This is a genomic window from Streptomyces sp. NBC_01591 (genome assembly GCF_035918155.1).
In the GTDB taxonomy this organism is placed as follows: Bacteria; Actinomycetota; Actinomycetes; order Streptomycetales; family Streptomycetaceae; genus Streptomyces.
Window position 1 is genome coordinate 342,006 of record NZ_CP109328.1, and the last position, 55,267, is coordinate 397,272.

Sequence of the window (55,267 nt, forward strand, 5' to 3'; positions counted from 1 at the left end):
GACCACCATGAACGCCCCCCGGTACGAGCCCAGCGCGCTCTCCAACTGGCCCGCGCCGACCAGGTCGAGGTTGTTCGTCGGCTCGTCCAGGAGCAGCAGCTGCGGAGCCGGTTCGGCGCACAGGACACAGGCCAGGGTGGCCCGCAGCCGCTCGCCGCCGGACAGTACTCCGACGGGGAGATGGGCCCGGGGGCCCCGGAAGAGGAAGCGGGCGAGCAGATTCATCCGCTCCGCCTCCGGCCTGTCGGGCGCGAACGCGGTGAAGTTCTCGGCGACGGTACGGTCCGGGTCCAGCAGGTCCAGGCGCTGCGAGAGGTACGCGATCCGGCCGTCTGCCCGCTTGATCTGCCCGCTGTCCAGGCCGAGTTCGCCGTTGAGCAGCCGCAGCAGTGTGGTCTTGCCGGAGCCGTTGGGACCGGTCAGCGCGATGCGTTCGGGGCCCCGGACGGTCAGGTCGACGCCCGCTCCGGCGAACACGGCCCGTCCGCCGTGACGGACCTGCATCTGCTCGCCGAGGACGAGTGTGCGTCCGGCGGGCACATCGGTGTCCGGAAGATCCAGCGTGATGCGCTGCTCGTCGCGCAGGGCGCGCCCCGCCTCGTCCAGCCGGGCCTTGGCCTCGCCGACCCGGGACGCGTGCATCTGCCCCGACCGGCCCGCGGACTCCTGGGCGCCTCGCTTCATGTTCCCGGCGAAGATACGTGGCAGGCCCGCGCTCTTGAGGTTGCGGGCGGCATTGCTCGCGCGGCGCTCGGCGCGTTCGCGGGCCTGCTGCATCTCCCGCTTCTCCCGCTTCAGCTCCTGTTCGGCGTTGCGGATGTTCTTCTCGGCGACCTCCTGCTCGGCCTGCACGGCCTCTTCGTACTCGGTGAAGTTGCCGCCGTAGAAGCGCAGTTCAGCGCGTTCGAGCTCGGCGATGCGCTCCATGCGGTCGAGCAGCGCCCGGTCATGGCTGACCAGCAGCAGGCAGCCGCTGAAGTCCTCCAGTACGTCGTAGAGTTTGTGACGGGCGTCGAGGTCGAGGTTGTTGGTCGGCTCGTCGAGCAGCAGTACGTCGGGCCGTTTCAGCAACTGGGCGGCCAGACCGAGCGAGATGACCTGGCCGCCGCTGAGTGTGTTCAGGCTTCGGTCGAGGGCGAGGTCGGCGAGGCCGAGCCGGTCCAGCTGGGCCCGGGTGCGCTCCTCGATGTCCCAGTCGTCACCGATGACCGTGAAGTGTTCCTCGCTCACGTCCCCGGACTCCACGGCGTCCAGGGCCCGGATCACCGCGGCGACGCCCAGGACCTCGGCCACCGTGAGGTCACCGGTCAGGGGGAGGGTCTGCGGGAGATGGCCGAGCGTGCCGCCCACGGACACGGACCCGGTGCCGGGCCGCAGTTCGCCGGCGATCAGCTTGAGCAGGGTGCTCTTGCCGGAGCCGTTGGGCGCGACCAGGCCCGTCCGGCCGCTGCCCAGGGTGAAGGACAGGTCCTCGAAGACCGGGGTGTCGTCGGGCCAGGCGAAGGACAGGTTCGAGCAGATGACAGAGGTGTCGGACATGGAGAGACCTCGAATGAGATACGGGCAGGCGCAGACTGCTGCCCGGGACATGGATGAAGGGAACGACGGAACGGCCACGACGGCGATGCTCCTGGGCATCGGCCGGTGGCCTGACAGATCGGGGTATCACCCCGAGATGTCGTCGTCACCCACCATGTCTGGTCTCCTCAATACATGATCAAAGCTCTCGTCAGCCTAGCAGGCCCCAGGGTCCTACAGGCCGAGGTCGGCGGCCAGGCAGGAGAAGGACATCCACGAACCCTCCGGGTCGTACGCGTCCCTCACGGACTCCTTGGGCGAGGCGGGCTTCACCTCGGCCATGTCCTGGTAGGGGACGCGCTCGGGCAGCTTCCCGAACCGCTCGTGCCGGGCCGCTGCGGCACTGTCCGTCGTGTGCTCGGTGTGCTCGGTGTGCTCGGTGTGCTCGGTGTGCTCGGTGATCACGGTGTTCTTGGTGTTCACGGTCAACCTCCGCTCGATCGGTCATCGGCTGTCGGTTGCGGATCGCGCCGTAGCGCTGGGCTGATACGAGCGTCGCACCGGTCTGCGTCACCTGTCAAGCCGGTGACGAAGTCCGGATGGCGTCAGAAGCGGTCCGCGTCGACGACGGCCCGGGCGAAGTCGGCGGGTGCCTCCTGCGGCAGGTTGTGGCCGATGCCCTTCAGGGTGCGGTGGTCGTAGGCGCCCGCGAACCTGTCGCGGTACGACGATCCGTCGCCCGGTGCGGTGAAGGGGTCGCGCTCGGCGTCGAGGGTGATGGCCGGCACCTCGATGACCGGCCGCGCGGCGAGCCGCTTCTCGAACCGGTCGTAACGGCGCTCGCCGGCGGCGAGGCTCAGCCGCCAGCGGTAGTTGTGGATCACGATGTCGGCGTAGTCGGGGTTCTCGAAGGACGCGGCCGTGCGCTCGAAGGTGGCGTCGTCGAAGTCCCATGTCGGGGAGACGGTGTCCCAGACCAGCCTGTTCAGGTCGTGCCGCTTCGTCCGGTCCTCCATGGCCAGCCGGCCCCGCTCCGTGGCGAAGTAGTACTGGTACCACCAGGCGTGCTCGGCCGCGGGCGCCAGCGGCTCAAGGTTGGCCGCGAGGTTCGTGATGAGGTAACCGCCCACCGATACCAGGGCCTTGCAGCGTTCCGGCCAGAGGGCCGCGATGATGTCGGCGGTCCGCGACCCCCAGTCGAAGCCCGCGAGTACCGCACTCTCGATCGTGAGGGCGTCCATCAGGGCGATGATGTCGAGGGCGATCGCCGACTGCTGGGCGTTGCGGAAGGTGAGGGCGGAGAGGAAGCGCGTCGTGCCGTGACCGCGGAGGTGGGGGACGATCACGCGGTAGCCCTCCGCCGCCAGCAGGGGGGCGACGTCGACGAAGCTGTGGATGTCGTAGGGCCAGCCGTGCAGACAGATGACCACGGGGCCGTGGGCGGGGCCCACTTCGGCGTAACCGATGTCCAGCAGGCCGGCCTTGACCTGCTTCAGGGACTCGAAGGATGTGAGCCCGGCCGGTTTCCCGGCTCCGCTTCGCGCGGCGGCGGACGCGGTCGAGGGGGTTGCCAGGCCCGCCAGGGAGGCGGCGGCCGTGCCGGTGCTCAGTCCCAGGGCCTTGCTGAAGGTGCGCCTGCCGATCATGTGAAGCCCTCCGTGCGTGTCGAAGTGCGGACCTGAGTGCGCACGACTGTCCCACGCAGTTCGTCACCAGTCAAACAGGTGACGCATTCGACTCGTGCGTATTGTGTTCGGTTCGTGTCCTCGACGAACTCGATGGAGGAGAACCGGACATGGCAGCCCCTTACCCGCCGATCGATCCCTACGACCACGGCATGCTCGACACCGGCGACGGAAACCTCATCTACTGGGAGACCTGCGGAAACCCGGACGGCAAGCCCGCTCTCGTCGTCCACGGCGGCCCCGGTTCGGGCTGCTCGACGGGCCCGCGCAAGTCCTTCGACCCGGAGCGCTACCGGATCATCCTCTTCGATCAGCGCGGATGCGGCCGGAGCACACCCCATGCCGCCGACCCCACCACCGACATGGAGCTCAACACCACCGAGCATCTGATCGCCGACATGGAGCAACTGCGCGAACACCTCAGTGTCGACCAGTGGTTGCTGTTCGGCAACTCATGGGGCTCCACGCTCAGCCTCGCGTACGCCGAGCGGTACCCGGAGCGGGTGTCCGAGATCGTCCTCGCCGCGGTCACCAGCACCCGCCGCTCCGAGATCGACTGGCTCTACCGGGGCGCGGGCCGGTTCTTCCCGGAAGCATGGCAGCGATTCCGGGAGGGCGTCCCCGAGGTCGACCGGGACGGCGACCTCGTCGGAGCGTACGCGCGCCTCATGGGGAGTCCCGACCCGGACGTACGGGCCAAGGCCGCGACCGACTGGTGTGCCTGGGAGGACGCGGTCCTCTCCGCGGAGCCGAACGGCTCACCCAACCCGTACGGCGGCAGGCCGCCCCGGGCCATGCTGGCGCTGGTGCGGATCTGCTCGCACTACTTCGCCCATGGAGCCTGGCTGGAGGAAGGCCAGTTGATCCGCGACGCGGGACGCCTGGCAGGCATCCCCGGCGTCCTGATCCACGGCCGCCTCGACATCAGCGGACCGCTCGACACGGCCTGGGAACTCGCCCACGCCTGGCCCGGCGCGGAACTCGTGGTCATCGAGGACTCGGGACACAAGGGCAGCGCCGCCATGAGTGCGGCCCTGTACGCGGCGTTCGAGCGCTTCGCGCAGTAGTAGCAGGAGTAGGCAGTCGCAGTACGGGCTTCACTTCAAGAACGCCGCGACAGTTGCCACGAACCGGTCCGCGTCGTCGATCCAGGGGTAGTGACCTGCTCCTGGCTGCACGGCGAGTGCGGCATCGGGGAACAGTGCGGCTGCCTCGGCCACCGACCGGGGAGGGCTGTTCACGTCGAACTCCCCGGCGAGCAGCAGGACGGGGGCCCCGAAGCCGGCGAGCGCCGCACGGGTGGCGTCCGGCGTGAAGGCGCCTTCGGCCGCGAAGAGAGCGACGGCCTCCTCGTTGCCCGGCCTGCTCGCCGCCTGGTGCTGCTGCGCCGCGGCGTCCCACCGGCCGCAGAAGAAGGGGTTGATGGCCTCCCAGTCGCTGCCGGTTCCCTCGGTGATCGCCTCCAGGGCGGCGAACGCCGCCGGGAACCACGGCTCGTTCCTGCGAAGCCGCGCGAGCTCACGTCGCATCTCCCCGGTGATCGCGATCCCGAGGGCCCGGGTGCCGGGGGCGATCAGGGCGAGCCTGCCGACGTTCTCCGGGTGACGCGCCGCGTACTGCGTCGCGAGGTTCGCTCCGGCGGAGTGGCCGAGCAGATCGATCCGGGGGAGTCCGAGGTGGCTGCGCAGGGCCTCGACGTCCTCGACGAGGCGGTCACAGCGGTAGGAGGAGGTGTCTTCGGGGATCGCGGACCGTCCGGTGCCGCGAAGGTCCAGGGCGATCAGCCGGCGGTGCGCCGACAGGCCGCCGAGGTCGCCGAGGTAGCAGGAGTCCGCAGGGCCCCCGGGGATACAGACGGCCGGGTCGCCGTCGCCATCGCCGCGTACGTGGTAGGCGAGCCGGGTTCCGTCAGGTGCGAAGAAGGTGGGCATGGGCATGGACCCTGCCAGTCATAACCAGGTTTTACAACCTGGTTATGGAGCTGAGGGGGTCGGGTGTATAACCGAGTCATGGCAGGCGAAGAGAGCACGCACCGGATCCCCGAGGCGCTGACCGAGGAACAGGCCGGGCGGATGCTCGCCGACATGAACGAGGTCATCCGTGCGGGCGAGGAGATGCGGAAGCTGCGCTCCGAAATGATCAAGCTGTTCATCGGCTTCGGCTGGACGCAGGACAGGATCGCTCGGCTCGCGGCCATGAGCCAGCCCGCCGTGTCCAAGCAGATGGCGAAATACCGGCTGGACGACGAACCGCCGCCCCCGATGGCGCTCTCCCTCGACCAGCACGACACCCCATGGCTCGAAGGACGCCTGTGGGCCCTTGCCGAGGAGATCTCGGAGACCCTCGGCGACACCGCCCGCTGCACCCGCTACGTCGACGCCATCGCAAGGGGGAAGCAGCGCTTCACCCCCGAGAACGTCGACGAGCTGCGACGCCTCGTCGAGGAGGACCTGAGACTGCACCGGGCGGCGACGCCCGGCAGCTACCAGGAGGTGTACGACAAGATCAGCCGTGGCCTCGACGTCCCCCCGAAGGCGACCAGCACCACCGCATCGGCCTCCGTGCGCCGCACCCTCGCGCACCGGATCCAGCGCGACCGGCTCAGGGGCGACGCCTGACTGACGACGCCTGACTGACGACACCTGACTTTGGACGCACGCGTATGGAGTTGAGCGTTGTGGCTATGGTTCGTCTCGCCGGATCGGCGTTGACTGATCGGCATGACGAACGAACAGAACATCCAGCAGAGCACTCAGCGGGCCGACTCGAAGACGATTCTGGTGATCGGCGGCACCGGAAAGACCGGGCGCCGTGTGGCGGAGCGGCTCACCGCGCAGGGGCTGCCGGTGCGCGTGGGATCCCGCAACGCCGAACCGCCCTTCGTGTGGGAGGACCCCAACACCTGGGAGGCGGCGCTCGACAGCGTCGGAGCCGTCTACGTCACCTACTACCCCGACCTCGGGTTCCCCGGAGCCGCGGAAGCCGTCGGTGCCTTCTCCGAGCTCGCCGTGAAGAAGGGCGCGCGCCGGCTGGTACTGCTCTCCGGACGCGGTGAAGAGGGCGCGGTCAACAGCGAGAACAAGCTCAAGGAGTCGGGCGCCGACTGGACCGTCGTACGGGCCAGCTGGTTCAACCAGAACTTCAGCGAGAGCTTCTTCCTGGAGCCCGTCCTCGCCGGTGAGCTTGCGCTGCCGACCGCCGACGCGGTGGAGCCGTTCGTGGACGTCGAAGACATCGCCGACGTCGTCACTGCCGCCCTCACCGACGACAAGCACATCGGCAGGACGTACGAGCTGTCCGGGCCCCGGTCGCTGAGCTTCGGTGATGTGGCCGCCGAACTGTCGCAGGTCACCGGCCGGGAGATCACGTACACCCCGGTCACCCTCGACGACTACCGGGCGGTCCTGCGGGAGAATGGGCTGCCTGTCGAGTTCGCCGACCTGTTCGCCCTGATCCTCGACGGGCGCAACGCGGACGTCGTCAACGGCGTGGAGGAGGCCCTCGGCCGCAAGCCGCGCGACTTCTCGGCCTTCGCGAAGGATGCCGCCGCTACCGGCGTCTGGAACGTCTGACAACGCCCGGCAACATCTGAGAGTGCACGGTACGGATTCGGCCCGGCGCCGCGCCCTCAAGCCGAATGGGGATCACCACATGGACGTACTCACCGGACTCCTGGACGGGCCCAAGGCGCGCGGCGCCTTCCTGCTCAAGTCCGTCTTCGACCCGCCCTGGTCGCTCCGCATCGAGGACCGTGCTCCGATCTCCCTGGCCACCATGGTCCGGGGCAGCGCCTGGGTGATGCCCGACGGCGGTGTCCCGGCCCTCATCGGTCCCGGCGACATCGCCGTGCTGCGTGGCCCCGACCCGTACACGATCGCCGACGCGCAGGACACCCCCGTCCAGATCACCGTCGGCCCCGACCAGCGCTGCAGCACCACCGTCGGTGAGGACGTCACCGACACCATGGCCCTGGGGGTGCGGACCTGGGGGGACCCGCTCGGGCAGGGCTCGTCCGTCATGCTCAGCGGTACGTACCAGGCGCCCGGCGAGATCGGCCGCCGGCTGCTGGGCGCCCTGCCCACCCTCCTGGTGCTGCCCGCCGCCCTCGACGACACCCCGCTCGTACCCTTGCTGGCCGAGGAGATCGGCCGCGACGAGCCGGGACAGGAGTTGGTCCTCGACCGCCTCCTCGATCTGCTCTTCGTCGGTGTGCTGCGCGCCTGGCTCGCCGAGCCGGACGCCGGTGCGCCGGCCTGGTACCACGCCCGGTCCGACCCCAGGGTGGGGCCCGCACTGCGACTTCTGCACGGTGATCCGGCCCATGCGTGGACGGTGGAATCGCTGGCCCGCAAGGTCGGTGTCTCCCGGGCGGGCCTCGCCCGCCGCTTCACCGAGGTGGTGGGGGAGCCGCCGATGACCTACCTGGCCACCTTGCGTCTCGCCCTGGCCGCCGACCTGCTGCTCGAATCGGATGCCACCGTGGCCACGGTGGCGCGCCAGGTCGGCTACAGCAGCGCGTTCGCGCTGAGCTCGGCGTTCAAGAGGGTGCGTGGGGTCAGTCCGCAGGAGTACCGGAAGAGCGGCGCCTCGCGGATTGTCATGCCTCGGGAGACACCGTCCCGGACGGTGGTGCTGGGCGGCTGACGGCCCGGTCCGCTCGCGTCACGCCCCGTCGGAGGGAGACCGCAGAGGCTACGGAGACGGCAAGGGCCGCGGATGGGCCGGTGTCCCGGACCGATCGTCCGGCGACCGTGTCGCCGTCGTCCTGCTGTACCTCGCCGTGCACGGCATGATCGTGGACGACCTCACCGTGCCCGATGTCCTCGCGGGTTCGGCGGGCGAGCTGATCGACGAGCTGTGCGGTCGCCTCCTGCCCCGTGATGCGGCAGGGAACGCCACGGGGAACGCCTGACCGGCCTGCTCTTCAACGGGGTGAGCGGGCCGAGGTGCCCCGGGGCAGGCCCGCCTGACCGGCAAGGTCGATGGCTGCCGTCTCGATCAGCTCGGCGACCGGTCCGGGCTGTGAGGCCAACGAGGCGTGGCCGGCGTCGAGTTCGATGATCTTGCGCGGGTCCATCCGCTGGGCCAGGTGGAGGGTGGTGACACGACCACCGAGCGTGCCCGGAGGGGCGGGCGGGTCGGGTGTGGGTCGAGAGGCCGCATCCGGACCGCCGGGGAGGCGTGTCTACCCGGGGACCTCCGTGCGCTCCCACCATTCGTAGACGGGCAACCTTCCCTCGGCCGTGTCCTGGTGGCGCGGCGTGGCCCTGAAGTGTTCGTACCCGCCACGGAACGGGATCTTGATATCGGGCCCGGGTGCGGTGACGGGGACGATCCGGTCGGGGAGATCGTCGGGGCCGCCTTCGAGGACTGCTTTCGGTGCGTCGGTCATGGCGAGAGTTTCTCCGGGCGGTGGTCCGGCTTCCTCATGACGCGCCGAAGGGGGCACCGCCACCCGCCGCGCCCCACTCCGACGGCGTGCGGATCCGGATCGCTGTCAGTCCTTGATCCGGTTCGCCAGGAGAGTGCCTCCGGTTGCCAGGACGAGACCGCCCAGGGTGAGAGGGCCGAGGTGCTGGTGGAGCAGCAGGGCCGCGAATCCGGCCGTGACCATGGGTACGAGGTAGAAGAGGCTGCTGACCTGGCTGGTGCCGTGGTGCTGGAGCAGGTGGTACAGCAGCCCCACGCCGACGATGGAATTGATGAGCGAGGCCCAGAGCAGCACCGGCCAGTATCCGGCGGTGAAGGTGACGTCGAAGCCCTCCCACAGGAGGGCGGGCACGAGAGCGGTGGCGGCCGCAGCCAGCAGCTGGACGGCGTTGCCGGAGACGGGGTCCATCCCGTGGCAGTGGCGTTTCTGCCAGATGGTGCCGACCGAGATGCCGAGCAGGCCGAGGAAGAGGAAGGCGAGGCCGCCGAGGCTGCCCTCGCCGACGTGGAGGCCGTCCCAGACGGCGAGGACGACCCCGCCGAGCCCCAGTGCGAGGCCGAGCAGCTGTCCCTTGGTGACGCGTTCGTTCAGTACGGGCACGGCGATCAGTGAGACGGTCAGCGGGTAGAGCGCGATGATCAGGGCCGCGACCCCGGACGGGACGCCGAGGTTCATTCCGGCGTAGATGCTGGAGAACTGCACGCCCTGGATCAGGATGCCCGCGATGGCGAGATGGCCCAGCAGCCGTCCGCGCGGCAGCTCCTTGCGCAGGACCAGGGCGATGGCGAGCAGGAGTCCGCCCGCGATCGCGAACCGCAGGCAGGCGAAGGTGAAGGGTGCGGCGTGCTGCAGTCCGAGCTTTCCCGAGATGAACCCGGAGCTCCAGACCACGACCAGGGCGATCCGGGCGACCACGCCGCCCCGCGTCGGACCGGCATCGTCGCCCGACCGGGGAGCCGCTGACCGGGTTTCCCTCAGGTCCACGTTCATGGCGCCTCCTGCATCTCGCGTGGAGTGGGGTTGACCCTTGGAGGGTGTACTTAAAACTGCACGGTAATGCGAGATATCGTCCGGCGGGGGAGGGTGGGAGCGATCTGCAGCATCCTGCAAGCCGGGTCGGGAGGGTCGGGAAGATCGGCCCGGTGCCCCCTATGTGGGGCGAGGGCTCCCCTCCTTTATGGGGCGAGGGCTCCCTCGGCATCCCGCCGTTGACCCCGCCTCTCATGCATCGTACGGTATGGCGCACGGCTGTGCTCTATTTAGTACGCCGCCTGGGATTGCTTGCTCGGCGGGGCAGAACGGGCGGTGGCGGATCTTGACCAGAGACAGGACGGGGCCAGATGAACGTCAATCTGCATGAACGCAAGCCCTACGGCTTAGGAGGGCTGGAGGACCAGGAAGAGCTCTATCAGCTCGCGGTGCGCACCCAGGTGCTGCGGCCCGGGCAGGCCGCGGCCCAGCTCGGCTGGAGCGTCGAACGCACGGCGCGGGCGGTGCGGCTGCTCTCGGAGGCCATGCTGCTCCAGCCGCTGCCCGGAGCGGAGGAATTCCTCCCGGTCACGCCCCGGGCGGCGGCCTTCCACCGGCTCGCTCCCCTGCAGCAGCAGATCGAGCGCATGGAGCGGCGCTCGCGGGAGATCCAGGCCGAGCTCGTCGGCTTCCACCGGGCGCACGAGGAGGCCCTGCGGGACGTCTCCGGCAGCGAGGCGCAGCGGATCCTCGCCGGGCAGCGGCCCCTCCGCGAGGAGATGGCCTCCGCCCTGGAGGAGTGCACCGGCGAGGTGATGCTCGGCCGGCCCGGCACCGGCTGGTGGGCCGGGGTCGCTCAGCAGCACACAGAGGAGGCGGCCGGAGTGCTCCAGAAGCGCGATGTGGCGGTGCGCGTCATCCACCAGCACGCCGCGCGCTTCGACCCAGCGACCCGGCAGCACGTGGCGGCCTTCGCCGAGGGCCGGAGCGAGGCACGCACCCTGGCCGGCCCCTTCGAGGGGGTCATCATCTTCGACCGGCAGCGGGCGATCGTCCCGCTGGAGGAAGCCCATCTCGCCGTCGTCGTGCGCGAGCCCGGGCTCGTGCGCTTCATGGTGGAGGTCTTCGAACGGACCTGGCGGGCGGCCACGGAGTTCGAGGGACAGGTCCGTACGACCGAGGTGAGCCGACTTCTCAGCGATGTCCGTGGCACCATCGTCCAACTCCTCGCCGAAGGGCAGACGGACGAAGTGATCGCGCGGCGCATCGGCGTCAGCGTCCGCACCTGCCGCAACCACATCGCCAAGATCTACCAGGAGCTCGGCGCCCGCAGCCGCTTCCAGCTGGGGGTCCTGATCGCCAGGTCGGGCCTCCTGGACCAGCTCCAGAACGATGCCGGGGCAGCGCAGGCTCCGCCTGCGTCCTCGGCGCTCTCCACCTCAAGAACCTAGGAAGTGCATATGGCCACCCCCGACCACTCCTCGATGCCTCCCGCGGCGGACCGGCCCTCCGAGCCCGGCTATCCGCGACCGGGCGAGGTCTTGCGCCGGCTCCGTACCCAGCGGGGCATGTCGCTGAGGCAGGTCTCCGCGGAATGCGGGCTGTCGGTGTCGTTCCTGGCGGCACTGGAGCGGGGTGAGACCGATATCGCACTGGAGCGGCTCAGCCGCCTCGCCGGGGTGTTCGGCCACGATGTGGGGTCCTTCCTCGGATTCTCCCGGGGGCGTGCCACGCCCTCGGTCTTCCCACTCCAGTCCCAGGAACGGCTGGAGCGGGCGCCGGGTGTCACGTACCACGTCCTGCGCTCCCCGGAACTCGGATACCAGGTGATCACGGCCGACTTCCAGCCGGGCAGCGGACTCAGTGAGGAGCTGCAGCACGAGGGGACGGACCTGATCGTCATGACCCGGGGCACCCTGGTGGCCCGCTACAACGGCGTGGACCACGAGCTGCGCGCCGGCGACTGCGTCCAGTGGTCGGCCGGCTATCCGCACACCTTCCGCAACGACAGTACGGAGCCCGCCCAGTTCGTCGGAGTGCTCTTCTCCAGTCTCTACTGAGCCCCTCTCACCGAGCACCTCCCATGCCCCCTACGGAATACAGAGAGGCACCCGTGTCCCACGTCGATGCCCAGCCGGGTGATGGCCGTTCGCCCGCCGTCACCCTCGCCGAGCTGCGCCTGCCGGACGAGGTCCGCGACCGGCTCGGAGAGCAACTCGCCTCCACGCGCGATCCGTTCGGGGACATCGACCGAGCCTCGGCCCGCTGCCACCAGGCGTTCGGACAGCTCCCCCTGGGCCTGCTCCAGCTGCTGCTGGACTTCGGCCGGCACTCCGACGCCCCCGGCGTCGTGTACCTGCGCAACCTCCCGGTGGACCCGCTGCTCCCGCCCACCCCCCGGGACGACGGACCGAGCCTCGGGAAACGGACGTTCACCGCCGAGGGGGTGCTGCTCGGGCTGAGCGGACTCCTCGGCGAGCCGGTGGGCTACCTCTCCGAGCGGGAGGGCCGCCTCGTGCACGACCTCGTCCCCGTCGCGCGCGGCGACGGAACGCGGACGAGCCAGGGCTCGACGGTCTTCCTCACCTTCTACAACGACCTGGTCCACGACTGCACGGGGTGCTACAGCCGCTCGAGCCCCGACTTCGTGGTGCTGAACTGTCTGCGGGCCGACCGCGAGAGCGAGGCGTGTACGTACTACGCCGACGCCCGCGACATCCTCGGGGTGCTCGACGAGGCGACCATCGATGTGCTGCGTTCCCCGGTCTTCCGGATGAGCGCGCCCGGCGGTTCCGTGAGCGCCCTCGGGGAAGGCCACGAGGTGTACTCCGAGCCGGTGCCGGTCCTGCGGGGACCGGGGGAGTTCCCGGAGGTCGTCAGCGCGGCCAACGGCGTACGGCCGCTGAGCCTGGCGGGGGAAGCGGCGTTCGAACTGTTCCAGACCGCTTGCCGTGCGGTGGCCCACGAGGTGCGACTGGCCCCGGGACAGGCGCTGCTCCTCCACAACCACAAGGGCGTGCACGCGCGTTCGCGGTACACCGCGCACTACGACGGGCGGGACCGCTGGCTCCAGCGGACCTATGTCCGGCGCAGCCTGTGGGACATCCGGCACCGTTCCGTGCCCGGACTGCGCCGCATCCACTGACCCCGCCGCCCGCCCGTACATGTCTCCGCCCCCGGACGCTCGTGCGCCGGGGGCGGAGACATGTACGGATCCGGGGTTACGGGAGCTTCCCGGCGGTGCGCAGCGAGTCCAGCACGGCCCGTACGGCCTCGGTGGACTGGTCCTCGCCGGTGGCCCGCTGGTGGTAGCAGAGACCGGCGGGGTTCTCCAGATTGACCTCGATCACGTGCGGATACGCCAGGTCGATCCCCGCGAAGTGGATGCCGTGGTCCCTCAGTTGCTTCCCGATGGCGCGGACGAAGGTCTCCTCGTCCGGGGTGAGTTGCAGCCTCTCGTAGCGTGCGCCGATGGTGGCATTGGCCCGGTTGTCGTTGTCCAGGGGGAAGCGGAGATAGCCGGAGACGGGGTTCTCGCCCGCGAGGATCACGCGCTTCTCGTGGGTGCGCGCATGCGGGAGGTACTCCTGCAGAACGGCGTAGCGCTCGGCCTTCCCGATGACGGTGCGGCCGTAACTGTCGTACCGCGAGGTGGCGTTGCCGGTGGCCGAGCTGAGCAGCGCCGCGCTGTTGCGGTCCTGGGCGCTGACGACGTACACATCGGCGCCGCAGCCCTCGTTGGGCGGCTTGAGGATCCACGGGCGGTCCGCGACGTCGGAGACGAGCCCGCCCAGGAAACCGGAGTCGTTCGACACGTACGAGGAGGGCCGGTGCCCGGGAGGCACGAGGGCGCCGAGAGTGACCTTGGAGTTGAGGAAGAAGAGGGCGCTCGCGCCGTTCACGAAGGGAACCCGCTGGTTGAGCAACCACAGGAGCTGGAAGTACTCGGTGCCCGCGTCGGGGTGGGGCCCGGCGAGCACCCACACCAGGTCGAAGTCCTCGGTCGGCCCGTGCGGGGTCTGCGGTGCCGGGAAGGGGTCGCCGGGGGCGATCGGGGCGGTCAGTCGCGTACGGTCGCACACGAGCACGGAGTCGTGCAGGGCGAGTGTGTGGACGTTCCCGATGTGCACGTCGTGGCCGTCGCGCAGCAGGGCGCTGGGGACGAGTGACTGGTTGTCGAGCTCGAACTCCTCTGCTCCCGACACCAGGACCAGGATCTTGTACGGCATGTCAGTCGCCTTCCTCGATGTTCTCGACGCCCTCGACGAGGTTCTCCATGAGCCAGTTCTCAGTCGCCAGCAGCCGCTCCTCCACCTGCTCAGGCCCGTCCCCGGAAACGATGGCGAAGCACAGGTGGTGGGCGCTGTGCCGGGTGGTCTCGCCGGGCGCGAGCTTCTCGTTCACCTCGTAGTGCCGCACCCAGGGGAACGGCGGCCTCCCCGGCGCCCGCACCGGGCGGCCCTGGGGCAGTACGGAGACGGAGCCGTGCACCAGGGCCGGCGGGTCCTGGGACGGTGCGGGCACGGGCAGCCCGCAGGACAGGCGCAACACGGCGGCGTGCGGGTCCACTCCGTAGGTGGCCAGCGTGAGTGCGGGGATCCGGTCGCCGCCGACCCGTGAGGCGATCTCGCACAGCACCAGCTCGTCGTCGGGCGTGTGGAAGACCTCCAGGTGGAACGCGCTCGTCGGAGGTGTCTCGAAGGCCTCCAGGACCTGGTCGAGATAGCTCTCCAGGCGGCGGGCGAAGGGGCTGTCCGAGCGCAGCTGCACCGATCCGTTGTTCTGCCCTGAGAAGACCCCCAGACAGCTGCGCAGATAGCGGGAGGAGGCCACGAAGCGGTAGCCGCCGGAGAGCACCGCGTCGATGTGGTACATCGGACCCTCGACGAACGCCTCCGCCATCAGGTCCTCCCGCCAGGGCAGTCGGCTGAAGTCGATGAGGTCGTCCTCGCCCCGCAGCACCGAGATGTCGCGCGAGCCGCCCTGTTTCACCGGCTTGACGACGACCGGATACCCGTGTTTCTCGACGAATTCCGTCAGGTCGGCGAAAGCGGCGAGGCGTACGAAGTCGGGCACGGGCACGGTCCGGCTCGCGGTCTCCTTCATGACGGCCTTGTCGCGGAAGGAGAGGGCGCTCGCGGAGGACTGGCCCGGGAGGCCGAAGTCCTCCCGGATGCGGGCGGCCCGCTCCAGGTCGTACTCGTTGTCGGTGATGACGTGGGTGAAGGGCCGCTCGCGCGCCATCCTGCGGATCATGAGCTCCGCGTACGGGACGGACTCGCACCCCGGCACGTACTCGTAGTGGGCCAGCCCCTCCGTGTGTTCCAGCTCGTGGTGGCTGAAGACGTGCAGCCGGTCCGGGCACTCGGGGAACATGGCCGGATAGTCCAGCCGGGGGCCGTAGTTGATGACGGCGATCCGCGGGTCCGCGTCGTCGTTCGGGGGGGTCGTGGTGGTCATGGTCGGGTGTCTCGCCTTCCGATGCCGCGTGGACGTGAGGGGCCGGCGCGCACTCAGTGCAGGCGCCGGGAGCCGGGGGTGGCCCGGTGGCGGATGGTCCACTGGCTGCGGCGTACATACGTCCGCTGGAGCCACCGGTCCCGGCCGTCGTACCGCGCCGTGAAGGAGGAACGGGCGTGCAGGCCCTTGCGGTTGTTGATGAGCAGCGCCTGCCCGGGGCGGAGGAAGACCTCGTGGGCGACCTCCCGGCAGGCCTCCTGCAGCCGGTCGAGCGCGGCGCGGGCCCGCCCGTCCAGCGCGCGGATCCCGTTGGCGGCCGCGGAGACCTCGGGGCAGGACTCGGGGCCGCTGATCATCGGGACCGGGTCGGAGAGCACCTCGCCGCCGCCCGCGACCTCCCGCACGTAACTGCCGGGGGCGTTCATCCGGAACAGCGGGCTGCGCAGGATCTCCAGGGTCGCCGGGTCCAGGGCGCGGCAGATGTCCCGGGCGTCGGCGTAGTACGTGCCCGCGATCTCCTCGTGGTCGGCGCGCAGGCAGCTGAGGACGAGGAAGTCCGGGCCGGCCAGGTCGTAGCGGCCGCTCTCGTCGTGGACGATGTCGTTGTGGAAGTTGAGGAAGACGGAGGACCCCTGGTTGGTTTGCGTCATGGCGCCCCCAGGCACCGGGACGACATCGTGCACCAGCTGTCCGTTCTTCTCCGTGGCGAAGCCGACCGGCTCGCCTAGCAGCCCGCTCAGCCCCAGCAGCACCCCCTCGGCGACGAAGGTGCTCTTGTCCGGGCAAGGACCGCCGTCCCGGGGGGTGTCCGGGAGCCACGGGTCGACCGGGGCGTTGCGGACGTACCCGACGCCGGGGGTGTCGGAGTGCCGCCCGAAGTCCAGGAGCTGTTGCAGCGTGGGGGTGGGCAGTTGGGCGAAGATCTGCAGGTATCGGGTCATCAGCCAGTCGATGTCGCGGCCCGGTCCGGGCAGCTCGGCCAGACGGCCGCCGAGAGCGTCACGTACCGGGTCCGGCAGGTCGATCGTGACCAGGGTGGATACCGCCGCGCGGGCGGGTGCGGGCGCTGTCATGTACGTACTCCTTCCGACTTCAAGGGATTCCGCGCGGGCCCGGGGTCAGACACGGGCGGGGGAGGGTGAAGGTCCTGGGCCGTCGTGCAGGCGTTGCGCGAGCCGTACGGCCGCCGCCTCGTCCCCGGCGGTGTGGACGACTCCGCGCCCTCCGTGGAGCGCGGTGACCGGGACACCGGCCGTGCGCCCGGGGTCGACGCCGTGCCGCAGTTGGGACTCCCGCTGGTCCGCGTAGCCGCCGATCACCGCCACCCGGGGGCCGTCCGTCAGCCGGAGCGACTGCACGCCGTCGGTGCGAAAGGCGCGGTGGGCCAGGTCCGCAGTGCTGTCGTCCGGGTATTCCAGCACGCGGGAGCGGAGGTTGAGAACGACGGCCGAGGCGGACGACTTCCCCGGGCCGATGACCGTTCCGGGGGTGAACGGCTCCTTGTTGTGCCGGCAGCGGATCTCGATGCCGTGCCGCTCCGCGAGGCGTACGGCGCGGTGGTGCAGCACTTTGGCGCCGTGCCGGGACATGGCGGTGGCGTCGGCGTACGAGACCTCCCGCAGCAGCCTGGTGCCGGAGACCTGGTTGGGGTCGCAGCTGTGGATGCCCTCCACGTCGGAGTGGATCTCGCACTGTGCGGCGCCGAGCGCCACGGCCGCGGCGACCGCCGACAGGTCGGAGCTGTTCTTGCCCAGCCAGGTGGGACGGGCGCGCCCGTCGGCGGCCTGGCCGCCGGGGACGACGACCACCTCGTGGGAGGCGAGCGCGCGGCGCAGCGGTTCCGGGTCGATGCGCTCCAGCCGGGCCCACATGAAGGTCTCGTCGGTGGTGAACCCGGTCTCGTGCCCGGCCAGCACGGTGGTGCTCAGTCCCAGTCGGTGCAGCGCTGCGGCGAGCAGCTGCGCGCTGACCGTGTCGGCGAGGGTGAGCAGTCCGGCCACCCGGTCGTCCCCGGGGTACGGGGCCACCTCGTGCAGGCGCTCCCGGAGCCGCTCGGTCTCCCCGGGCATCGCGCTGACCACGACCGCGAGGCGCTGCCGGGAGGACTCGATCCGTGCGCGGAGCGCGCGGGCCAGCTCGGTGTACGCCTCCGGTGCGGCGAAGCTGGAGCCGCCGAACTTGAGCACCGCGACGGAGCCGACGGGGGTCACAGCGCGCCCCGCGCGACGAGTTCCTCGGCGATCTGGAGGGCGTTGAGCGCGGCGCCGATGCGGAGATTGTCGGCGACGACCCACAGCCAGAAGCCGCGAGGATTGTGCGGGCTCACCCGGACGCGGCCCACGTGGACGTGGTTGGCCTCGTCGATGGTGCGCGGGGTGGGGAAGGCACCTGGGGTGTCCCGGTCGTGCACGGTGACCTCGGGCAGGGCGGCGAGCAGGGCGACGAGCTCCGCACGGTCCACCACGTCGTCGCACTCGATCCAGGCGGCCTCGGAGTGCCCGTTCCGCACGGGGACGCGCACACAGGTGGTGGTCACGTCGAGGTGGGGCAGGCCGAGGATCTTCCGGGACTCCTGGAGCATCTTCTGCTCCTCCATCGTGAAGCCGCTGTCCAGGAGCTCGTCGATGAAAGGAATCACGTTGAAGGCGAGGGTGGGGCTGAACTCCACCTGCGGGCCGGGCTCCGAGGGGTCCTCGAGTGCGGCCCGGGTGGCCTCGTACAGCTCCGCCGTCCCGGAGTGCCCACGCCCGGAGGCGGCCTGGTACGTGCTGACCACGGCCCTGCTCAGGCCCCACCGGTCCTCGACCGGACGCAACAGCCGTACCAGCGGGATCGTCGAACAGTTGGGGTTGGCGGCGATGCCGCTCGCGGGGCGCCGGGTGAGCGTCTCCGCGTTGACCTGCGGGACGACGAGCGGGGTGTCGGGGTCCATCCGGAAGGCGTTGGTGTTGTCGACGACCAGCGCCCCCTGACCGGCCGCCACCGGTGCCCACTTCCTGCTGACCTCGCTGCCGGCGGAGAAGAAGGCGAGGTCGACGCAGGAGAAGTCGAAGGTGTCCAGGGCTGATACCCGATGGTCCCGGCCGTCCACCTCCAGGGTGCGCCCGGCCGAGCGGGGCGAGGCGACGAGGTGGATCTCCCGGTAGCGGAAGGACCGGTCCTCGATGAGACCGATCAGTGTCTCGCCGACCGCGCCGGTGGCACCGACCAGGGCGATCCGGGGCGCGGTGGGGTCGTGCGGGGTGTGCGGCATGATGCTTCCCTTCGCTGGGGTACGCGCGGTGCGGGCGCGGAACTCATCGCAGGTCGGGCAGGAGACGGAGCAGGGCGCCGGGACGCGAGGACACGGGCAGCGCGTCGACGAAGTGCACGGCGGCACCGACGGCGGCCGCCCCCGCGTCGGCCACGCGGTCGTCACCGACCATCGCGGTGTCCGCGCCGTCCAGGCCCAGCAGGGTGAGGGCGGTACGGAAGAGCTCCGGGTCCGGCTTCTGGACGCCGTGCTCGAACGACAGCACGTACGCCTCCACGAACCGGTCGAGGCCGTGCGCCCGGAAGACGGGACGCAGGTCCCAGCCGATGTTGCTGACCACGGCGATGGGAATCCCGGCGCCGTGCAGCGTGCGGAGCACCTCCGCGGTATCCGGATAGGGCTGCCAGGCCGGAGCTGTCATATGGCGTTCGTAGAGCGCGTCGGCCAAGTGGGGCCAGGGCAGCCCGGCCGCGTGCAGCAGGCCGGTGAACGCCTTCCGGTGCCGTACGGCGTCCAGGTCACGCTCCCGCCACAGCTGTTCCAGGGCGGGGTCCACCTGGCGGGGAGCGGGACCGCCGGGAACCGCTCCGACCTCCCGCAGCCGCTGCGCCCAGTGGTGGATCTCGTCCTCGGCGGTGTCCGTTCCGGCCTCGGTGAGGACGGCGCGCAGCCAGTCCTGCGGGCTCTCCAGGTGGAAGAGCGTGCCGGAGAAGTCGAACATGCAGCCTTTGACGGGCATTCGGGCTCCTTCGTCGACAAGGGGGTTGTTCGGTGAGGGGTGGTCAGCGGGATGCCGGAGCGAAGCGGTCGATCCGGCCGATCGGCTCCTCGGGGTCCCAGCTGAGCCACGGAATATGGGCGTTGACCAGTTCGCCGTCCTCCCTGAGTACGGCGGCGGGCGGGTGGTTCATGTGCAGTAGTGGATCGTCGAAGTTGTCGAAGGCGGAGGCGAAGTCCATGCGGTAGGCGAAGTCGGTGTCCTCGCCGCCCCAGCCCTCGTACCGCTCGTCCATGCCGCCGATCCGGTGGAAGACGCTCGCGCGCACCCAGAGGCAGGCGCCCGGCGGGCGGCGCACCACGAAGCCCCGTACCTCCTCGGGGTCGGCCTCGGCCGCACCCTCGAACACCCTGCGGCGCACGGCGTGCGCCGTGGATTCCGCGGTCATGCCCAGCATGTTCCGGTAGGTGAGGTGCCCTCCCGTGCCGGGGCGCCGCAGCCGGGCCACGTTGCGGGCGACGAAGTCGCGGTCGGTGAGGACGTCCGCGTCCAGGATGCAGATGGCCTCGGCCTCGCCCCCGGTGTGCACCACACCGGCGTTGACCGCCCAGGATTTGTTGAAGGTGTCCGGCTTGGGGGCGAAGAGGTACTGGTCGACGTACGGCTCGATGACCTCCCGCCAGCGGGGTCGGTCGTCGGACTCCACGACCACGACCCGGAACCGCTCGCGCGGGAAGGACTGGTCGCCGAGCGAGAGCAGGCACGCCAACAGGTTCCGCAGCCGGGTGCCGTCGGTGTCGCGGTCCCGGAAGGGGATCACGACGAGGACGGGCGCGTCCGCCGCCGCGCAGGGGGCGTTGCGCGGTGCCGTCGCCCGCAGTTCTTCGAGGGGCAGCGGAGCCGCGCCGGCCCGGTAGCGCGCACCGAGGTGGTGGCCTAGACGGTTGTCGCGCTCGGCCCGCCAGGCCGCGTCGAACAGCGCGGCCGTGGTGGGGGACGCCGGGTCGGCCGCCACGAGCGCGCGGACGAGGGCGCGGTGACGGGCCGGGTCCTCGGGGGCGGCGCGCAGGGCGCCCGTCAGGGAGCGCAGCTCCGGGTCGTCGAGCTTTTCCGCGGCCCGCTCCACGTCCAGGACCAGCGACCGGTATTTCTCCCAGAAGAAGACGCAGCTGCGACGGGATTCCGGGTCCGCGGAGACGACCAGAATGTCGGCGACCGCGGTGGCGAGAACATGCGGATCGGTGGGCTGAATTCCAGGCATTTTCTCTTCCTTAGATCCGTCAGGCGGTGGCGGAGGTGGATTTCGGGGTGTATTCGGAGACGTGCTGCGACGAATTCCTTCGCTGATGCGCGGCGAAGGTGCACATCAGCACGGCGGAGAGCACGGCCAGGAGGCTGACGAGCCCGAGTGCCGCGCGCAGGCCGACGGCCTCGGCGGCGAAACCGATCAGCGGCGGACCCATCAGCATCCCGGTGCCGTTGATGCTGGAGACATAGGTGAGGGCGGGGCCGAACCGTTCGCCGCCCAGGCCGCCCGCCATGGAGAAGACCACGGGCACGACGACGGACAGACCGAGCCCGAGTGCGGTGAATCCGCACAGGGCGAGGAGCGGGTCACTGGAGGCGAGGGAGAGGCCGAAGAGCGTCCCGGTCGGTGCCGCCGCGCAGACCACGGTGCGCAGACCGCCCCAGCGGGCGGTCAGCCGGTCGCCCGCCAGCCGCCCCGCCGCCATCGCCACGGAGAACAGCGCGTATCCCAGGGAGGCGAAGCCGGCCGACCGGCCCAGGTCCTCGTGCAGGTACAGCGCGCTCCAGTCGGCGGCCGCCCCTTCCCCGGCCGCGGCGCACAGCCCCGTGACGGCCAGCAGGGTGAGCGGCAGCCGCAGCCGGCGGGGGACCGGGACCCAGGCGCGCGAGGCGTCCCGCTGCCGGGGCGGGCGCGTGGGCAGCAGCCGTACCGAGGCCACCGCGGCGAGCACGCCCAGCGCCACCGCCACCAGTGCGAAGTGTGTACGGGGGTTGACGCCGTGCGCCGCCATCACGCCCCCGAAGAGCGCTCCGGCGAGCCCTCCCGCACTGAACGAGGCATGCAGGGAGGACATGACCGGACGCCTGCGCAGCCGCTCCAGCTCCACGCCGTGCGCGTTCATCCCGACGTCCATCAGCCCCATGGCGGCGCCGAAGAGCACGAGCGCCACGCCGAGCCTGGCCGGGCCGTGCACGAAGGCCGGCGGGAGCAGCGTCAGGCAGGCGAGCGCGGCGCCGGCCCGGGTGACCGGGACGGTCCCGGCCCGGGTGACCAGCTGGCCCGCGAGCTGCTTCGCGAGCAGCGCGCCGAACGCGATACCCAGCAGCGTCAGCCCCAGCACCCCGGTGTCCGCGTCGACCTGTTCCTTGATGGTGGGGACCCGCGAGGCCCAGGTGCCGAACAGCGCGCCGTTGACGAAGAACACACCGGTGAGACCTGCACGGGCCGCACGGAGCCGGGTGGGGCTCGTGGCGGATCCTTGTTCGCGAACCATTTCATGTACTCCGGGGAATCGGTTCCGTTGCCCGCCGGGGCGATGACGGACGGCAGGGAATTCCAGTGATACGGCGTGGTTCCGCAATTCTTTCCGGGGCGTGAATGCGCCGGTACCCCGGCGCCCGGGGAAGAACTTGCAATGCAGCAAGCTGAGGTTCGCAGCGGCCGGCGCGCGACAGCCGGCGTCAGCCGGCCGTCATGAGGGCCCTGGACAGTGCGGCGTGCAGGATGTCCACCGCCGTGTCCACCTCCGCCGCGGTGCAGTTCAGCGGGGGCAGCAGTCTCAGTACGCCGTCGTCCCGGCCGCCCAGCTCGATGATGAGCCCCCGTAGCAGTGCCTCGCGCTGGACGTGCAGCGCCAGCTCGGAGGCGGGCTCTCCGGTCGCCGGGTCGGCGAGCTCCACTCCGGTCATCAGACCCAGCCCGCGGATGTCGGAGACCCGCGGGGTCAGCGCGCGCAGCTCCGTCAGCCGCCGGGTGAGCTGGGCGGAGCGCTCCCGTACGTTGGCAAGCACGCCGTCCCTGCGGACCGCCTCGATGGTCGCCACGCCCGCGGCGAAGGCGGCCTGGTTGCCGCGGAAGGTGCCGCTGTGCGCGCCGGGGAGCCACACGTCGAGGCGTTTGTCGTAGAGGATCACCGCGGCGGGCAGCCCCACTCCGCTCAGCGCCTTCGAGGCGACGACGACATCGGGTTCGATGCCGTACTGCTCGAAGGCGAACCAGGTCCCAGTGCGCCCGCAGCCGCTCTGCACCTCGTCCACGATCAGCGGGATGTCCAGTTCCCGGGTCACCGCCCACAGCCGCCGCACGAATTCGGGATCGGCGGGGATCACCCCGCCCTCCCCCTGGACCAGTTCGAGGATCACGGCGGCCGGGAGCGGGATGCCGCCGTTGGGGTCGGTGAGGGAACGCTCCAGGTATCCGGCGCAGTTGACCGCGCATGTGTTCCGCTTCAGGCCGAGCGGGCAGCGGTGGCAGTGTGCGTACGGGAAGAAGTGCACCCCGGGCATCCGGCCGCCGACCGGGGCCTTCTGCGCGACCAGTCCGGTGATGGAGAGGGTGGCCAGGGAGCTGCCGTGGAAGCCGCCCTGGAAGCTGATCACGTCAGTGCGCCCGGTGGCCGTCTTGCACAGCTTCAGCGCCGCCTCGACGGCGTTGGCCCCGGTCGGCCCGCAGAAGTGGATCTTCGTACGGGAGGGCATGGACCCCGGGAGCATCCCGAGCGTCAACTCGGTGAACTCGTCCTTGACCGGGGTGGGGAAGTCCAGTCCGTGGACGAGTTCGTCCAGCTGTCGATGGGCTGCGGCGAGCGGCTCCGGGGGGTTGTGGCCCAGCGGAAGGACGCCGGCTCCGCTGAGGAAGTCGAGGAAGACATTGCCGTCGAGGTCCTCGAGGAAGCTGCCCTCGCCCCGCTTCACCGCGAACGGCAGCCGCCGGGGATACGTGCGGGCGTTGGACTCGCGCCGGGCCTGCCGTTCGAGCAGCTCCGCGCTGCGCGGACCGGGCAGCGGGCCGCGTACGGACGGCCCCCGGTAGCGCGGGGCGTCCTGCGTGCGCGCGGGGGCCGGGTAGGCGGACGCGGGGAGACGGGTGGGCACGATCATGATTCACTCCTGGAGGAGGACGGGGCACTGAGCGCGGGTACGTGCGCGGGCCGCCCGGTACGGCGCACCCGGCAGGCCGCCGCGGCGAGGACCGTGACGACGACGGCCTGCCCGGCGGCGTACAGCCAGAACTGTCCCGTGGAGCCGCCCGGCTGGGAGACGGCGTAGAGCTGTCCGCCGACGATCCCGCTGAGCAGGGAACCGCCGCCGAGCGCCAGCCGCTGGCTGCCGACCGCCAGAGTGGGGCGGTCCGGTACGGCCCGCAGGGCCTCGAGTTCGTTCTTGAGGAAGAGCACCCCCTCGGCCACGCTGATCAGCACCGTGCCGAGCAGCACGAAGGCGACCCCGGGCCGTGCGAGGACGAGCAGCCCCAGCGTCAGGGCGGGGAAGGCGATCAGCACGGCGGTGACGTACCGGATCCGGCCGATCCAGCGTGCCGCCGGAGGCTGGCCGAGCACCACCAGGGCGCTGTTGAGTATCAGTGCCGTGCTGTACAGGAACGTCGAGTGCGTCGCGGTGACGAAGAGGCCCAGGTAGTTCTGGAAGTACCAGTAGACGTACGCGGTCGCGAGGGCGACCAGGACGGGCGCGGTCAGGAACGCCCGTCCCCAGTCGCCGCGTCGGTCCCGGGCGGCGGCGGCCGACGCCGTGGCCGGCGTGCCCGGAAGCAGCACCAGGTGCGTCACCGTCATCGCCGCGAACATCACGGCCACGACGGTGAACACCAGCAGCGGCATCCGGGAGATCAGCAGCCCGGAGGCCAAAGTGCCCAGGGCCATTCCGGAGCTGAGGGCCGAGTTGTTCACCGACAGCAGGACCGGACGGTGCTCCTCGGAGACCTCCGAGACCAGGTACGCCTTGTTGGCGGGGGAGTAGAGGGTGTCCCCCAGCGCGGTGAGCAGCACGGCGACGACGGCCACCGCCGGCTTGGTCAGGCCCACCGCGAACAGCGCGAAGCCCGCCGTCCGTACGGTCAGCCCGGTCACCATGGAGCGCTTCCAGCCGATCCGTTCGGCCACCAGACCGCCACCGAGAGCCCCGGCGAACTGCAGGAAGGAGGTGACCCCGAGCAGCAGCCCGACGGGCCCCATCGCCATGCCCAGCCGGTCGTGCAGCAGGATCGCCAGGTACGGCAGGATCATGAAGCTGGCCAGCGGCATGAAGAACGAGGTCACGAGCAGGAAGCGCAGCGGTCCGGGGAGGCCGACCACCCCGGACCACAGCTCAGAACGACGGATGCCAGACATCGCCGTCCTCGTATTCCACCCAGTACGTGCGGGAGATCTCCTTCTGCACCTGCTCGGCCGCCGCGTGGTCCGGCAGCCGCAGCCAGATCAGCCCGGGGCGTCCGCCGGAGTTGTCGGTCACGGGAGCCGGGACCTCCCCCGGCCGGATGGAGATCTCGAAGTCCTCGACCCCCTCGATCCCGCGCAGCAGCCCGGGGTCGGCGGTGGCGCGGACCCGCTTGCGGGGCGGTGTCAGCGAGAGGCACTTCCCCACCGCCGTGTACGGCGGCAGGTGCGGGGAGCTGACATCCGCGCCGTCCGGCAGCAGACTGCGCAGGACCGTGCCGATCTCGTCCACGCCCGTGGCGTGTTCGACCATGCGCCAGATCCGCATGCCGCCGATCCGGGGCTGGGACTCGATGACCACGGGCCGGCCGTCAGCGGCGATCTTGACCTCGGTGTGGGTGAGCCCCCAGTCGTGGCCGAGCACGTCGAGGAAGGCCAGGACCGTACGGCTGATCTCCGGGAGGGGTGTGTCGTACGGGGGCGGCGGCGGTACGGAGATCTCCGTGATCGCCAGATTCGGATGCGTGGAGAGCCGGCCGGCCGAGACCCCGGCGATGTGATGACGGCCGCCCAGGGTTACCGTTTCCACGCTGTAGACCATGTCGCCCGGCACGAACTCCTCGGCCAGGTACGGGCCTTCGCGCCAGAACCGGTCGTCGTCCAGCGTCGCCCACAGCTCCTCCTCGGTGAGGATCTGGCGCACGCCGACGCTTCCCGCACCGGACACGGGCTTGATGACCATCGGCACCCCCTGGCGGGCGTGGAACTTCCGGAGTCCGGCGGGATCCGTGACCCGCGCCCAGGCGAGTGCGAGCCCGGGGTGGCCGGCGAGCAGGTCGCGCATCAGGTCCTTGTAGTGGGTGGCCGCCACCGTGTTCAGGGAGAGCCCGCGGATGCCGAGGGCGTCGGCGACGACGGCGGAGCTCTCGGTGCCGAACTCCCCGAAGGAGACGGCCGCGTGCAGCGGCTGCGCCTCGTGGATACGGCGGGCGGCGGCCAGCACGGCGGCGGTCCGGTCGGCCGGTGTCTCGTGCACGAACCGGCAGCACGCGAGGATCTCCCGGTCATCCGCGGAGAACTCGGTGGTGTCGCCGATGAAGCTCACGTCGAAGCCGAGCGCGAGCGCCGCCTCCGGCACTCCGGCCCAGCCGCTGAGGACGAGGAGGTGGAGCGGCTGCTCAGACATCGCCGTCACCCGCCATCCGGATCCGCACCTCGCCGGCGGCGGAGAGCGCGTTCTGGAGCGCGGTCTCACTGGTGGCGCCGGTGGCGAGCACCATGGCGACACAGCCGTCCTGGTTCGTGACCGTCCGCACGTCCGTGCCCGGCGGCAGCGAGGAGTGGAGGGCGGGCTCGCCCGGATGCCCGCGGAGCGCCTCCAGCCCTTCGCAGCCCAGGTAGACGCCGGGGTGCGGGGGGTAGAGCAGCACGTGGGAGACGCCCCGACGGGGAGTCGGAGAGGTGTCGAGCAGGGCGGGGCGGCGACGCAGGGCGAGGTCGACGAAGGACTCGTAGAGGTTGATGTCCATCGCCCGTGAGATGGCCTCGCCGACCAGGGCACCGCCGAGCCGGGGATTGATCTCGACGACCTCGAAGCCGTCGTCCCCCAGGATGAACTCGGTGTGGGCGAAGCCCTCCTCGTACTCCACGGCCTTGAGCACCCGTTCGATCCACTGCGCGAGCTCGTCGGCCGGCCCGTCGGGCAGCCGGACGGGGAAGCTCAGCGCCTCCTCCCGGAAGGCCGGGGGCGCGGACATGATGCGGCTGTTGAGGCCGATCACCCGGGTCTGCCCCTCCCAGGTGATCGTCTCGACGCTGTAGAGCGGCCCCAGGAAGTAGGGCTCGGCGGTCGGCGTCCCGCGAAGCGTGCGGGTCCGCATCTCGGCCAGGACGCCGACGAGTTCGTCCATTGTGCGGGCCAGCCAGACGTGCTCGCTCGACGTGCCGGAGCTGTCCTTGACGATCAGGGGGAGACCGACCCGGCAGGCCAGGGTGGAGGCGTCGTCCGCGTTGGTGACCGTGGAGCCGGCGGAGCGGGAGAGCCCGTACTCGTACAGCCGGCGGCGCAGCCGGGCCTTGTCACGGACCAGGCGCACCCCCTCGGGCGGCTGTCCCGGCAGCCCGAGCTGCTCACGGGCGGCGAGGGCGACCAGGCTCCAGGTGTCGGTGGTGCTGAGCAGCCCTGTCAGGTCACCGATCTCCCGTGCCACCGCGACGACCTGCCGCACGTCGTGGGTGTCCACGTCGTGCACCACCAGGTGCGGGCTGTCGAGGCGGGCGAGCTCGTGCGCGTACTCCCGGCGGTTCTCGGTCAGGAGGTGGACGGTGAGTCCCTCCTTCTCGGCGGCGGCCACCAGCCGGCCCAGGCCGAACTGGAGCCATTCGAGAGCGATGAGATTGCGCCCGGCGGGCGCGGGAAGCGAATTGCTCACAGCAGGACCTCCTTGCTGCGCGAAGGGGCGGGTGCGGCGCCGGGTACGGAGGCGACGTACTTCTTGTGACGGTCGGTGCGGGGACGGACCGCGCCGAGCGGCTGGAAGTCGCGGCGCTTCCAGTCCATGACCGACCAGGGGAAGGCGAGCTGGTCGAGTGCGTCGATACGGCGCGGGGTCAGCGACTCGATGCTTTCGTCCCCCTGCGGGCGTCCGTAGACGTTCTCCGCGTAGCGGTGTCCGGTGTCGGCCGCGATGAAGACGCACGGGCGCTCCGGAGCGTGCGCGGCCTCCCAGGTGGCGGCCAGGTAGTTGCAGCCCGAGGACATGCCGGCGTAGACGGCGTGCCGTCGCAGCAGTGCGGTCGTGGCCGCCACCGCGCTCTCGTAGCCGATCCAGTGCACCCGGTCGTACAGCTCGTAGCGCACGTTGCGCATGACGATGGGGCTGCCGATCCCGGAGATGCTGGCCACCGGGTCCTCGACGGGCTCACTGCCGAAGGTGACGCTCTCGAAGGGCTGGACGCCCACGAGCGTGACATCGGCGCCCATCTCCCGCAGATACGAGGTGAGTCCGCCGGTCGAGGCCCCCGTACCCACCCCGCCGACCAGAGTGAGCGGTGCGCCGCCGAACTCCTTGAGGAGCAGGTCGGCGCAGGCACGGTAGCCGAGGTAGTGCACGTCGTCGTGGTACTGCTGCATCCAGTGGACGTCGTCCTCGGTGTCGAGGATCTCGGCGACCCGGTCGAGGCGGGCACGCTGGTCCATCTTGTCGACCAGCGGGCCCGCCGGTATTTCGACCTGGTCGACCCGCGCACCCAGCATCTCGAACTGCCGGCGCATGGTGTCGTCGAGTTTGGTCGAGCAGACAATGCGGCATTTCATTCCGTACTTGTGGCAGGCCAGGGCGAGCGAGTGGCCATATGTGCCGCTCGAACTGTCCATGAGGGTGTCGCCGGGTTTGACAACTCCGTCGGCCAGGAGCCGCCGTACCGCTTCGAGCGCCGAGTGGAGCTTCATCATTTCGAAGCGCAATACATGGACATTGCGGTCCAGCCGGACAACATCAGGCTCTTTCATCGCGTCCGCGATGTGATCGAGCACGGCACCATCCTGTTCTGTGAAAGAGACCGTTCGAACGTGGAAGAAGGAATTTCCGAGGCGCACGGACCGATATCCGGGCGCCCGACCTGTTTTTCGCTCGCCCTTACCCGCGAGGGGCCGGTGCCCGGTCAGGCGGCCGCGCGGACCCTCTCCTCGGCGGCGATGCCGAAGGTGCGGTGTGCGGTCCTGGTGATGAGGAAGGAGATGTCCTCGTCGGTGAGCCCGTGGGCCTTGGCGTTGGCGATGTGCAGGGCCAGCGGCTGGGAGCCGGCGGCGACCACGCCGTTCTCCTCGTACCACAGCCCGTTGTCCGTGGTGTGGTGCAGCGCCCGGCCGCCGAGCCGCGCGGAGTCGCAGCGGTCGGTCATGATCATCGCGTTGCGGGGGCCCATGAGCTGCACGGCGCGGGTGGCCAGCGCGAGGTCCACGTGCTCGCCGTCGAAGTTGATGCAGGCGGAGATCCGGCCGTTGACGGCCTGCTTGATGATCGCCCCCGGCACCGGCCCGGCCATCTCGCTGATGTTGTCCAGCGTCCAGTTGGGCAGGTCGTACGAGGCGATGACCTCGTCCCGCTGCGCCCGCGCCCGGCCGGTGCGGAAGGCGTGCCGGATGTTGAGCGGCATGTCGTTGAACAGGTGGTCGGTGGTCACCCGGACGCCGCTGCCGTTCCACTCCGAGCGGTGCGCGGTCTCCACGATGGCATCGACGGTGGCCGCGCTGCGGGCCGGGTCGTCACGGGTGAAGTGCCCCAGCGCGGGACGGACTCCGTGGGCGAGCAGGGTCGGCACGATCCACTCGAAGTCGCTCTCCCGCAGGTGCGGGTCGTCCTGCAGCACCGACTCGGGGGAGAAGGCGTCGGGGGAGACCACGGTGTACACCAGTCCGTGGTCGCCGAGCGCGGCCAGGCGCTCCCACTCCCCGCGGCTGGGTGCCCACACCGTCGACTGCGGGGTGCCGCCGCGGTGGGAGAGCAGCGGGCCCTCCAGTGCCACTCCGGGTATGTGGGACAGCAGGCCGTCCGCACGCTTGGCGGCGTAGCGGCGCATGAAGTCCTCGAACTCACCGAGCCGGTCGCGGTGCAGATACATCGTGGGAAGCGCCAGTACGCCCTCGCCGGCGCACCACATGTCCAGTCGGTCCAGGTCGACGCGGGTGAAATCGGAGAAGTCCACATCGCCGAAGCCGTGGCAGTGCACTTCCACCGGTCGCATTCCGCGCTCGTCGAGCGGGAAAGAGGCGGGTCCCTGGGCGGTGGGCATGGATTCCATGGTGGTGTCGCTCCTTTTATTTCCGGGAAACCTGTCCGTACTTCTTTCCGGTACGGGTTCTCCGCGATGAGGTGCGGAACTCCATTGATTCTGCGGTGCTGTTGAGCCGGGTCACCAGTGGATTTAACGATCACCTACCTGCATTGCAGGAAGCTGAGGGCGCGGCGGGAAGCGGGTCGTGTCTAGGGTCGGTGTGCCGGAATCCGCACGGGTTTTCCGTCCTCGCTCCGCACGGCATGTTCAAGGCGGCCGAACACGAGAGCCCGCCTGTCCAGCGCCGCCGGTGCCGCTGGCGCGGAGACCTTCTCATTCCCAGGAGGGAACTCTCCATGACTTCGTCCGAGGCCGGACCGGAGCATGAAATCTCAAGATCGGGCGGCAGCTGCCGCGTTCTCCTCTCCAGCGTCTCCTCCGACTCCCACACCTGGAATCTGGTCTATCTCCAGCTCCTGCTGGAGGAGTTGGGGCACGAGGTGCACAACATCGGGGCCTGCGTGCCGGACGAGCTGCTGATCGCCGAGTGCCGGCGGCTCACTCCCGACCTCGTCGTCGTCAGCACCGTCAACGGCCACGGGGCCGCGGACGGCGGGCGGCTGATCCGCCGACTGCGCGCGCAGGAAGACATGCTGCGGCTGCCGGTGGTCATTGGGGGGACGTTCGGCACCAGAGCGGCGGCAGCGGGCACGTACGCGCCGGAGCTCCTCGCCGCCGGGTTCACCGCCGTCTTCGAGAACGGCTCGGGGATACGGGACTTCTGTCACTACGTCGGCACCGTGGTGATGGACGCCTCGCTCGCGGCGGGCAGCCGGTGAGCGGCCTGGAGACCGCCACCGGCCCCGCCACCCTTCCGCTCTCCTTCGGCGGTGCCGTGTCCGCGGCGAGCCGGGCGGGCGAACTGGTCGTCCAGCCGAGGATGGGGTTCGGTGCACCGTCCGCCATGCGGTCCGGCCTCGAAGCCGTCCGTCATGCCCGGGCCCGCACCGTCGGAACCCTCACCGTGGACAGCTACACCCGGGTCGGCGACCTGGCCGCCGCGCGCCGCGCGGTGCGCCGTGGCCAGGAGCTCAACGGCTACCCGATCGTCGCCCACGGGCCGCGGACCACCAGGGAGCTCCGCCAGGGCCTCGGTTCCTTCGCCGTCCAGGTGCGGCACGGCTCGGCGCGTCCGCTCGGGATCGTTTCCGCCCTGCTGGACGCCGGGCTCGACGCCACCGAGGGCGGACCCGTCTCGTACTGCCTGCCGTATGGCCGTACGCCCCTGCGCGAGTCCGTCGAGGCCTGGGCGCGCTCCTGCGAACTGCTGGCCGAGCGCTCGGCGACGGCTCACCTGGAGACCTTCGGCGGCTGCATGCTGGGACAGTTGTGCCCGCCCTCCCTGCTGGTGGCCCTGTCGGTGCTGGAGGGGCTGTTCTTCCGGCAGCACGGGCTGCGGGACATCTCGCTCAGCTACGCGCAGCAGACGGACTTCGCGCAGGACGCCGCGGCCGTCGCCGCCCTGCGCCGGCTCTCGGACGAGTACCTCGGCGACATCCGTCGGCACATCGTGCTCTACACCTACATGGGGGTCTTCCCGCGCACGGAGCCCGGGGCGCTGGCCCTGCTGCGCGACAGCGCGCGGCTGGCGGTGCGGACCGGGGCCGAGCGGCTGCTCGTCAAGACGACCGCCGAGGCGTACCGGATACCGACGGTGCGGGACAACGTGCGCGCCCTGGAGGAGGCCGCCCGCGCCGCCAGGCAGGCCCGGGCCGAGGGGCTGCACCTGCTGGGCCCGGCGCCCGATGACGGGGTACTCGACGAAGCCCGGACGCTCGTCGAGGCGGTGCTCGAACTCGACCCCGACGTAGGGCGGGCGCTGACCGAGGCGTTCGCGCGCGGCTATCTCGACGTCCCGTACTGCCTGCACGCGGACAACGCCCAGCGCGCCCGCGGCTGTCTCGACGCGGACGGCAGGCTGCGCTGGCTCTCCGCCGGTGCCATGCCGGTCCGCCCGTCCGCCGGGGCGGGGCACGGGCGGCTGCACGCCGACGACCTGCTGGGGATGCTCTCGCACGTGCAGACCGTGTACGACAGCGAGGCCCTGGACTGGACGCACGTCGGCACGACCGCCCCGGAACTCATCTCATGTGACTCAAGGAGTGCGCTGTGAACACACCTCAGGCACCGTCGCAGGGCCCGTACACCATCGCGGTCGTCGGCACCGGGCCGCGCGGTATCTCGGTCCTGGAGCGGCTGGCCGTGCGGTTGCGCGAGGCCGCCGAGCACGACCCCCGTCCGGTCACCATCTACGCCGTGGACGCCGTGGAGGTCGGCGCCGGACGCATCTGGCGCACGGACCAGGACCCGTGGTTCGCGATGAACACGGTGATCGGCCAGGTCACGATGTTCTCCGGTGCACCGGACGGCGGCCGTCCGCGCCCCGGCGCCGGTCCCTCGCTGGGCCAGTGGCTGCACGAGTACGCACCGGAGCGGGCCCGGCCCGGCGACGGGCACGACCCGCACGACTTCGCCTCCCGCCTGGAGTACGGCCGCTATCTGCGGTTCGTCTACCGCGCCGTCACCGACGAACTCCCGCCGCACGTACGGCTGATACCGGTACTCGGCCGGGTCACCTCGGTGCGGCCGGGACAGGACGGCCGCTACCGGGTGGCGGTGGGCGAGCAGCGTACGTTCGAGGCCGACAAGGTCGTCCTCACCACCGGGCATCCGGACAACGACCCGGACGACTTCGACCGCGCCATGTCCGGCTTCGCCGAGGGCCGTACCGGGGTGCACTACCTCTCGGGCAACTCTGCTGCTGACATGGACCTGGCCGAAAAGATCCTGCCCGGAACGACCGTCGCCGTACGGGGCATGGGACTGTCCTTCTACGACGTGCTGATGTCGCTTACGGAGGGCCGGGGCGGCCGGTTCGTACGCGACGAGGACGGGCACCTCGGATACGAGCCGAGCGGCAACGAACCGGTGATCGTGGCCGGCTCGCGCAGCGGGCTGCCGATCCCGGCCCGCGGCCGCAGCCAGAAGGCGCCCAACTACGTGCACCGCGGCACCTTCCTGACCGACGACGCCGTCGCCCGGGCCAGGGAGCGGCGCAGGCAGGCCGGCGGCAGCGGACAGCTCGACTTCGAGGAGGACCTGCTGGGCCAGGTGCTCCAGGAGATCCGGCACGTCTACTACACGGGGCACATGCGCACCCGGCACGGCGCGGAGGCGGCGGAGAAATTCGCCGCCCGCTACGCCACAGAGGTGCACGCGGGCGGCGACGGCACCGTGGCGGTGGCGGAGGCCGATCTGCTCGATGTGCCGGAGCTGGACCTGCGGCGGCTGGCCAGGCCCTTCGACGGCGAGCACTTCGCGGACGCGCGGGAGTGGCGGTGCCGGCTCACCGCCGTGCTGCGGCAGGATCTGCGGGAGGCCGCCCTCGGCACCGTGGACGGACCGCTGAAAGCGGCCCTGGACACCCTGCGCGACCTGCGGGGCGTGCTGCGCTCGGCGGTGGACTACGGAGGGCTGCTGCCCGGCTCGTACGATGCCGACTTCCGCCGCGGCTACGTGCCCGTCAACGCGCTGCTCTCGGCGGGGCCGCCCATGGTCCGCACGGAGCAGCTGATGGCCCTGATGGACCGGGGGATCGTCGAAGTGATGGGGCCCCGGGCCGTGTTCGGCACGGACGAAGAAACCGGGACGTTCACGGTGCACTCGCCCCACGTCGAGGGTTCCCGACGGAGCGCCGAGGTGCTCGTCGACGCCCGGATCCCGGTGCCGGATCTGCGACGGGACCGCTCGCCGCTCATGCGGCAGCTGCTCTCCGAGGGGCTGGTGGGCGAGTTCGTCAACAGGGACCCGGCCACCGGCGAGGAGTTCGCCACCGGAGGGCTGGACGTCGAGCGCGGCTCCTTCCGGGTCGTCGGTGCGGACGGGACGGCGCGTAGCGGCCTGTACGCCCTGGGAATCCCCACCGAGCACGTGCGCTGGTTCACCCAGATCGGCAACGGGCGGCCGGGGCTGAACACGGAATTCCGCAAGGTGGCCGACGTGGTGGCGGCCGAACTGCTGCCGACGTCGGTCAGGGGAGATGCGTACGCGCACGAGCGCGTCGCCACGCACGCATGAGAGGACCGAGGAACATGACCCGAGACGAGACCGCGGCGACCCGCGCCTTCCGTGCAGCGCGCGACGTACTGCTGGAGCACCGCGAGGACCTGGAATCCGCCCGCCGGGCCTTCGTCTGGCCCCGCCCGGAGTACTTCAACTGGGCCCTGGAATGGTTCGACGTGATAGCCGTCGACAACGTTGCCCCGGCGCTGCGCATCCTGGGCCGGGAGGCCGACGGCTCGGCTGACGTGGAGGTATCCTACCAGGACATGTCACGCCGCTCCGACCAGGTGGCCGGGTGGCTGCGTGGGCTCGGGGTGCGCCGGGGCGACCACGTGCTGGTGGTGCTGAACAACCGCGTGGAGCTGTGGGAGACCCTGCTGGCCGCCATGAAGCTCGGCGCCGTCGTCGTCCCCACGTACACCACGACCACCGCCCCCGAACTCGCCGACCGCATCGAGCGCGCGGAGATCCGGCATGTGATCGCCGAGGCGGACACGGTGCCGAGGTTCGCGGGCATCGGCGGCTCCTGGACCCGTGTCGTGGCCGGCGGCCGGGCCGAGGGCTGGCTGCCGTTCGAGGAATCCTCGCGGGCCGACGGCGAGTTCGTCCCGGACGGCCCGACGCGGGCGGCGGACCCGCTCTTCCGCTACTTCACCTCCGGCACCACCTCCCGCCCGAAGATGGTGGCGCACACCCACCTCAGCTACCCGGTGGGCCATCTCTCCGGCATGTACTGGAACGGCGTACGGCCGGGCGACCGGCACTTCAACGTCTCCGCGCCGGGCTGGGCCAAACACGCCTGGAGCTCCTTCTTCGTCCCGTGGAACGCCGAGGCCACCGCGGTGGCATTGGCAGCCCCACGGCCGACCCCGGGGGACGTACTGACCGCCCTGCGCACGCGCGAGATCACCACGATGTGCGCACCGCCCACCGTGTGGCGCGGCATGGTCCAGGAGGGCCTGGGCGGGCGCCCACGAGGGCTGCGGGAGGCGACCGCGGTCGGGGAGTCCCTCGAACCCGCTCTCTTCCACGCCGTGTACGACGCATGGGGCCTCCCGGTGCGGGACGGCTTCGGACAGACCGAGACCACCGCGCAGATCGGCAACACCCCGGGCCGCACCGTCGTACCCGGCCGGATGGGCTGGGCGCTGCCCGGCTACGAACTGCGGCTCCTCGACCGGGAGTCCGGCACGGAGGCGCCGGCCGGAACGCCCGGTGAGCTGTGCGTACGGCTGTCGCCCGCGCCGGCCGGCATGATGACCGGTTACGCGGGCGACGAGGCCCGGACCGCGCAGGCCTTCCAGGACGGCTACTACCACACCGGGGATCTGGTGGTGCGGCACGAGGACGACTCGTACGCCTATGTGGGGCGCACGGACGACATGTTCAAGTCCTTCGACCACCGCCTCTCCCCGCTGGAGCTGGAACGCGCCCTGCTGCGCAGCGACGCGGTCGGGCACGCCGCGGTCGTGCCGGTGCCGCACCCGGTCGGCCTGTGGCAGCCGAAGGCGTACGTCGTCCCGGCCCGAGGCCACCGCCCCGGAGCGGAGACGGCCCGGGCGGTCTTCGCCGACATGACGCGACAGTTGCCGAGGGAGAAGTGGGTGCGGCTGCTGGAGTTCACCACGGAACTGCCGCTCACCGCCTCGGGGAAGATCCGCCGGGCGGAGCTGCGGACCCGCACGGAGAGCACGGGCCCGGTCCATGAGCTGTCCGGGGCGGAGGGGACGGAGCGGTGAGCGGGCCGGAAACACTGCTCTGCATGTGCGCGCACGTCCCCGAATCCGACGTGGTGGCCGCCGTGGCGGCGGGGGCCGCGGATGTCGAGGCGGTGGGCGCCGCGACGGACGCGGGCACCGGCTGCGGTGACTGCGTCGTCGACATCGAGGACATCCTCGCCGAGGAGGCCCCCCGGACCGGCCTCGCGGCCTGAGCGAAACCCCCACGGCCTTCGTACTGGTCATGTGCCTCTTCGGTCGGAGCACCGGAGCACCGGAGCACAGGACCAGGCGAAGGCCGTGTTCGCGTGCCCGCGGCAATACTGTGCAACTTGTTGCGAAGTTACGTGGGTGGTAACTTTGCAACAAGTTGCACAGTATTCCCTCGGAATTCCCCCGGAGAGGCGGACGGGTGCTGCAGATCCAGATCGGCGCCGAGCGTGTGGCGGCCCCGGGCGACCGTCTGATGCGGACCACCCTCGGGTGGCGCCGGGGCATGAGCGAGGACGAGGCATGGGAAGCCGGCCGCGGCATCTGGAAGTTCAACGCCGACCGGGCCCTGTCGCAGGACGAGGTGCAGATCATCAACACCGAAGGCACGGTCCTCGCGGTCGCGAGGATCATCGGCATCTCCAAGCACGGTGACCGTTACGCTCTCGAGGGCGAGCTCCTGCGTGACGACCTCCGCGTCGGCCGCCCCACCAGGAGCCCGCATCTGTCCCGTAACCCCGTCACCTACATCTGACGGCCCCCATGACACCGAAGGGAGCGCTCCGGTGAGTGAATTCGACGCGATCGACGCGCTGATCGAGGCCGTCGGTCCACAGGTCGAACTCCCGCCGCCGGACGTGCGGAGGGAGCTGCGGGAGCAGGCCCGGCTCTCGCAGGCACAGGTGGCCCGAGCGCTCGGCGTGGGCCCCAGCACGGTCGGCGGGTGGGAGAACGGCCGCGACCCGGCGGACGAGATCCGCGCCAAGTACGCGTATCTGCTGGACGGGCTGGCCGCCAAGTTCGCCACGTTCACCGAGGAGCCGTCCGCGGCGCCGGAAGCCCCGGTGACGCCGGACGCCCCGGCGCCGACCGACACCACCTCCACCTCACCTTCACCCTCCACCTACACCTCTTCCGAGGCCGGGGACGAGGTGGAGTCGGTGGAGTCCCTCGCCACCCCCGAGCCGTGTGTGCTGTGTGGATCACCGGCCGGGCAGCGGGTGGCGGGCTTCGCCCAGCACCTGGACCCGGCCGACTGCGGGCCCGCCGCCGGCGCTTCGGACGAGTCGGGGACGCCGGCGGCCGAGCCGGCCCCGAAGCCGCTGCCGCGCACCCGGGCCACGGCCCGCCCCGCTCAGCGCTCCGCGGGCCCGGCCAAGCGCGCGTTCCAGGAGCAGTCCGGGCCCGGGGACCTGATCGGCCGGACGGTCCGGGCGGCGCTCGCCGAGCACCAGGGCGACGTCGACGCGGCCCTCGCGGCGCTGCTGAAGCGGGCGATCCCGGACGCGATGCGGCTGCTGGACGAGACCCGCAAGGGCGCGCGGTACGACATCGTCGCGCACCCGTGGATCCCGGACATCCTGCGCAAGCAGACCTCCAAGGGCGCGGACCGGATCTGGGAGGCGCGGCCCAAGTGGACCCGTCACGAACTGCCGCCCGGCCGCCACGAGGTGACCGCGCTCGACATCAACGGCGCCTACCTCTCCGCCCTGAAGACCCACCTCCCGCTCGGCCAGCTGGAACACACCACCGGCTTCGACCACGACCGCCGCCGCGCCGGTGTCCACCTCATCACCCCGCCCGAGTGGGAGCACGAGGCGGTGCTGCCCAACCCGATCGGCAACAGGGACGAGCCCGGCCCGCTGTGGGTCACCGAACCGACCCTGCGCCTCCTGCTGCGCCTCTCCGGCCCGAAGCACGCACTGTGCGCACCCCCGGAGATCCACGAGTCCTACACGTCCGGTGCGACGGAGAACCTGCTGGAGAAGTTCCGCGTCGCCCTCAAGGACGCCCGGGACACGGCGATCGCCGACGGCGACGAGGTGACGCTGGAGTACGTGAAGGCGATGTACTCGAAGTTCGTCTCCACGATGGGGGAGTCGAACTACAACCGGGAGCTCTACCGCCCGGACTGGATGCACATCATCCGCAGCCAGGCGTTCGCCAACCTCTGGATGAAGGCACTCAAGGCCCACGACGAGGGCCTCACCGTCGTACGCGCGATGGGCACCGACGAGCTCCACGTCATCGGCGACTGGCACCGCGTCTTTCCCGAGGGCCGCGGCGTGACCGAGGTCAAGATGAAGGACACCTACACCGCGGGCAGCAGTGACACCGAGGACATGGCGGGGGAGGAGGAGTAGATGCCCGAGAGGACCATCGACTTCGGGAAGTTCGGCGCCCGGGGCATCAAGGGCAGCGACGCCGTCGCACGCAAACTCGACGAGCTGGCAGACGGCATCGTCACTCCGGTTACCGTGAAGCGCGGTCTGATGGCGCGCCTGCACTACCTGACCAGGACGGACCACAGCCGCAGGGCGGCCAGGGACGCCGGGCTGACGGTGACCGACCGCACGCTGAAGGCGTGGCTGGACGAACGACGCCGGCCGTCGAAGGCCAACCTGGAACGCATCGACGCCGCCTACCGCCAGGTCCGCCGCCACAACGTCGCCCGGCACCTCCTGCGACGCCTGAACGCCGACGGCGGGACGCGGGTGGAGATCCATCCGCTGAACCAGTCACAGGTGCCGCGGCCGCTCCAGCGGATGGTGGAGTACCGCACGATGAACGTCCGCCGCTGGGACCGCATCGTCGACGCCTGGGCAGCCGGCGACCACCAGGGCCTGGACGACGCCTGGGAGGACGTCATCGTCGACCTGGGATCGCAGTGGGGGCAGTACGAGTACGTCACCAACATCGGCTTTGCCGCGTAGACGGTCGGGCCGCCGCCGTCGCCGCACGGCTTGCACCTCCTGCAACAGGAGGTCCTACGTTCCCTTGCCATGAAGATTGTTGTTCATGACACGGCGTCCGCCATGGCCGAACTCTTCCGGCGCCCGTTGGAGGAACAGCCCGATGCCCTGCGGGAAATGCTCGGCCCGCTGCAGAACGTGATGTCCACGGTGGGCGATCTGGACACGTACCGGATGCACACGATGGGCAATGGCTTCCGGATCGACCGTGAGGACCCGCGCTACCCGACAGCCCTGCGGCAGCTGCGCAACGCGGGAGTGCGGGACCGGATCGAGGACTGCCTCGGCGCCGCGTGGGAGCGGCTGAGCGGTGCGGTGCCCGGGACCAGGAGCGCCGGGACCGTGCACGTCGTCCTGGTGCTCGGCAACCCCGACGACGACCTCCTGACTGTCCGCAACGCCGGGTACCTCGGCATGGGCGGAATCCCGGGGGCGATCCAGCTGACGATATGGCCCACCGGGACCAGCCTGGCCAAGACCGGCTACGCCGCCGCGCACGAGCTCGGAGTCCGCGAGGTGGGAGTGATCGCGTTTCCGTCCTCGGGCCGACAGGTGCCCGGAGCCGTTCAGTCCACGGGAACCAGCGTGAGGTAGGCCATCCCGAGCACTCCCCGGTAGCCACGCAGCCAGCTCGACCGGTGCCGGTCGACGCGCTCGCGCGTCTCCTGCGCCAGCGGGTGGTCCGGGTGAGCGGCCAGCCACTCCTCCACGTCCGACTGATAGCCGGACTCGAAGTCCTCCCACTCGTCCTCGCCGGCCGTCTCGATCCAGACGGGCCGGAACCCGGCGGACACCGCGAGGTCGACCAGTCCGGCCAGATCGTGGTACTCGTCGGCACGGGCGTCCGGCCACATCGCGGCCAGTTCGGCGGAGGTGGGGGAGCGCTGCCAGAAGCCCTCGGAGAGAAGGACCCGCCCTCCGGGCGCGACGAGCCGCCGCAGCGCACGCAGTGCGTCGGCGCTGTGTCCGGGCGGTTCCGCGTCACTGAGGGCGTGACTGGCCCCGAGACACAGGACGAGATCGGCGGGCCCGTGCGACGTTCCCCCGGCGGCCCCCTCGACGAACTCCACGCGTCCGGCCAGCGCACGGGCCTCGGCATTCGCGCGTCCCCTGGCGAGGTCCTCGCCGTTGAGGTCGATGCCGATCCCGGTCGCCTGCGGCACCGCGTCGAGGACGCGGAGCATCAACTCCCCCCAGCCACAACCGATGTCCAGCACCCGCGCGGGGGCGGCCCGGCCGAGTCTGTCGACGATCCGCGCGGCGCGCGCCTCGGAGAGCGGACCGAGAAAAGTGAGTCGGGTCAGGCGCGGCGGAAGATCGGTTTCAGTCATGTGGCGCACGCTAACGCCGACGGGCCCGCCACGGACACCGAGTTTCGCTCCTGCCGCGCCGGATCCGGTCACAGCCGACAGGGCCACACACCGACGCTCCCCCGTCCGACACGGACCTCGACCCACGTCGCGTCGGCACCGTCCGGCGGTGGAGGAACAGCGAGTTCGAACAGGAGCGGCGCACCGCCCACATCCAGCAGCGCCATGCCGTCCCCGGTGAGGATCAGCCGCCCCCGGAAGACGACGCGGTCGCCGTCCTCCCGGAGCCCGGGCGTGGCAGAAGCGGCCGGCCAGGTGTTCTCCGCCCAGGCGATGTCCTCGTCGACGGTCCACTCGACATGGTGCTCGCGGCCCACTTCCTCGGGGGTGCCGTGCCAGAGCACCACAGCGGTGCCCACCGCGGAGCGCACCCGGACCGTTGCGGGCCCCGACGGGACCTGCCCCACCGCCTCTGTCCGGACCAACATCCCGCCATCATCCGCGACTTCACTGCGCAACCGGACACCGACCTCGGCCCATTACGCCGGATCGTCGCGCACGAGCCGATTCAGGACCCTGTCGAGCCGGGCCTTCCGGGTCTCGGGGGTGAGCGCGGAACTGTCCCGGAGGCTGGTGAGCGTCAGCCAGAAGATGCTCACCCAGAGCCTGCGCAATCTCGAACGGGACGGTCTCCTCACCCGGACCGTCACGCCGTCGGTGCCGGTCCGGGTCGACTACGCCCTCACCCCCCTCGGGGATAGCCTGGTGCCGGTGATGCAGGCGATCAAGGCGTGGGCGGAAGAGAACATGGACGAGGTCCTGGCCGCCCGGTCCGGCTACGACGCGACGGCCTGACGGGGCCAGGGCCTGTCCGGCCCTGATCCGCCGGACAGGCCCCGGCGACGTGGACCGTTGTCTGTCCCGTCAGGCGTCCCGTCGGCGCAGGACCAGGTAGCCGCCGATCAGGGCGGCGGCCGTCCAGGCCAGCAGGATGGCGAGAGCCGCCCCCGATCCGTAACCGGGTCCGTAGCGCCCGTCGCTGGACGGCCCGGCGATGTGCATCAGTTCCAGGCCGGCCTGGTCGGGCAGGTACTGCAGGACGGGCTTCAGGGCGGGGATATTGCCGAGCCCCTGGGAGCCGAGGAACAGCAGCGGGAGCAGGATGCCCATCGAGATCGCCGAACTGCGCACGACGGTCGTGATCCCCATGGAGAAGGCGCAGATCAGGGTCAGGTAGACGACGGCCCCGGCGAGCGCGGCCGGGACTCCGTCCGCGGTGAGATCGGTGCCGTACGGGCCGAGCGCCGCCTGTGCCGCGACGAACGTGACGAGGACGATCACCGCCGAGGCGGCGAGGGCGGTCAGGGTGCCGGCCAGCACCTTGCCGCTGTAGAGCAGACCGCGTCCCGGCACCGCGGTCAGCGAGGTCCGGATCGAACCGGACGAGTACTCGGCACCGACGAGCAGGGCGCCGAGCACGACGAGGGCGAGCTGCCCGAGGGTCACGCTGTACAGGGCGGCGACCAGCGGATCGAAGTTGACGACGTGCTCGATGTTGTTGCGCCAGTTGAACGCGACGAGCGTGCCGATGCCGGTGCTGAGCACGAAGGCCAGCAGCAGGGTGAAACCGGTCGAGCGCACGGTCCACACCTTGGTCCATTCGGCGGCGAGAACCGCCCGGGGCGAGTTGCTGGTCATCGCTGTGCTTCCCCCGGCTGTTCCGCCCGGTACTCGACCGCGTCGGCGGTCAGCCGCATGAACGCCTCTTCCAGCGACGCGTGGCTCCGTGTCACCTCGTGCACCGGCACCGCGTGGGCCGCGACGAGTTCGCCGATCCGCTCGGGGCCGGCGGCCGCACTCAGGCTCCCGTCCGCGCAGTCGGTGACCTCGATCCCCGCGCCGGCCAGCACGTCGCGCAGCCGCTGCGGTTCCGGTGTGCGCACCCGCACCCCCGCTTCCGTGTGCTTGTCGATGAACGCGGTCATGCCGGTGTCCGCGAGGAGCCGGCCGCGGCCGATCACGACCAGGTGATCGACGGTGAGCGCCGCCTCGCTCATCAGGTGACTGGAGATCAGGACGGTGCGCCCCTCGGCCGCCAGGTCCCGCAGGAGGCGCCGGATCCACAGGACGCCCTCCGGATCGAGCCCGTTGACCGGCTCGTCGAGCACCAGGACGGCCGGTTCGCCGAGCAACGCCGCGGCGATTCCCAGCCGTTGGCCCATGCCCAGCGAGAACGTCCCCGTCCGCCGGCGCGCGGCGCCCGCCAGCCCGGCCAGCTCGATCACCTCATGCACGCGGCGTGCCGGGATCCGGTTGCTCCGGGCCAGGCACCGCAGATGGTTCAGCGCGGTCCGGCCGGGGTGCACGGCCCCGGCGTCGAGCAGAGCGCCCACCGTACGCAGCGGATCGCGCAGTTGTCGGTACGGTGCGCCGTTGATCCGCACCTCGCCGGCGGTCGGCCGGTCCAGGCCCAGCATCATGCGCATCGTGGTGGACTTTCCGGCGCCGTTGGGGCCCAGGAACCCGGTCACCAGGCCGGGCCGTACCCGGAAGCTGAGCCCGTCCACCGCCGTGGTGTTCCCGTAACGCTTGGTCAGGTCGGTCACTTCGATCATGTCGGCGATGGTCCGGGACGAGAGGCCCCCGCCGCATCCGGCCCGGGGCCGACCGCCGTTCCTCCACCCACGGGTGGAGGCGGGCCGGCACAGGAGCCCGTGCCTCCGACCCCGGGGGGAGCGCAAGGTTCAACTCCCGGACGGAGGTGGCGCGCCGTACGCCTGGATAGGGTCGAGCGGTGCGAGCAGGTACTACTGAGGTGGACCCGGACGACCATCCGATCCTGGCCCGGCGGCTGAGCCGACGCCAACACATCGCCCTGGACTGCGCGTTCGTGTTCGTTTACGCGGCCGCGCTGTTGCTGACCGGCTCGACAGCCGACGCGCCGTCGTCCACGGCACCCTCCCCGGCGCCGGTGCCGTGGGAGCGGCTCGTGCTCATCGCCGCGGCCACCGTGCCCGTCGCCGTACGGCGGATCTGGCCGTTGCCCGTGTTCGTGGCCGTGCTGGCGGTGACCGTCGTCGCCGTCGTACGGGACGCCACCTGGGACCCGTTCCTGGCGGCGGCGTTCGCCATGTACACCGTCGCCCTCACGGTGCCGTCGCACCGTTGGTGGCAGCGATGGCTGCCCGGACTGGCGCTGGCGGCCCTGGCCCTGGCCGGTGCCGCCGGAGCGACGCACGCGGGCGATGCGTACTGGTGGCGTGGTGGTCCGGGGCTGCTGCTGCTCGGCTTCACCGCGCTGCTCGGCGCCTGGCAGCTGGGGCGGGCCGCGCGGCAGCGGCGCGCGTTCGCCATCCGGGCGGCGGAGCAGATCGCGCAGCGAGCCGTCACGGAGGAACGCCTGCGGGTCGCCCGCGAACTGCACGACGTCGTCACCCACAGCATGGGCCTGATCGCGGTCAAGGCCGGTGTCGCCAACCACGTGCTGCACGTCAGACCGCAGGAGGCGCACGACGCGTTGCAGGTCATCGAACGCACGAGCCGCACCGCGCTGAACGACATGCGCCGGATGCTCGGTGTGCTGCGCACCCCCGAGGGCGAGCGGCAGCCGGCCTCCCTCGGCCCGGTTCCCGGTGCCGTCGCACTTCCCGAACTCGTCGGGCAGGCCGGTGCGCAGCTGACGATGCGCGGAGTCGAGAACCTGCCCGACGGAGTCGCGCTGGCCGTCTACCGGATAGTCCAGGAGGCGCTCACCAACGTCGCCAAGCACGCCGGCCCGGACTCCCGTTGCCGGGTGGAGGTCGCCGCGAACGGCCGCGACGTCCGGATCGACATCACCGACGACGGCGGCGGCCGGGCGCCCCTGACGAAGACGACCGGCGGCCATGGCATCGTCGGCATGCGCGAACGCGTCGCCATGTACGGCGGCACCCTCACCACCGGACCGCGTCCGGAGGGCGGCTTCGCGGTGCACGCGTCCCTGCCCTACGAGGAGAGCACATGACCCGGCCCGCCGACCCGCCCGCCGATCCGTCAGGCGATCCCGTCCGGGTCCTGATCGCGGACGACCAGGCGCTGCTGCGCGGCAGCCTCCGGGTGCTCGTCGATGCCGAACCCGGCCTGGTGACCACGTCGGAGGCGGCGAACGGGGCGGAGGCGGTGCGCTGCGCCCGGCAGGATCCGCCGGACGTGGTCCTGATGGACGTACGGATGCCCGGGATGGACGGCATCGAGGCGACCCGGCAGATCTGCGGTTCTCCCGGTACCGCGCACGTCAAGGTGCTGATGCTGACGATGTTCGACCTGGACGAGTACGTCTACGCCGCGCTGCGGGCCGGCGCCAGCGGCTTCCTGCTCAAGGACACGCCGCCCGGCGAACTGATCGCGGCGATACGGGTCGTCGCCGGAGGCGATGCGCTGCTGGCACCGGCCGTGACGCGGCGCCTGATCGCGGAGTTCGCCCATCGCCCACAGCCCTCGCAACCACTGCCACACAGCCTGGACGGTGTGACCGAGCGCGAGCGCGAGGTCCTCACCCTCATCGCCCGCGGCCTGTCCAACACCGAGATCGCCGAACGGCTGTACCTCGGCATCGCCACCGTGAAGACCCACGTCGGCCATCTGCTCACCAAGCTCGACTGCCGCGACCGCGCCCAGTTGGTGATCGTCGCGTACGAGAGCGGCCTGGTCACGGCGGTACGGCCCCCGATCGGTCCCTGAAGACCGCCTTCCGGCACCGTGGCCGGAGGCCTCACCCCGTCGCGGGGCGCAGTTCGTGTAGATGCCGTGGGCATGGACCTGGTCGAACTAGCGGGCAGCCAGCCCTGCCGGACGATCACCATGTGCCCGCTCCCGGCGCTCCAGCTCCGGCAGGGGACAACGCACCCCGACGAGGACGACGTCCCGAGGGGGAAACAGGGCCAGGCAGTCCTGGAGGCGCCACGGCTCGACAGTAGGGCCCGGGAATGATCTACGGGGCGGCCTTCCGGCCCTCGATGATGGGTGTCAGGCCGTCGAGGAGCGCCTTGAGGCCGAGCTCGAAGAGGGCGTCGAGCCGCAGGTCGTAGCCGTCGCCGAAGGATCCGACGATTTTGGCGAAGGCGGGGAAGCGGCCGGATTCCGCCAGCCCCTGGAGGGTCGGGGCGCGGCTGTCCATCCACTGGTCGTCCGACTGGCCCGTGGCGGCTTCGGCCTGCGCCTCACGTTCCAGGTGCACCGCCAGGCCGTGGGTGTGGCTGTAGATCAGTACGTGGATGTCGAACAGCGTGGTGGGGGCGAGGCCGTGGCCGTCGAGGGCGCTCAGCACCCATTCGCCGTGGACCATGAGGTTGGGTACGAGCAACGGGCGGGTGACTGGCCCGAGTTGGGCCAGCCACGGGTGCCTGCGGTACAGGGTCCAGAGGGTCCGGACCCCCAGCTCGACGCGGGGGCGCCACCCTTCGGGTGCGTCGGCGGGGTAGGACTCCTCGCCGAACGCGGTATCGGCCATGAGCAGGACGAGGTCGTCCTTGCTGGGGACGTACCGGTAGGGCGACATGGCGGCGACACCGAGGCGGGCCGCGATGCCGCGCATGGAGAGTGCCGGCAGCCCTTCGGTATCGGCGATGGCCATTCCCGTGCGGACGATCCGGTCGAGGCTCAGCTCCCGCTCGGGGGCGGAGGGAGCGGAGGCGGAGGTCGGACCCCGGTCCGGAACCCGGTCCGGTGACGGGCTTCTGCGGGGTGCTGTGACGGGAGCGGTTCCGGCGACGACGGTGCCTGTCCGGGGGCGGGTCTCGATGAGTCCCTCAAGGCGCAGAGTGGTCAGGGCCTTGGTGGCGGTGGCGAGCGCGACGCCCCACTCCCTGGCGATCTGACGGGTCGAGGGAACCCGGTCCCCGGCGGCGAGTTCACCGTCGGCGATGCGGCGGCGGATTCCGGCGGCGATGCGCAGATAGGGCGGCTCGGCGGGTGTCGCTGTGGGCTTCGTCACGTCCTGCGGCCTTCCTGTTCTGTACTAGTGCAGAGGGTAGCAGCGAGAACGTTGGCTGGACGTCAACTGTTCTAGTACAGCGGGGCTGTTATGCCAGTTGAAGAGGGTGCGCGTACGCCGTACGTTCAGATTGCGTACAGCGTACCGAAGGAGCCTTCCATGCAGACCGTTCTCATCTCCGGCGGCGGAATCGCCGGGCCCGTGCTCGCCCACTGGCTGCACCGCCACGGCTTCGCGCCCACCGTCGTCGAACGCGCCCCAGGGCTGCGCCCCGGAGGCCAGGCCGTGGACATACGCGGGGTCGCCCTCGACGTCGTCGAGCGGATGGGCCTGCTGGAGCAGGCACGGAGCGTACGTACCCGGATGCGCGGCATGTCGGTCCTCGACCCCGAGGGTCACGAGATCGACCGCTCCACCGAGTCGACCTTCAGCAGCGGCCGGCTCGACAGCGACGACATCGAGCTGCTCCGCGAGGATCTGGTGCGGATGGTGCAGGAGCGCACGCACGCGGATGCCGAGTACCTCTTCGGCGACAGCATCGCAGCGCTCCAGGAGGACGAGGGCGAGGCCGGCGTGCGCGTCGACTTCGTCCACGGGGCGTCCCGCACCTTCGACCTCGTGATCGGGGCCGACGGCCTGCACTCGACCGTACGGCGTCTGGCGTTCGGCCCCGAGGAGCGGTTCGCCCATCACCTGGGCAGTTACCTCTCGGTGTTCAGCGCGGACAACTTCCTCGGGCTCGACGACTGGCAGGTGTGGCTGCGGGACGGGGAGGTGGGCTTCGGCATCATGCCGGTACGCGACAACACGGAGCTCAGGATCGCCTTCGGCTTCGAGTCCGGACCCCTCGCCCGCGAGCTGCGCGACAGCGGTGCCCTGCAGCAACTCGTCGTCGACAAGCTGGCGGCCCTGAGCTGGGAGGGGCCCCGTCTGGCCAAGGCCGCCGGGGACGCGCCCGACTTCTACTGCGACGCCATGGCCCAGATCCGGATGGACCACTGGTCGCGCGGCAGGGTGGCCCTGCTCGGAGACGCTGGCTACTGCCCCTCACCGCTCTCGGGTCAGGGCACCGGTCTGGCCCTCGTGGGCGCCCACGTGCTGGCCGACAGTCTGGCCCGGACGCCCGGCGACCACCGTGCCGCGTTCTCCCGCTACGAGCAGCGGATGCGCCCCTTTGTCACCCTCAACCAGGCCCTGGCCGCCGAGAATTCCGGTGGGCCCGCCACCGAGTCATCCGTCGAACAAGCCAAGAACGCACTCTCACTGGACGACTGATTCGTATACCAATGCATGGGATGCAAGAAATCACCGGGGGTGACGCACATGTGCGTGACCTTCACCGCGGAGGGCGCGTTCCTGCGCGGAAACCGCCCCACGGTGGTTGCCGACGCCTGTGCGACGCGCCCTCTGCGGTCGGTGGGCACCGAACTGAGCGCCGACCAGATCCACCACAGCGCGCTCGCCACGATCGCCGACCTCTACGGGGTCGTCGTCGAGTCCGGGAAGTCCCTGACCTGAGCGCCGGGGCCTTGCGCACCGGTCGATCGGCTTGGGGGACACTGTGCGGATGAGCTCCGAAGTTTCCCGGACACCGCAGGCAAGGGCCCTTCGTCACGTTGCGGAGCTTGCGTCGGGCCCTCCGGTGGACCCGGCGCTGCGGGTGACCCTCAACTTCCACCCGGACCGCCTGTTGCACGGCAAGCCGATTCTTGAGGCCCTGGCGGGAGACGGCGTCTACCGTTCCCAGTTCGTCACGGGGACCAGCAACGGCGGACTGACCGCGTATCCCGGCGGAGACCGGTGGCGCTGGGAGAGCCGGATCTTCAACGGAGCGTACGACGCGGCGTCCGCTCATGAGCGGCCCGTCTACGGGGCGTTGAACTTCCGCCGGAAGCCGGTCGGAGGGGCGCCGCGGTTCGGCTCCGCCCACTTCCGGCTGGCCGCCCGGACACTGGCGCGGACCACGTTCTGCTACCCGGACAGCTTCCTCGAGCCCTCGGAGTTCGGTGTCGCGGCCCGCATGGGGCTCATCGAGCTCGCCCTGGCCGACAGCCAGGACGACCTCGACGACTACATCGAGGCCCAGGTGCACGGCCCGGTCCGACTGAGCCGTCATGTGGAGGCGCTGGTCCTGGACCCGTGCTACCGAGGCACGGCTGTCGAGGCCGCGGCCCGGTGTCTCGGCTGCCCCGTCGAGTGGCACCCGGGTTTTCGTCTCGGCGTCGAGACGCTTCGCCTTCACCCCGGCTACCGGGGGCAGGAGTACGTCGACCTGGGCGCGCGGATCGCCGGCGGCGGCGTACTCGATCCTCGCGTCGTCGGAGCAGCGGCACGTGACGGCGACCATGACCCCCAGGCGGTCAAGAAGGTGTGGCACTACTTGGCGCGTTTCGGGGCGCCTGAGGAGGCCGCTGACGAATCGGTGTGCGCTGTTCGAGCCGACCGACGCGATGCCGTGCGCTGAACTCCGGGGGCCGGGGCCGGGGCGGCGTGATGGGTGGGGCCGCACACGCGAGAGCCCCCACCGGTGCGCGGTGCGGGGTTCTCGGTCCGGGAAGTGTCACGGTCGCTACGAGTCCGTGGTGTCCGGGGAGTCGAGGGCGATGGCTCCGGCGGGGCAGAGGCCGACGGCCATCCGGGCGGCGGCCCGGTGCCCGGGGGCCGGCGTGGGGTGCAGGAGCACCACCAGGCCTTCCTCGTCGTCCTGGTCGAAGAGCTCGGGAGCTGTCAGGGCGCACATGCCGGCGCCGGCGCAGCGATCACGGTCGGCGCTGAGACGCAGCGGCTCGCGGGGGTCGCTCATGGGGCTACTCCTTGTCCCAGGTGACGGGCAGGCTGATCACGCCGTAGATGTTGGAACGGTCGCGCAGCGGCACCTCCTGCGGCGGCACCGCGAGGCGCAGGGTGGGGAAGCGGGCGAAGAGCGCCGGGAACGCGACGGTCATCTCGACGCGGGCGAGCTGCTGGCCCAGGCACTGGTGGGCGCCGTGTCCGAAGGCCAGGTGTCCGGTGGCCCTGCGGTGGATGTCGAGCCGGTCGGGGTCGGGGAACTTGTGCGGGTCGCGGTTGGTGGCCTGCACGGAAACGGTCACCGTCTCGCCCGCCCTGATGAGTCGGCCCTCCACCTCGACGTCCTCGGTCGCCGACCGCAGCAGCGGGTCGGCCACGCTGAGGTAGCGCAGCAGCTCCTCCACGGTCTGCTCGGCGAGTGCGGGGTCGGCGCGCAGGGCCTCCAGCTGGTCGGGGTTGCTCAGCAGGGCGAAGGTGCCGAGGCCGAGCATGTTCGCGGTGGTGTCGAGCCCGGCGGCGAGCAGCAGCCCGCCGATTCCGGCCAGCTCCTCGTCGGTGAGGTCGGAGGTGGTCAGATCGCTGAGCAGGTCGTCGGTGGGTTCGGCGCGCTTGGCGAGGACCAGTTCGTTCAGGTACTGGAGCAGTGCCGTGTAGGCCTCGCCCTTCGCCTCCGCATCCGCCGTCTGGTCGAAGATGGTCGCCACCTGGCCCTGGAAGCGCTCCCGGTCGGCGTACGGCACGCCGAGCAGCTCGCAGATCATGAGCGCGGGCACGGGCTGCGCAAACGCCTCCACCAGATCGGCCGTGGGCCCGGCCTGCTCCATGGCGTCCAGGCACTCGGTGGTCAACTGCTCGACTCGCTCGGTGAGTTGACGCATGCGGCGGACGGTGAACCTACCGGTGAGCAGACGTCGGTAGCGGGTGTGCTCGGGGGCGTCGAGGCCGGTGATGTCGCCGACCGGTGCCGGCGGCAGCTCCGGTGGCATCCCTGCGACCGGTACCGGCAGGTGCAGGAGTTCGTAGCGTGAGCTGAAGCGCGGGTCGGCCAGGATCGCGCGGGCCGCGGCGTGTCCGGTGGCCAGCCAGCCCAGGTGTCCGTCGGCGTAGCGCATGCGGCGCAGTGGCTGGTCGCGCGGCGCGGTGAGTTCGGCGGGCGGGTCGAAGGGGCAGCCGGTGCGTCGGTCGGTGGGCAGGGCGGGCGGCTCTTCGGTGGTGTGGTCGGCGGCGGTGGTGTCGTCGGCCGTAGGGTCGTACGGCATGGGGTCCTCCTGCGATCGTCGAACGGGGTGTGGATGGTGTGAATCGGTGAAGTGGCTTGAGGGGAGCGGCCGTTACCGCTTGACGCCGGCCTTGAAGGTGCGGCGCGCCCACACGTAACCGACCAGCGAGAGCGCTGCGCACCAGGCGAGGCCGATGACCGCGCTGGAGCCGATCCCGGTGCCGAGCCACAGACCGCGCAGGGTCTCGATGATCGGAGTGAACGGCTGGTACTCGGCGAACCAGCGCAGGCCGGTGGGCATGGAATCGGTCGGCACGATGGCGCTGCCGACGAACGGCAGGAACGTCAGCGGCATCGGGATGTTGCTGGCGGTCTCCACGTTCTTGGCGACCAGGCCGATGCCCGCGGAGAGCCAGGTGAGCGCGAGCGTGAGCATGGCGAGCAGGCCGATGGCGGCGACCCACTCGACGGGCGTCGCGTTGGGGCGGAAGCCCATCAGGAGGGCGACGCCGATGACGAGGGCGATGCTGGTCATCGTCTGGATCACACTGCCGACGACATGGCCGGTCAGGAACGAGGCCCGGGAGATCGGCATCGTACGGAAGCGATTGACGATGCCCTCGGTCTTGTCGACGCACACGCTGATCGCGGTGGTCAGGGCGCCGGAGGTGGCGGCCATCAGGATGATGCCGGGCGCCAGGTAGTCGATGTAGTCGCCGCTGCCGGTGGGCAGGCCGCTGATGCCGGTGCCCAGGGCGCTGCCGAACACGTAGTTGAACAGCAGCAGCATCACGATGGGCATGATGACGACGGTGAGAGTCAGGGACGGGTAGCGCAGGGCCTTCTTGAGATTGCGCCGCAGCATCGTCCTGGAGTCCTTGGCGGCGTAGGACATGGTGGCCATCAGACGTTCTCCTTGGGCGATGCGACGGGCGATGCGACGGTGTCGGCGGGGCGGGGCTGACCGGTGAGGGTCAGGAAGACGTCGTCGAGGTCGGGGGTGTGCACGGTGAGCGACTCGGCCCGGACGGTGGTGGACTCCAGGGCGTCGAGGACGGCCCGCAGGTTGGGGATGGAGCCGTCGCTGGGGATCTGCAGGGTGAGGGATTCCACGTCGCGCGTGGCGATGCCGAAGATGCCCGCGGCGGTGTCCAGGCCCTGGGCGTCGGCGAACCGCACCCGGATGTGGCCGCCGGGGATGCGCTGCTTCAGCTCGTCGGCGGTGCCCTCGGCGATCAGCCTGCCGTGGTCCAACACGGCGATGCGGTCGGCGAGTTGGTCGGCCTCTTCGAGGTACTGGGTGGTCAGGAAGATGGTCACGCCGTCGTCGGCGACGAGGCCCCGGATGATCTCCCACATGGTGCGTCGGCTGCGCGGGTCGAGTCCCGTGGTGGGCTCGTCGAGGAAGATGATCCGCGGATCGCCGACCAGGGTCATCGCCAGGTCCAGCTTGCGCCGCATACCGCCGGAGAAGGTGACGGCGGTCTTGCCCGCCACCTCGGACAGGTCGAAGCGGCGCAGCAGGTCCTTGGCCCGCCGCTTGCCTTCATGCCGGTCGAGGTGGTGCAGATCCGCCATGAGGAGCAGATTCTCCTCGGCGGTCAGCAGATTGTCGACGGCCGAGAACTGGCCGGTGACGCCGATTGCGCAGCGCACCGCGTCGACCTCCCGGTTCAGATGACGGCCCGCGACCCAGGCCTCGCCGCCGTCGGCGTCGATGAGGGTGGAGAGGATCTCCACGGTGGTGGTCTTACCGGCACCGTTGGGGCCGAGCAGGGCGAAGACGGTGCCTTCGGCGATGGTCAGGTCGATGCCGTCGAGCACGAGCTTGTCGCCGTACGACTTGCGCAGTCCGGTGGCGGTGATTGCCGGAGCCGTCGCGTTCGCGGGGATCGGCGCGGATGTATGGGTGGCAGTCATGCCGCTTTCCTTCGGTGGGTGGGGAGTTGGGGGTACGCGGGGTCAGGCGCGGCGGATGATGACGTCGCCGGCCGCGGTCCGGGCGTGCACCTCGGCGGTCTCGTCGGATTCCGCCGGGCCGGCGGAGGAGCCGAGCGAATTGCGTACCGTGCCGTACTTGGCGTTCAGGTCGAGCCAGGCGGCGGTGCCCTCGTGGATGCCCACTTCGAGGTCGCCGACGGAGGTGCGCAGGTCGATCCGGCCGCGGGTGGCGTCGCTGACGCGGATGCGGCCGTTGGAGGACATCGCGTCGACCCCTGCGTGGGCGACGCCGATCTCGATCCGGCCGTTGGCGGCCTTGGCGCTGACGATGCTGTGCGCGATGCCGACGGAGATGTCGCCGTTGGCCGTGTCGGTCTTCAGGCCGCCGGTGACCTCGCCGACCTCGGTCGTGCCGTTGCTGTTCTTCACGGTCGCCGTGCCGGCGACCGTGCCGATCTCGATCCGGCCCGAGCCGATGACTTCGACGTCCCCGGTCGAGCGGGCCAGGCGGATGTCGCCGTGGCCGGTCCTGAGACCGGCGTCGGCCGCCTCGTCGACCTGGAGGTCGCCGAGCGAGGTCTTGAGCGTGACCTCCCCGAAGCGGCCTTCGCAGAAGAAGCCGCCCATGGCCGAGGTGGCCCGGACCTCCGATCCCGCGGGCAGTTCGACGCTCACCTCGATGGCGCCCGGCTTGCCGAACAGGGACCGCTTCTTGGGTGTCGTGACCGTGAGGCGGCCGCCCGAGCAGGTGACCTGGGTCTGCTGCGCGGCACGTACGTCGTTGTCGTCGGATCCGTTGCACGGCAGCACCTCCACGACCGTCTCGGTGCGCTTGCCCGCGATGATGCGGGCGGTGCCGGCCTCCAACTCAAGGGTGGCGGAGATCGGTTCGGGGGTCTCGAAAGAAGGCATGGCTGTTCCGTCCTTTTGGCTTGGGTGGTTGATCCCGCCGGTGAGGCGGGCGATGAGTGACGTCGGCGGGATCGACGATCCGCCGGTGAGAATGGGGTGGACAGGCCCTAGCGGACCCAGCCGGTGAAACCCCGCCCGCCCGAGTCCTTGCCGGGGCCCGGCGAGCTTGCGCGCTCCCTGGCGTCGAGGGCGGTGGAAACGGCCCGCACCAGCCAGGCGTTGACCGACAGGCCGTCCGCCGCCGCGGCGTCCTCCGCGCGGGTCTTGAGGTGGGCGGGGAGGCGGAAGTTTATGCGCGCCGTGGCGCCGTCGTCGGCGTCCGCGGGCGGCAGCGGCGGCGCGGGCGCGGCGGGGGCCGCGACCGGTCCCTGCGCCTCCCGGAACGGCTCGGGGGCGGGCGCCGCCGCCACCACGAACTCCGGGTCGAGTCCGCGCAGTCGTACGTCGACCGAGCCCGGCGCCAGCTCCCGCGTGACCTCGCCCATGGCGGCGGACAGTGCGTCGAGGAGGGTCAGGCGGGCGGCGGACTCCAGGGGGGCGGTGAGCCGTTCGGCGAGGGCACGGGCGTCGTCGCCGCCGGCGTTCGCGGCGACGGCCAGTTCCTGCCGGAGGTTGTCGACGTAGGGCGTGAGGTCCATGACGTCATCATGGCACATGAATGGCGCCATTGCGAGCCAAGTTGGCCCCATGTTGGCTCATGCGGGTCTGACCTGGTGTTTCTTCCTTGAATTGATGCGTTGTGGCGCCGTTCTGGCGGTGAGATGGCTTGCGGCAGTGCCGCCGGTGACGCCATCGTGGCATCACTCGCGACGGGTCTGGCGTCTCCGCGCCGCGCATATGGACCGGTCGACCGGTGTCAGCCTCCGGTCGCACGGGCGACAGCGGAGTCAGCGCGCCCCGGGGAAGACGGCGCGCAGAGCGGATCCGCTGTGGCTAGGACACGAACGCCTGAAGGTGCGTCACATGCGCCAGGTGTCGCAGTACTGGATGTGCAAGCGGGCGGGTACGTTCCGACGGGTCCGCGCCCGCGACCACGGGCCGGGGCTCAGCTCGACGCAGAAGTGCCCGGCGTCCGGGTAGCGGTGCCGGTACGACGGGGCCTCGTCGACGAGGCCCCGTAGCGCGGCGCCGTGCTCGCGGAACGCGGTGGAACTGCCCACGACGAACAGAGTGTGCGCGGCGATGTCGAAACCGAGGTGGTCACGGTATGCCCGGTACTCGCGCCGCCGATGGTCGATGGCGGTCTCGTCGGGGAAGTCCTGGTCCGGGGTGGCCGTGGTGTGGGGTTCGCCGGGGCCGAGTCGTGCCCGGACCTGCTTCCACGACGCGGTCGGAAACTGCAGGCTGTGGTGGACGAGGACCAGGTCCAGCGAGACCGGTTCGCCGTCGCTGACGACGCCGTCGGGGGCCGGGTTGGCCCGGATCGGCAGGTGGACGAGCGACCGGGCGGACCGGGCGGCCAGTGCCCACACGGCGGCGAGCTGGACGGCGCCGTCGCGGTCGGCGTACATCGACAGCCAATGATGGTCGTCGCGCAGAGCCAACCGTGCCGCAGCCGGGGCAGGCCGGACCACCCGGACCTCGCTGCCGCCCAGTCGCACCTTGTGTATGCGCACCCGCTGTTCCACACGCTTCCCCAGACCTGTTGCCCTCCGCACCCTAGCCCGGCCCTTCGGCCCTGGCTCTTCGGCCCTTGGACGATGCGGTGGCGCAGGCCGGAATCCGAGGGCCGGCCGCGTGCGGCGGCTACGTGACACTCCAGGATCAGCGGCAGATCCTCCAGCCACTCCTGGAGACGGGCCCGCCTGCGAGCGGCGAGCAGGCACTGATGGGTGGGTGGTGCCGTCGTGGAGGCGGACGGTGACCCTGAGGTGCTTGGGGCCCTCGGCCGCGTACTCGACGGCGCTGATCCCGTCCCAGGCGAAATGCAGATCCCCGGACTCCGAGCCGAGCACGACGCCGCCGGCGTCGATCAGGAGGGAACTCTCCGGGGCAACCGCCACGAAGGCGAGGTCGGTGTCGGTGTCGGCCGACGCGTCGCCCACGGGGGCGGCTTCGGTCGGGGCCTGGTGCAGCGGGACGGCGCTGGACGGTGCGTAGGAAGGCGGCGGGGGCAGCGCCACCGTGGGGGATGCGCTGTATGCCTCCCCTGTGTTCGGCGCCCAGCATGACCCAGGCGTCCTGCCTCGCCCGGCACCGGTCCGGGCGCGCCGATCCGGTCCTGGATGCCCCGGAGGCCGGGGCACGCTCCGGGTGCGGCACGGCAGATGCTTGCGTGAGACGCGACGGTTGCCCTGTGACGGGACCTTCACGGCCATGTCCCGACTGTGTGCCATCCGGCGGTCGTCCGAAAATCGACGGTTAGCCTGGCGGCGCTCAGGGTGTCCCTGGGGGACGTCGGAAAAGTTGGACGGAAGTGGGAACAGACGTGAGCAGTCGTGACGGGCACGTGGTGCCGCGCAGGCAGATACTCCGGCTGGCCGGGGCAGGGCTGGGGCTGGCCGTGTTCGGGGCCGGGGTTGTGGGGTGCGGTCCCGAGGAGGAAGCGGACGTGCCGGGCGGCAGTTCGAAGCCGGGCGGGGGCAAGAACGGCGACAGTTTCACCACCCCGCCGCCGGGCCAGGCGCCCAAGCCGCTGTGGCAGACGAATGCCGCGAACAGCAATCTGGCGGGCAACGACGCGCTCGCGGTGATCGGGGACGTGGCCCTGGTGTCGGGCGACCCGCTGGTGGGACGGGACATGGCCACTGGCAAGGAGAAGTGGTCGCGCAAGGGCGTCACCACGCCCGGTGCCAAACTCATCGTAGGCGGCGGCACGCTCTACCTCGCCAGCGCCGAGTACGACGGTGACGTGGTGGGTCTGGATCCGGCCACGGGCAAGGAGACCTGGCGCAGCCGCCTGGGCAAGCAGTACGAGCAGCCGCGCCCGATGGCGGCCGACGACCGCCATGTGTATGTCCTCGCCGGCATCCTGGAGAAGGACTTCACGACGCCGAACAACGTGATCGCCGCGATCGACACCACCACCGGCAAGATCGCCTGGCGTGAGCAGCGCGACGCGGGGACCGAGGAGTTCGGCATCACCGCCGCG

Annotated in this window: 56 protein-coding genes and 2 pseudogenes (2 of these 58 only partly in view); 24 read left to right on the forward strand and 34 right to left on the reverse strand. The window is 70.9% G+C overall.

What is annotated here, in order from left to right:
- The 3 genes from OG978_RS42540 to OG978_RS42550 all read right to left on the reverse strand — a co-directional run.
- Positions 1-1,539, reverse strand: the 5' portion of a protein-coding gene (locus tag OG978_RS42540) for an ABC-F family ATP-binding cassette domain-containing protein (RefSeq protein WP_326770445.1). 96 nt of this gene lie to the left of the window's left edge; the window shows 1,539 of its 1,635 coding nt (coding positions 1-1,539); it begins with the start codon at positions 1,537-1,539; the stop codon falls past the left edge of the window.
- A gap of 213 nt (positions 1,540-1,752) precedes the next feature.
- Positions 1,753-2,001, reverse strand: a complete 249-nt coding sequence (locus tag OG978_RS42545) for a hypothetical protein (protein ID WP_326770446.1) — start codon at positions 1,999-2,001, stop codon at positions 1,753-1,755.
- Between the two features lie 122 nt (positions 2,002-2,123).
- On the reverse strand, positions 2,124-3,164 hold the full coding sequence (locus tag OG978_RS42550; protein WP_326770447.1) for an alpha/beta fold hydrolase: 1,041 nt from the start codon (positions 3,162-3,164) through the stop codon (positions 2,124-2,126).
- A 149-nt stretch (positions 3,165-3,313) separates the two neighbouring features.
- On the opposite strand from OG978_RS42550, the gene pip reads away from it, so the two are divergent.
- Positions 3,314-4,270: a prolyl aminopeptidase gene (gene pip, locus OG978_RS42555; RefSeq protein WP_326770448.1), complete on the forward strand. Its 957-nt coding sequence runs from the start codon at positions 3,314-3,316 to the stop codon at positions 4,268-4,270.
- Between the two features lie 30 nt (positions 4,271-4,300).
- Here pip and OG978_RS42560 read toward each other — a convergent pair whose 3' ends face one another.
- Positions 4,301-5,134 (reverse strand): alpha/beta fold hydrolase, encoded by an 834-nt coding sequence (locus tag OG978_RS42560; RefSeq protein WP_326770449.1) that lies wholly within the window; start codon positions 5,132-5,134, stop codon positions 4,301-4,303.
- A gap of 78 nt (positions 5,135-5,212) precedes the next feature.
- Between OG978_RS42560 and OG978_RS42565 the strand changes: the two genes are divergently transcribed.
- The 4 genes from OG978_RS42565 to OG978_RS42580 all read left to right on the forward strand — a co-directional run bounded on the left by OG978_RS42565 (position 5,213) and on the right by OG978_RS42580 (position 8,115).
- Positions 5,213-5,821 carry a sigma-70 family RNA polymerase sigma factor gene (locus OG978_RS42565; protein WP_326770450.1) on the forward strand — a complete coding sequence of 203 codons (609 nt, stop codon included), beginning with the start codon at positions 5,213-5,215 and terminating at the stop codon, positions 5,819-5,821.
- Positions 5,822-5,923: 102 nt separating this feature from the next.
- Complete coding sequence (locus OG978_RS42570) at positions 5,924-6,775, forward strand: NmrA family NAD(P)-binding protein (RefSeq protein WP_326770451.1); 852 nt, start codon at positions 5,924-5,926, stop codon at positions 6,773-6,775.
- A 79-nt stretch (positions 6,776-6,854) separates the two neighbouring features.
- The gene (locus OG978_RS42575; RefSeq protein WP_326770452.1) at positions 6,855-7,847 is read left to right on the forward strand and encodes an AraC family transcriptional regulator; all 993 of its coding nucleotides are present in this window, start codon (positions 6,855-6,857) and stop codon (positions 7,845-7,847) included.
- A 145-nt stretch (positions 7,848-7,992) separates the two neighbouring features.
- Positions 7,993-8,115 carry a hypothetical protein gene (locus OG978_RS42580; RefSeq protein ID WP_326770453.1) on the forward strand — a complete coding sequence of 41 codons (123 nt, stop codon included), beginning with the start codon at positions 7,993-7,995 and terminating at the stop codon, positions 8,113-8,115.
- A 12-nt stretch (positions 8,116-8,127) separates the two neighbouring features.
- Here the strand turns inward: OG978_RS42580 and OG978_RS42585 are convergent, their stop codons facing one another.
- The 3 genes from OG978_RS42585 to OG978_RS42595 form a co-directional block, all read right to left on the reverse strand.
- A complete protein-coding gene (locus tag OG978_RS42585; RefSeq protein ID WP_326770454.1) occupies positions 8,128-8,280 on the reverse strand; it encodes a hypothetical protein in 153 nt (50 codons plus the stop codon).
- Between the two features lie 108 nt (positions 8,281-8,388).
- Positions 8,389-8,595, reverse strand: coding sequence for a DUF5988 family protein (locus OG978_RS42590; RefSeq protein WP_326770455.1), 207 nt, complete (start codon positions 8,593-8,595; stop codon positions 8,389-8,391).
- Between the two features lie 105 nt (positions 8,596-8,700).
- Positions 8,701-9,624 carry a DMT family transporter gene (locus OG978_RS42595; RefSeq protein WP_326770456.1) on the reverse strand — a complete coding sequence of 308 codons (924 nt, stop codon included), beginning with the start codon at positions 9,622-9,624 and terminating at the stop codon, positions 8,701-8,703.
- Positions 9,625-9,974: 350 nt separating this feature from the next.
- On the opposite strand from OG978_RS42595, the gene OG978_RS42600 reads away from it, so the two are divergent.
- The 3 genes from OG978_RS42600 to OG978_RS42610 are packed head-to-tail and all read left to right on the forward strand — an operon-like array spanning position 9,975 to position 12,748.
- Positions 9,975-11,054 carry a helix-turn-helix transcriptional regulator gene (locus tag OG978_RS42600; RefSeq protein ID WP_326770457.1) on the forward strand — a complete coding sequence of 360 codons (1,080 nt, stop codon included), beginning with the start codon at positions 9,975-9,977 and terminating at the stop codon, positions 11,052-11,054.
- Between the two features lie 9 nt (positions 11,055-11,063).
- Positions 11,064-11,663 carry a helix-turn-helix domain-containing protein gene (locus tag OG978_RS42605; protein ID WP_326770458.1) on the forward strand — a complete coding sequence of 200 codons (600 nt, stop codon included), beginning with the start codon at positions 11,064-11,066 and terminating at the stop codon, positions 11,661-11,663.
- A 53-nt stretch (positions 11,664-11,716) separates the two neighbouring features.
- Positions 11,717-12,748, forward strand: coding sequence for an oxygenase (locus OG978_RS42610; protein WP_326770459.1), 1,032 nt, complete (start codon positions 11,717-11,719; stop codon positions 12,746-12,748).
- Positions 12,749-12,824: 76 nt separating this feature from the next.
- On the opposite strand, the gene OG978_RS42615 is transcribed toward OG978_RS42610, so the two are convergent.
- The 14 genes from OG978_RS42615 to OG978_RS42680 all read right to left on the reverse strand — a co-directional run bounded on the left by OG978_RS42615 (position 12,825) and on the right by OG978_RS42680 (position 29,257).
- Entirely contained in the window at positions 12,825-13,832 is a 1,008-nt protein-coding gene (locus OG978_RS42615) for an ATP-grasp domain-containing protein (RefSeq protein ID WP_326770460.1), read from the reverse strand.
- A 1-nt stretch (position 13,833) separates the two neighbouring features.
- Positions 13,834-15,063, reverse strand: a complete 1,230-nt coding sequence (locus OG978_RS42620) for an ATP-grasp domain-containing protein (RefSeq protein ID WP_326770461.1) — start codon at positions 15,061-15,063, stop codon at positions 13,834-13,836.
- 53 nt (positions 15,064-15,116) lie between these two features.
- Positions 15,117-16,136, reverse strand: coding sequence for a TauD/TfdA family dioxygenase (locus OG978_RS42625; protein WP_326770462.1), 1,020 nt, complete (start codon positions 16,134-16,136; stop codon positions 15,117-15,119).
- Between the two features lie 45 nt (positions 16,137-16,181).
- Positions 16,182-17,273 carry an amino acid kinase family protein gene (locus OG978_RS42630; RefSeq protein ID WP_326770463.1) on the reverse strand — a complete coding sequence of 364 codons (1,092 nt, stop codon included), beginning with the start codon at positions 17,271-17,273 and terminating at the stop codon, positions 16,182-16,184.
- Positions 17,270-18,316, reverse strand: coding sequence for an aspartate-semialdehyde dehydrogenase (locus OG978_RS42635; RefSeq protein WP_326770464.1), 1,047 nt, complete (start codon positions 18,314-18,316; stop codon positions 17,270-17,272). The genes OG978_RS42630 and OG978_RS42635 overlap by 4 nt, the downstream gene beginning before the upstream one ends.
- Positions 18,317-18,359: 43 nt before the next feature.
- The gene (locus tag OG978_RS42640) at positions 18,360-19,055 is read right to left on the reverse strand and encodes an HAD family hydrolase (protein WP_326770465.1); all 696 of its coding nucleotides are present in this window, start codon (positions 19,053-19,055) and stop codon (positions 18,360-18,362) included.
- A gap of 43 nt (positions 19,056-19,098) precedes the next feature.
- Positions 19,099-20,295, reverse strand: a complete 1,197-nt coding sequence (locus OG978_RS42645) for a glycosyltransferase (protein ID WP_326770467.1) — start codon at positions 20,293-20,295, stop codon at positions 19,099-19,101.
- A 19-nt stretch (positions 20,296-20,314) separates the two neighbouring features.
- The gene (locus OG978_RS42650; protein ID WP_326770468.1) at positions 20,315-21,556 is read right to left on the reverse strand and encodes an MFS transporter; all 1,242 of its coding nucleotides are present in this window, start codon (positions 21,554-21,556) and stop codon (positions 20,315-20,317) included.
- 187 nt (positions 21,557-21,743) lie between these two features.
- Positions 21,744-23,162, reverse strand: a complete 1,419-nt coding sequence (locus OG978_RS42655; protein ID WP_326770469.1) for a diaminobutyrate--2-oxoglutarate transaminase family protein — start codon at positions 23,160-23,162, stop codon at positions 21,744-21,746.
- Positions 23,159-24,409, reverse strand: a complete 1,251-nt coding sequence (locus OG978_RS42660; protein ID WP_326770470.1) for an MFS transporter — start codon at positions 24,407-24,409, stop codon at positions 23,159-23,161. The genes OG978_RS42655 and OG978_RS42660 overlap by 4 nt, the downstream gene beginning before the upstream one ends.
- A complete protein-coding gene (locus OG978_RS42665; RefSeq protein WP_326770471.1) occupies positions 24,387-25,640 on the reverse strand; it encodes an ATP-grasp domain-containing protein in 1,254 nt (417 codons plus the stop codon). The genes OG978_RS42660 and OG978_RS42665 overlap by 23 nt, the downstream gene beginning before the upstream one ends.
- Entirely contained in the window at positions 25,633-26,886 is a 1,254-nt protein-coding gene (locus tag OG978_RS42670) for an ATP-grasp domain-containing protein (protein WP_326770472.1), read from the reverse strand. Before OG978_RS42670 ends, OG978_RS42665 begins: the two co-directional genes overlap by 8 nt.
- Positions 26,883-27,989 carry a pyridoxal-phosphate dependent enzyme gene (locus OG978_RS42675; protein WP_326770473.1) on the reverse strand — a complete coding sequence of 369 codons (1,107 nt, stop codon included), beginning with the start codon at positions 27,987-27,989 and terminating at the stop codon, positions 26,883-26,885. Before OG978_RS42675 ends, OG978_RS42670 begins: the two co-directional genes overlap by 4 nt.
- A gap of 128 nt (positions 27,990-28,117) precedes the next feature.
- Positions 28,118-29,257 carry a hypothetical protein gene (locus OG978_RS42680; RefSeq protein WP_326770474.1) on the reverse strand — a complete coding sequence of 380 codons (1,140 nt, stop codon included), beginning with the start codon at positions 29,255-29,257 and terminating at the stop codon, positions 28,118-28,120.
- Positions 29,258-29,586: 329 nt separating this feature from the next.
- Here OG978_RS42680 and OG978_RS42685 point away from each other — a divergent pair, with 329 nt between their 5' ends.
- The 9 genes from OG978_RS42685 (at position 29,587) to OG978_RS42725 (ending at position 38,627) form a co-directional block, all read left to right on the forward strand.
- A complete protein-coding gene (locus OG978_RS42685) occupies positions 29,587-30,069 on the forward strand; it encodes a cobalamin B12-binding domain-containing protein (RefSeq protein WP_326770475.1) in 483 nt (160 codons plus the stop codon).
- Complete coding sequence (locus tag OG978_RS42690) at positions 30,066-31,403, forward strand: methylaspartate mutase (RefSeq protein WP_326770476.1); 1,338 nt, start codon at positions 30,066-30,068, stop codon at positions 31,401-31,403. The genes OG978_RS42685 and OG978_RS42690 overlap by 4 nt, the downstream gene beginning before the upstream one ends.
- Entirely contained in the window at positions 31,400-33,367 is a 1,968-nt protein-coding gene (locus tag OG978_RS42695; protein ID WP_326770477.1) for an FAD/NAD(P)-binding protein, read from the forward strand. Before OG978_RS42690 ends, OG978_RS42695 begins: the two co-directional genes overlap by 4 nt.
- A 14-nt stretch (positions 33,368-33,381) precedes the next feature.
- Positions 33,382-35,091: an AMP-binding protein gene (locus OG978_RS42700; RefSeq protein ID WP_326770478.1), complete on the forward strand. Its 1,710-nt coding sequence runs from the start codon at positions 33,382-33,384 to the stop codon at positions 35,089-35,091.
- 23 nt (positions 35,092-35,114) lie between these two features.
- Positions 35,115-35,285 (forward strand): (2Fe-2S)-binding protein, encoded by a 171-nt coding sequence (locus OG978_RS42705; RefSeq protein WP_326770479.1) that lies wholly within the window; start codon positions 35,115-35,117, stop codon positions 35,283-35,285.
- Between the two features lie 197 nt (positions 35,286-35,482).
- Positions 35,483-35,815: a hypothetical protein gene (locus tag OG978_RS42710; protein WP_326770480.1), complete on the forward strand. Its 333-nt coding sequence runs from the start codon at positions 35,483-35,485 to the stop codon at positions 35,813-35,815.
- A gap of 31 nt (positions 35,816-35,846) precedes the next feature.
- Entirely contained in the window at positions 35,847-37,424 is a 1,578-nt protein-coding gene (locus tag OG978_RS42715) for a helix-turn-helix transcriptional regulator (RefSeq protein WP_326770481.1), read from the forward strand.
- A complete protein-coding gene (locus tag OG978_RS42720; RefSeq protein ID WP_326770482.1) occupies positions 37,425-37,994 on the forward strand; it encodes a transcriptional regulator in 570 nt (189 codons plus the stop codon). It begins immediately after the preceding gene.
- A 69-nt stretch (positions 37,995-38,063) separates the two neighbouring features.
- Entirely contained in the window at positions 38,064-38,627 is a 564-nt protein-coding gene (locus OG978_RS42725; RefSeq protein ID WP_326770483.1) for a hypothetical protein, read from the forward strand.
- Here the strand turns inward: OG978_RS42725 and OG978_RS42730 are convergent.
- Both OG978_RS42730 and OG978_RS42735 read right to left on the reverse strand, forming a co-directional pair.
- Complete coding sequence (locus OG978_RS42730; protein ID WP_326770484.1) at positions 38,600-39,364, reverse strand: SAM-dependent methyltransferase; 765 nt, start codon at positions 39,362-39,364, stop codon at positions 38,600-38,602. The genes OG978_RS42725 and OG978_RS42730 overlap by 28 nt on opposite strands.
- Before the next feature lie 68 nt (positions 39,365-39,432).
- Positions 39,433-39,831 (reverse strand): hypothetical protein, encoded by a 399-nt coding sequence (locus OG978_RS42735; RefSeq protein ID WP_326770485.1) that lies wholly within the window; start codon positions 39,829-39,831, stop codon positions 39,433-39,435.
- Positions 39,832-39,949: 118 nt separating this feature from the next.
- On the opposite strand from OG978_RS42735, the gene OG978_RS42740 reads away from it, so the two are divergent.
- Entirely contained in the window at positions 39,950-40,198 is a 249-nt protein-coding gene (locus tag OG978_RS42740) for a winged helix-turn-helix transcriptional regulator (RefSeq protein WP_442817880.1), read from the forward strand.
- A gap of 69 nt (positions 40,199-40,267) precedes the next feature.
- Here OG978_RS42740 and OG978_RS42745 read toward each other — a convergent pair whose 3' ends face one another.
- Complete coding sequence (locus OG978_RS42745; protein WP_326770486.1) at positions 40,268-41,041, reverse strand: ABC transporter permease subunit; 774 nt, start codon at positions 41,039-41,041, stop codon at positions 40,268-40,270.
- Positions 41,038-41,958, reverse strand: coding sequence for an ABC transporter ATP-binding protein (locus tag OG978_RS42750; RefSeq protein WP_326770487.1), 921 nt, complete (start codon positions 41,956-41,958; stop codon positions 41,038-41,040). The genes OG978_RS42745 and OG978_RS42750 overlap by 4 nt, the downstream gene beginning before the upstream one ends.
- Positions 41,959-42,137: 179 nt before the next feature.
- Between OG978_RS42750 and OG978_RS42755 the strand changes: the two genes are divergently transcribed.
- Complete coding sequence (locus OG978_RS42755; protein ID WP_326770488.1) at positions 42,138-43,346, forward strand: sensor histidine kinase; 1,209 nt, start codon at positions 42,138-42,140, stop codon at positions 43,344-43,346.
- Entirely contained in the window at positions 43,343-44,062 is a 720-nt protein-coding gene (locus OG978_RS42760; RefSeq protein ID WP_326770489.1) for a response regulator transcription factor, read from the forward strand. Before OG978_RS42755 ends, OG978_RS42760 begins: the two co-directional genes overlap by 4 nt.
- 90 nt (positions 44,063-44,152) lie before the next feature.
- Here OG978_RS42760 and OG978_RS42765 read toward each other — a convergent pair.
- A pseudogene (locus tag OG978_RS42765) lies at positions 44,153-44,290 on the reverse strand (phosphotransferase-like protein); the annotation flags it as partial.
- Between the two features lie 22 nt (positions 44,291-44,312).
- Positions 44,313-45,314 (reverse strand): TetR/AcrR family transcriptional regulator C-terminal domain-containing protein, encoded by a 1,002-nt coding sequence (locus OG978_RS42770; RefSeq protein ID WP_326770490.1) that lies wholly within the window; start codon positions 45,312-45,314, stop codon positions 44,313-44,315.
- Between the two features lie 159 nt (positions 45,315-45,473).
- On the opposite strand from OG978_RS42770, the gene OG978_RS42775 reads away from it, so the two are divergent.
- From OG978_RS42775 to OG978_RS42785, 3 genes and pseudogenes are all read left to right on the forward strand, one after another.
- On the forward strand, positions 45,474-46,589 hold the full coding sequence (locus OG978_RS42775) for an FAD-dependent monooxygenase (protein WP_326770491.1): 1,116 nt from the start codon (positions 45,474-45,476) through the stop codon (positions 46,587-46,589).
- A 39-nt stretch (positions 46,590-46,628) separates the two neighbouring features.
- A pseudogene (locus OG978_RS42780) lies at positions 46,629-46,832 on the forward strand (isochorismatase family protein); the annotation flags it as partial.
- 49 nt (positions 46,833-46,881) lie between these two features.
- Entirely contained in the window at positions 46,882-47,778 is an 897-nt protein-coding gene (locus tag OG978_RS42785; RefSeq protein ID WP_326770492.1) for a DUF3626 domain-containing protein, read from the forward strand.
- A gap of 105 nt (positions 47,779-47,883) precedes the next feature.
- Here the strand turns inward: OG978_RS42785 and OG978_RS42790 are convergent, their stop codons facing one another.
- The 7 genes from OG978_RS42790 to OG978_RS42820 all read right to left on the reverse strand — a co-directional run bounded on the left by OG978_RS42790 (position 47,884) and on the right by OG978_RS42820 (position 53,792).
- Positions 47,884-48,117 (reverse strand): ferredoxin, encoded by a 234-nt coding sequence (locus OG978_RS42790; protein WP_326770493.1) that lies wholly within the window; start codon positions 48,115-48,117, stop codon positions 47,884-47,886.
- A gap of 4 nt (positions 48,118-48,121) precedes the next feature.
- Positions 48,122-49,363 (reverse strand): cytochrome P450, encoded by a 1,242-nt coding sequence (locus OG978_RS42795; RefSeq protein ID WP_326770494.1) that lies wholly within the window; start codon positions 49,361-49,363, stop codon positions 48,122-48,124.
- A gap of 72 nt (positions 49,364-49,435) precedes the next feature.
- Complete coding sequence (locus tag OG978_RS42800; protein ID WP_326770495.1) at positions 49,436-50,227, reverse strand: ABC transporter permease; 792 nt, start codon at positions 50,225-50,227, stop codon at positions 49,436-49,438.
- Positions 50,227-51,243 carry an ATP-binding cassette domain-containing protein gene (locus OG978_RS42805; RefSeq protein WP_326770496.1) on the reverse strand — a complete coding sequence of 339 codons (1,017 nt, stop codon included), beginning with the start codon at positions 51,241-51,243 and terminating at the stop codon, positions 50,227-50,229. The genes OG978_RS42800 and OG978_RS42805 overlap by 1 nt, the downstream gene beginning before the upstream one ends.
- A 42-nt stretch (positions 51,244-51,285) precedes the next feature.
- On the reverse strand, positions 51,286-52,176 hold the full coding sequence (locus tag OG978_RS42810; RefSeq protein ID WP_326770497.1) for a DUF4097 family beta strand repeat-containing protein: 891 nt from the start codon (positions 52,174-52,176) through the stop codon (positions 51,286-51,288).
- Between the two features lie 107 nt (positions 52,177-52,283).
- Positions 52,284-52,814: a hypothetical protein gene (locus OG978_RS42815; RefSeq protein WP_326770498.1), complete on the reverse strand. Its 531-nt coding sequence runs from the start codon at positions 52,812-52,814 to the stop codon at positions 52,284-52,286.
- A 321-nt stretch (positions 52,815-53,135) separates the two neighbouring features.
- A complete protein-coding gene (locus OG978_RS42820) occupies positions 53,136-53,792 on the reverse strand; it encodes a hypothetical protein (protein ID WP_326770499.1) in 657 nt (218 codons plus the stop codon).
- Between the two features lie 812 nt (positions 53,793-54,604).
- On the opposite strand from OG978_RS42820, the gene OG978_RS42825 reads away from it, so the two are divergent.
- Positions 54,605-55,267: the 5' portion of a PQQ-binding-like beta-propeller repeat protein gene (locus OG978_RS42825; protein ID WP_326770500.1), read on the forward strand. Its footprint extends 567 nt past the window's final position; 663 of the gene's 1,230 nt are visible here — the first part of the coding sequence; the start codon lies at positions 54,605-54,607; its stop codon lies off the right edge, out of view.

Excerpts from the sequence above, each read along its gene's own strand:
- OG978_RS42550 (WP_326770447.1), bottom strand. The coding sequence starts at position 3,164 with ATGATCGGCAGGCGCACCTTCAGCAAGGCCCTGGGACTGAGCACCGGC.
- pip (WP_326770448.1), top strand. The coding sequence starts at position 3,314 with ATGGCAGCCCCTTACCCGCCGATCGATCCCTACGACCACGGCATGCTC.
- OG978_RS42560 (WP_326770449.1), bottom strand. The coding sequence starts at position 5,134 with ATGCCCACCTTCTTCGCACCTGACGGAACCCGGCTCGCCTACCACGTA.
- OG978_RS42565 (WP_326770450.1), top strand. The coding sequence starts at position 5,213 with ATGGCAGGCGAAGAGAGCACGCACCGGATCCCCGAGGCGCTGACCGAG.
- OG978_RS42570 (WP_326770451.1), top strand. The coding sequence starts at position 5,924 with ATGACGAACGAACAGAACATCCAGCAGAGCACTCAGCGGGCCGACTCG.
- OG978_RS42575 (WP_326770452.1), top strand. The coding sequence starts at position 6,855 with ATGGACGTACTCACCGGACTCCTGGACGGGCCCAAGGCGCGCGGCGCC.
- OG978_RS42580 (WP_326770453.1), top strand. The coding sequence starts at position 7,993 with ATGATCGTGGACGACCTCACCGTGCCCGATGTCCTCGCGGGTTCGGCG.
- OG978_RS42585 (WP_326770454.1), bottom strand. The coding sequence starts at position 8,280 with ATGGACCCGCGCAAGATCATCGAACTCGACGCCGGCCACGCCTCGTTG.
- OG978_RS42590 (WP_326770455.1), bottom strand. The coding sequence starts at position 8,595 with ATGACCGACGCACCGAAAGCAGTCCTCGAAGGCGGCCCCGACGATCTC.
- OG978_RS42595 (WP_326770456.1), bottom strand. The coding sequence starts at position 9,624 with ATGAACGTGGACCTGAGGGAAACCCGGTCAGCGGCTCCCCGGTCGGGC.
- OG978_RS42600 (WP_326770457.1), top strand. The coding sequence starts at position 9,975 with ATGAACGTCAATCTGCATGAACGCAAGCCCTACGGCTTAGGAGGGCTG.
- OG978_RS42605 (WP_326770458.1), top strand. The coding sequence starts at position 11,064 with ATGGCCACCCCCGACCACTCCTCGATGCCTCCCGCGGCGGACCGGCCC.
- OG978_RS42615 (WP_326770460.1), bottom strand. The coding sequence starts at position 13,832 with ATGCCGTACAAGATCCTGGTCCTGGTGTCGGGAGCAGAGGAGTTCGAG.
- OG978_RS42620 (WP_326770461.1), bottom strand. The coding sequence starts at position 15,063 with ATGACCACCACGACCCCCCCGAACGACGACGCGGACCCGCGGATCGCC.
- OG978_RS42625 (WP_326770462.1), bottom strand. The coding sequence starts at position 16,136 with ATGACAGCGCCCGCACCCGCCCGCGCGGCGGTATCCACCCTGGTCACG.
- OG978_RS42635 (WP_326770464.1), bottom strand. The coding sequence starts at position 18,316 with ATGCCGCACACCCCGCACGACCCCACCGCGCCCCGGATCGCCCTGGTC.
- OG978_RS42640 (WP_326770465.1), bottom strand. The coding sequence starts at position 19,055 with ATGCCCGTCAAAGGCTGCATGTTCGACTTCTCCGGCACGCTCTTCCAC.
- OG978_RS42645 (WP_326770467.1), bottom strand. The coding sequence starts at position 20,295 with ATGCCTGGAATTCAGCCCACCGATCCGCATGTTCTCGCCACCGCGGTC.
- OG978_RS42650 (WP_326770468.1), bottom strand. The coding sequence starts at position 21,556 with ATGGTTCGCGAACAAGGATCCGCCACGAGCCCCACCCGGCTCCGTGCG.
- OG978_RS42655 (WP_326770469.1), bottom strand. The coding sequence starts at position 23,162 with ATGATCGTGCCCACCCGTCTCCCCGCGTCCGCCTACCCGGCCCCCGCG.
- OG978_RS42660 (WP_326770470.1), bottom strand. The coding sequence starts at position 24,409 with ATGTCTGGCATCCGTCGTTCTGAGCTGTGGTCCGGGGTGGTCGGCCTC.
- OG978_RS42665 (WP_326770471.1), bottom strand. The coding sequence starts at position 25,640 with ATGTCTGAGCAGCCGCTCCACCTCCTCGTCCTCAGCGGCTGGGCCGGA.
- OG978_RS42680 (WP_326770474.1), bottom strand. The coding sequence starts at position 29,257 with ATGGAATCCATGCCCACCGCCCAGGGACCCGCCTCTTTCCCGCTCGAC.
- OG978_RS42685 (WP_326770475.1), top strand. The coding sequence starts at position 29,587 with ATGACTTCGTCCGAGGCCGGACCGGAGCATGAAATCTCAAGATCGGGC.
- OG978_RS42700 (WP_326770478.1), top strand. The coding sequence starts at position 33,382 with ATGACCCGAGACGAGACCGCGGCGACCCGCGCCTTCCGTGCAGCGCGC.
- OG978_RS42705 (WP_326770479.1), top strand. The coding sequence starts at position 35,115 with ATGTGCGCGCACGTCCCCGAATCCGACGTGGTGGCCGCCGTGGCGGCG.
- OG978_RS42720 (WP_326770482.1), top strand. The coding sequence starts at position 37,425 with ATGCCCGAGAGGACCATCGACTTCGGGAAGTTCGGCGCCCGGGGCATC.
- OG978_RS42725 (WP_326770483.1), top strand. The coding sequence starts at position 38,064 with ATGAAGATTGTTGTTCATGACACGGCGTCCGCCATGGCCGAACTCTTC.
- OG978_RS42730 (WP_326770484.1), bottom strand. The coding sequence starts at position 39,364 with ATGACTGAAACCGATCTTCCGCCGCGCCTGACCCGACTCACTTTTCTC.
- OG978_RS42735 (WP_326770485.1), bottom strand. The coding sequence starts at position 39,831 with ATGTTGGTCCGGACAGAGGCGGTGGGGCAGGTCCCGTCGGGGCCCGCA.
- OG978_RS42745 (WP_326770486.1), bottom strand. The coding sequence starts at position 41,041 with ATGACCAGCAACTCGCCCCGGGCGGTTCTCGCCGCCGAATGGACCAAG.
- OG978_RS42750 (WP_326770487.1), bottom strand. The coding sequence starts at position 41,958 with ATGATCGAAGTGACCGACCTGACCAAGCGTTACGGGAACACCACGGCG.
- OG978_RS42760 (WP_326770489.1), top strand. The coding sequence starts at position 43,343 with ATGACCCGGCCCGCCGACCCGCCCGCCGATCCGTCAGGCGATCCCGTC.
- OG978_RS42775 (WP_326770491.1), top strand. The coding sequence starts at position 45,474 with ATGCAGACCGTTCTCATCTCCGGCGGCGGAATCGCCGGGCCCGTGCTC.
- OG978_RS42785 (WP_326770492.1), top strand. The coding sequence starts at position 46,882 with ATGAGCTCCGAAGTTTCCCGGACACCGCAGGCAAGGGCCCTTCGTCAC.
- OG978_RS42790 (WP_326770493.1), bottom strand. The coding sequence starts at position 48,117 with ATGAGCGACCCCCGCGAGCCGCTGCGTCTCAGCGCCGACCGTGATCGC.
- OG978_RS42795 (WP_326770494.1), bottom strand. The coding sequence starts at position 49,363 with ATGCCGTACGACCCTACGGCCGACGACACCACCGCCGCCGACCACACC.
- OG978_RS42800 (WP_326770495.1), bottom strand. The coding sequence starts at position 50,227 with ATGGCCACCATGTCCTACGCCGCCAAGGACTCCAGGACGATGCTGCGG.
- OG978_RS42805 (WP_326770496.1), bottom strand. The coding sequence starts at position 51,243 with ATGACTGCCACCCATACATCCGCGCCGATCCCCGCGAACGCGACGGCT.
- OG978_RS42810 (WP_326770497.1), bottom strand. The coding sequence starts at position 52,176 with ATGCCTTCTTTCGAGACCCCCGAACCGATCTCCGCCACCCTTGAGTTG.
- OG978_RS42815 (WP_326770498.1), bottom strand. The coding sequence starts at position 52,814 with ATGGACCTCACGCCCTACGTCGACAACCTCCGGCAGGAACTGGCCGTC.